The organism is Bacillus sp. FCW2, assembly GCF_021228595.1.
GTDB lineage: Bacteria > Bacillota > Bacilli > Bacillales > Bacillaceae > Bacillus > Bacillus velezensis.
In genome coordinates this window covers 3483332-3541002 of sequence record NZ_CP089436.1, presented here as the reverse complement: position 1 = coordinate 3541002, position 57671 = coordinate 3483332, and the positions used below count along the sequence as shown (strand labels likewise).

Here is a 57671-nt window from a genome sequence, read left to right as displayed (position 1 = left end):
GTGTTCTCTTTTCAAATTGGTTTTTTTTATGTTTTTGGAGTATAGTATATAGTATCAAACTCCGTGCAAGCAAAGGAATGATAAAGATGATGATTATAATTTCATCCGTTATTGCAGCGGCCATGGCAATTTCCGTGATGATCGTCAGGATTAAATCCTCCGACAAGCCCGCTTCACCTAAAAAAATAATTCTCCCGCCGATTTTCATGAGTACGGGAGCGCTTATGTTCCTTTTTCCGATTTTCAGAGTGACGGGCGAAGAATTTTTGGAGGCCATTACGCTGGGCGTAATCTTCTCTATTTTTCTGATTAAAACATCTAAATTTGAGATTAAAAATAATGAAATCTATTTAAAACGGTCAAAAGCGTTTGTGTTTATCCTGATTGGTTTGCTGGTTATCAGAATCGCTATGAAATCCATTTTGAGCACGACGATTGATTACGGAGCTTTAAGCGGGATGTTTTGGATTCTTGCTTTCGGAATGATTGTCCCGTGGCGCATCGCGATGTTTTTGTCTTACCGCAAACTTTCGAATGAACTGAAGACCGCTGATATTCAGATGAATTAAAACCTTTCCGTCCGCCGGAAAGGTTTTTTATTTGAGCAGGTCTTGATAAGGAGTAAGATCAATCTGTTTTTCACGGAGATGCTTTTTTAAAAATTGATGATCACGCTTAGGAGTGGCCAGTATGTAACCCCTGATGATTAAATCACGGTTTATTTGTTCAGCTTCCTCCGCTAAGGAAAGTTCACCGATTTTTCCGGCGATTTTCGCTTTTGCTACATCCCGAAAGAGCTCCGGCACGGGGGTGACCAATTCATCCAAAAACGCCTTGTCACCCTCATTCCATAAGTGCCTGCTTTTTTCAATATAATAGTCCTGCCAATCCAGTTCTGACCGGCCGTCTTCTTTCGGTAAGCGTTTTAAAAATTTTCGAAACATAAAAAACCCGCCGATAGACAGCAATCCGATCATCACGATGACCCAAAATAAAATAAACCACATAAACCAGCCTTCCAGCATTGTTCTATCTCCTCCTTACTTTAACCATATTGTAAACGAAGACAGAATAGAAGAACACATGAAAAAAAGAATAGAAAAAATGATAGATGTCCAGTCATTCCGGTTGCTAGAACATATTCTATCGTATAGTGATTCTGCTATTTGGCCATGGGAGATTCACTTTGAGGGTATATGACTGATATGACCGGACAAAAAAGCCGCTTCCATTGAGGGATGAAAGCGGCTTTTTTATGTTATAGAGGAAATTGAAAGGAAAAAGAGGCAGGAGTCTCATTTGGCTCCTTGTTCATGGAGACGGTCAGAATATGGTTGGTGAAATCAGTGAAAATATGTTTGTCATTCAGATAAAAAGGAAGCATCATTTGTTTGTTTAACGTCCGTTCAAGCGTTTTAACAGAGAGCATAAACTCATTTCCCGAAAGAGTGACGGTTATCGCTTGCACCTGCTTCAGCGCCGTCAGGTCGGCTTCAATGATATATTGACGGCTTGTTTCATATAGATCGATCGGCAGCGTCTCGTCATACCAAGCATACGGGTCCTCGTAAAACTGCCGCAGCCATTCTTCCGTATCATCAAATTCTTCAGCGTTTTTTGAGTGATTCATGGAAGCATCCCTCCATATTAAAAAGCCTTGCTATAACGTATGCAGAAGCTTTGAATGGGTGAATGGCACAAAAAAACAGACACCGGGGTCTGTTTTACATATCGTGGCTTGTATTATGTTTTTGTCTTGTATGGTTGCGGTTTTTCACTTTTTTGCTTCCGCTCAGCGGTTCCGGCTGGCCGGGGTTATGGCCCTTCGGAGCATTTTTATGCATATCTTTACTCGTATTTTTATTTGTCATGTTAAAGCCTCCTTTTTAAGGTGTTCCGGCTATTGGTTTGTTTTTCTTTTTTTATTGTTCTGCCGTTCTTCTTCCGTCAGGACGAGCTGGTCATTTTCTATATAACCCGCGCCTTTTCCTTGGCTTTTCGCATCATTCATGCCGTTAATCACATGATTGGCTTTCCGTTTTACCATGATCATCACCTCAACATTAATATGGCTCTTTACAGCCCGTTGTATGAGGCGGAAAATCGGACAAAATTTACCGAAAATCACGCTGATAAGACGATCTTATTGTATTTAATAAAAACATTGATATTTACTTATGTATGATTTTATACTAAGATGAAATTGTGAGAAAATTGTGATGGAATGTGAACATTCATCTAAAGAACGATCTTGATCATTGAAGGGGGATTTTGGAGAATGACAAATCAGCAAAAAGTCGCAACACAAGACGTTTTCCAAGCAAGAAAAACATTTTCTTCAAATGGGAAAACATACAACTACTATTCATTAAAAGCATTGGAAGACGCAGGGGTCGGCAATGTTTCAAAACTTCCTTATTCTATTAAGGTTCTTTTGGAATCTGTTTTGCGTCAGGTAGACGGACGTGTCATTACAAAAGAACATGTTGAAAATTTAGCAAGATGGGGTACAGCTGAATTAAAAGATATCGATGTGCCGTTTAAACCGTCACGGGTTATTCTACAGGACTTTACCGGCGTTCCGGCCGTAGTTGACCTGGCATCTTTAAGAAAAGCCATGGCCTCTGTCGGCGGAGACCCTGATAAAATCAATCCTGAAATTCCGGTTGACCTGGTCATTGACCACTCCGTACAAGTCGACAAAGCCGGTACGGAAGACGCGTTAGCCATTAATATGGACTTAGAATTCGAAAGAAATGCAGAACGTTATAAATTTTTAAGCTGGGCAAAGAAAGCGTTTAACAATTATCAGGCTGTTCCGCCTGCAACAGGTATCGTTCATCAGGTAAACCTTGAGTTTTTGGCAAGTGTCGTTCATACGAAAGAGGAAGACGGAGAACTTGTGACATATCCTGATACATTGGTGGGAACAGATTCCCATACAACAATGATTAACGGAATCGGCGTCCTCGGCTGGGGTGTCGGCGGTATTGAGGCGGAAGCGGGAATGCTCGGCCAGCCTTCATATTTCCCTGTTCCTGAGGTCATCGGCGCGAAACTTGTCGGAAAATTGCCTAACGGAACGACGGCGACTGACTTGGCGCTGAAAGTCACTCAAGTGCTGCGCGAAAAAGGCGTAGTCAATAAATTTGTTGAATTCTTCGGTCCTGGTGTTGCTGAGCTTCCGCTTGCGGATCGGGCGACTATTGCCAATATGGCGCCGGAATACGGAGCGACTTGCGGATTCTTCCCTGTTGACGAGGAAGCACTTTCTTACCTGCGTCTGACCGGCCGTGAAGAAGAGCAGATCGATATTGTGGAAGCATACTGCCGCAACAATGGTTTATTCTATACGCCTGACGCGGAAGAGCCGATTTTTACAGACGTTGTGGAAATTGATCTGTCAAAAATCGAAGCGAACCTTTCAGGACCGAAACGTCCGCAGGATTTAATCCCGCTTTCCGTTATGCAGGAAACGTTTAAAAAACATCTTGTCAGCCCGGCCGGCAACCAAGGATTCGGAGCGGATGCTGCTGAAGAGAACAAAGAAATTTCATTTAAACTTAACAGCGGCGAAGATGCGGTTATGAAAACAGGGGCGATTGCAATCGCTGCTATTACAAGCTGTACGAATACATCAAACCCTTATGTATTAATCGGTGCCGGATTGGTAGCCAAAAAAGCGGTAGAATTAGGCTTGAAAGTGCCGAATTATGTTAAAACGTCACTTGCACCGGGGTCTAAGGTTGTTACTGGATACTTAGTCAACTCAGGCCTGCTTCCTTACATGAAGGAGCTCGGCTTTAACCTCGTAGGGTATGGCTGTACGACATGTATCGGGAACTCCGGCCCGCTTTCTCCAGAGATTGAAGAAGCGGTTGCTAAAAATGATCTCTTGATCACTTCTGTCTTGTCGGGTAACAGAAACTTTGAAGGCCGGATCCATCCGCTTGTCAAAGGAAACTACCTTGCGTCACCTCCGCTTGTTGTCGCATACGCATTAGCAGGCACTGTGAATATCAACCTGAAAACGGATCCGATCGGTGTCGGAAATGACGGACAAAATGTTTATTTCGATGACATCTGGCCGTCCATGGATGAAATCAATTCTCTCGTCAAACAGACTGTTACGCCGGAATTATTCCGCAAAGAGTATGAAACGGTATTTGACGACAACCAGCGCTGGAACGAAATCGAAACGACGGATGAAGCGCTGTATAAGTGGGATCAGGATTCCACTTACATTCAAAACCCGCCGTTCTTTGAGGAAATGTCTGTAGAGCCGGGAAAAGTTGAGCCTTTAAGAGGACTTCGCGTTGTCGGCAAATTCGGCGATTCCGTGACGACTGACCACATTTCTCCGGCCGGAGCGATCGGAAAAGACACACCGGCGGGCAAATACCTGCAGGAAAAAGGCGTTTCTCCTCGTGACTTTAACTCTTACGGCTCACGCCGCGGAAACCATGAAGTCATGATGAGAGGAACATTCGCCAATATCCGCATTAAAAACCAAATCGCACCGGGTACAGAAGGCGGATACACAACACATTGGCCTACCGGGAAAGTGACATCTATTTATGATGCCTGCATGCGGTATAAAGAAGATAAAACGGGTCTTGTCGTCCTGGCCGGAAAAGATTACGGAATGGGCTCTTCACGTGACTGGGCTGCAAAAGGAACAAACCTGCTCGGCATCAGAACAGTCATTGCCGAAAGCTTTGAAAGAATTCACAGAAGCAACCTCGTCTTCATGGGTGTGCTGCCGCTTCAGTTCAAACAGGGTGAAAACGCGGATACACTCGGCTTAACCGGTAAGGAAGTCATCGAGGTGGATGTTGATGAATCTGTACGTCCGCGCGACTTGCTGACTGTCAGAGCAATCAGTGAAGACGGTACGGTAAAAACATTTGAAGTTGTTGTCCGTTTTGACAGTGAAGTGGAAATTGATTACTATCGCCACGGCGGCATTTTACAAATGGTGCTTCGCGATAAAATGAAACAGTAGCAGAATGAACAAAGGAGAGAAAGCAGTCTGCTTTCTCTCTTTTTATGCGGGAGGCCTTAAGATGCTTGCGAAATGGCTGGGCGGAATATTACTTATCGGGTTGTTAGTGTATGCGGGCTGGAACATTTATTCTGTACAAAAAAGTCCGAAAGAAGGGACAGAAGAAGGGATGAAAGCCCCTGATTTTACACTTGATACATTGTCAGGAAAAAGCATCTCCCTTTCTGATTATAAAGGAAAAAAAGTGCTCCTCAATTTCTGGGCGACGTGGTGCAAACCGTGCCGAATGGAAATGCCCGATATGCAGGAGCTGCAGAAAGAATATCCTGATATTGCGGTAGCAGCCGTTAATTTTACGTCCTCTGAAAAAAATATACAGGCTGTGAAATCATTTGCTGATCATTATCAGCTGACATTTCCTATTCTGATTGACAAAAGCGGAATTAACGGAGATTTCAACGTGCTTTCTTATCCGACAACATACATATTAGACGAAAAAGGAACCATTCAGCACATTCGCGTAGGCACGATGACAAAAAAAGAAATGAAAGAAAAACTGGATCTCAAATAGAGATTCAGTTTTTTTATTATGGAGGACTTAGGTTTTGAAAAATTGGAAAAAATGAATGAAAACACGGAGGTGAGAAGATTGAAAAAAATGCGAAAACGTTCTTTTCATGAATTGGTTATGGAAAATAAACGTGAGCTGATGACCAATACGGAATATTTGAATCAGCTTGAAGAAAAGCTGGAGCAGCGGTTCAAACAAAAATAACCTTTAATTTGCAGTCATGTTTGCACCTCCTTTTGCAAAATATACTCTTAAGGAGGGATGAACATGGGCATAAACAAGAAAGACGGCCAGCCGCAATACGCTCCGAGCCACTTAGGGACAAAACCCGTTAAATATAAACGCAACAAAGGGGAAAAGTTTCATGACAAGTCAAACGGACATCCGATTGTCATGCAGACGAAAGGCGAATAACATCATCAAAGGAGAGCAGACATTATGACAAACAATTATCAAAAACCGAATCCGGATGACCGTTCCGATAACGTTGAAAAGCTGCAGGATATGGTGCAGAATACAATTGAAAATATAGAAGAAGCCAAAGAATCAATGGAATTTGCGACAGATGAGGAAAAACAGCGCATTCAAGAGAAGAATGCCAGACGCAATGAAAGCATTGAATCGTTCCGCAGTGAAATCCAGGATGAATCGGCTGCAAGAGAAAACGGCTATCAATCATAATAAAAACCAGGGAAACCTGGTTTTTTTCTCTTTCCGGCTCGTTGTGATAAAATGGGGCTAATCTGATAATAAGGGAGCAGAGAACGTTGCATGTGTCAAAAAAAGAAATAGAAGTGCGTTATGCGGAAACAGATCAAATGGGCATCGTCTATCATGCCAATTACTTAGTCTGGATGGAGGTCGGCAGAACGGCGCTGATTAAGGAACTCGGATTCCTTTACAAGGATATGGAAGATAGAGGAGTGCTGTCCCCTGTATTGGATATCAGCATTTCTTATAAAAAGCCGCTCCGCTACGGAGAAACGGCTGTCGTACATACTTGGATTGAAGAATATAACGGATTTAAAACCGTTTACGGCTACCACATCTATAATCCGGATCAAGAACTTGCCATCAAAGCGACATCCTCTCATATATGCGTTGATAAAGAGAGCTTCAAACCGATTCAGTTTCGCAAGGCTTTTCCTGATTGGCATGCCGCTTACGAAAAGGCAAAAAAATAAGGAGCGGCTGCAGTTATGGCATTTGGAATTACGCGTAAGGAACTGGAAAGATGGAAGCGGGATGTATCGGAAGGGAAAATCGCTTTTTTAACGCATTACTGGCTGGACGACCGCTTTCCGGAGGCTAAGACCGTGACGAAGGCCGGTTCAAGCGATCTCAATAAACTGATCAGATGGGGAGCGGAGTACGGGCTGAAGCCGGAGTGGATTCACCATAAAAATGAATTTCCCCACTTTGACCTGCTCGGTGATACGCAAAGAAGCATATTAGAAAAAGAACGTCTGACTGATCATCTCAAAAGGTTCAGGCTGTAAAAAAAAAAGAACGCATCCGCTGCGTTCTTTTTTTTACACATAATCAAATACCGGCTCTTCTGCCTGATCTGAATATGTGACTGACAAATCGTGATTATCAAAGTACCATAAGTCGCTTTCTTCAATAAAAAAGGTAATGCCTTCAACTTCCGTGCTGGTGCCGATGTTCATCGGCCGGTCTTTTAAAATGCCGAGAGAAAAGCCTTTCTGAACGTTGCTGCATCCCCCGTAACGGACAAAGAAACGGACATGGTCGCCTGTTTCCAGATCGAGCTCTTCTTTGTACCAATCCAGCGCGCCTTTCGTTACTTTCATGTTCATCCGGAACACTCCCTTTTTGTTTCTCATATAAAGAAATTATCTCTATTATAAACGCATATGGCATTTTGATGTCAAAATTGAAGTTTCATCAAAACCATTTGATCTTCGGTTCTGTTTTGTTTATAATCCGTTTGATGTTTGCCCTGTGTCTGTAGATAACAAACGCGGTCAAGAGCGTCACTACGATTAATAAATAAGGGTCTTTTACAAACAGACAGTAAATAATCGTATAAATCCCTGTTAACATTGAAGACAGAGAAACAAATTTCGTAAGGAATAAAAATACGAAAAATACTGCAACCATCGTAACGAATAACAGCGGAGCATAAAACAGCAGGACGCCCCCTGATGTGGCTACGGCTTTGCCTCCCTTAAACTTTGCGAACACGGGGAATACATGGCCGATTACTGCTGCCACCCCTGCGAGAAGAGGATGAATGGGGACGTGCAGTAAATATGGGAGCGCCGCGGCCAAGGTGCCTTTTAAAATATCGGCTGCGATGACGACAGATCCCGCTTTAACGCCAAGCGTGCGAAAAGCATTTGTGGCGCCCAAATTGCCGCTTCCGTGTTCTCTAATATCGATCCCTTTCGCAAGTTTGCCTACGATTAAACCTGACGGGATGCTGCCTATTACATAGGCCAAAATAATCAATAAAGCAATCAACATCTACATTTCTCCTTTTCAATGTCCCTTCACTCTATTTTAACACGAGTTGTTACCGTCTGATGACAAGTTTTTTGAGAATTAAGCTGACAAAGCGCTTTTTTTGATTCCGGCGAAGCGGTCATGTACAATATATCAAAAGGAGATGGTAAAGATGCAAAATCCTTCAAAATCAGAGATTAAAGAAATTCTGGACCGGAGCAAACGGATCGCAGTCGTCGGGCTGTCAGACCGTCCCGACCGGACTTCTTACATGGTTTCCAAAGCGATGCAGGATGAAGGGTATGAAATTATTCCCGTCAATCCAACGATTGATGAGGCGCTTGGCGTTAAAGCCGTCGCTTCATTAAAAGACGTGGAGGGACCGATTGATATCGTGAATGTGTTCAGACGCTCTGAGCAGCTTCCCGGCGTCGCTGAAGAATTTTTACAGACGGACGCTCCCGTTTTTTGGGCGCAGCAGGGTCTTGCAAATGAAGAAGCGTATCGCATGATTACAGACAAAGGACGGACGGCTGTTATGGATTTATGTATAAAAGTCGCCCGCGCTGTTATAAAATAGGAACAAAAAAGGCAAAAATCCTTGGCAAATCAGGGGTTTTTGCTTTTTTATTGAAAGAATACTCTTTGCGTATGATGATGAAACAGATACAATAAAGCATGAACAGCTTTTTTAGAAACCCCTTTATACAGGGGTTTACAGTCTGTTTGCGATGGCCGGCATAAAGCTATATAATAGAAAGCGAACTCATGTTCTTATCCGCCGAAAAGGGCACCAAAAAGATGAAAAGCCGTTCGAATGTATGTCTTGCGGCCTAAAAAACGAGCCATTCGCTTAAATATGTTGCGAAATCAAGCATATTGGTTATAATTGTGAGTCCGAGGAGAATTGGACCGAAGCTTGCGCATACTGAAAAACAAAGACATGAAAACATTTAAAAAAGAGAATGATTAAGAGCAGGTTTTTTGAAAGGGGTTTGTACGTTTGGCTAGAAAACAGCAATTTGATTACAACGAAGATGCCATACAGGTGCTTGAAGGCCTGGAAGCCGTCAGAAAACGACCGGGAATGTATATCGGTTCGACGGACGCACGCGGCCTGCACCATCTGGTATATGAGATCGTCGACAATTCCGTCGATGAAGTTCTTGCCGGCTACGGAGATCATATTATCGTAACGATACATAAGGACAACAGCATCTCCGTACAGGACAGAGGACGCGGAATGCCGACCGGGATGCATAAGCTCGGAAAGCCGACGCCGGAAGTTATTTTCACCGTGCTGCATGCCGGGGGGAAATTCGGACAGGGCGGCTATAAAACAAGCGGCGGTCTGCATGGTGTCGGCGCTTCTGTCGTAAACGCATTATCGGAGTGGCTGACAGTTACTATTGAGCGTGACGGATATGTTTATAAACAGCGGTTTGAAAACGGCGGCAAGCCCGTGACTTCACTTGAAAAAATCGGAACGACCAAAAAAACGGGAACGCTTACCCATTTTAAACCTGATCCGTCAATGTTCAGCGCAACGGTTTATAATTTTGACACGCTGTCAGAACGTCTGCGCGAATCGGCTTTCTTGTTAAAAGGTTTGAAAATAGAATTAATTGATGAACGGAACGGCGTAAAAGAAGTATTTTATTATGAGAACGGAATTGAAGCATTTGTCGCTTATTTAAACGAGGAAAAGGACGCTTTATGCGAAGTGGTTTCCTTTGAAGGCGAGCATCATGACATTGAAGTCGATTTCGCGTTTCAGTTTAATGACGGGTATTCAGAAAATATGCTGTCATTCGTTAATAACGTCAGAACAAAGGACGGCGGCACCCACGAATCAGGAGCCAAAACGGCAATGACAAGAGCGTTTAACGAGTATGCGCGAAAGGTTGCCCTTTTAAAAGAGAAAGACAAGAACCTTGAAGGCGCCGATATCAGGGAAGGTTTGTCCGCAATCATTTCCGTGCGTATCCCGGAGGAACTGCTGCAATTTGAAGGCCAGACGAAAGGGAAGCTTGGCACAAGTGAGGCGAGATCAGCCGCGGATGCCGTCATTTCCGAGAATCTTGCTTATTTCTTGGAAGAAAACCGCGATACGGCGACCCTGCTTGTCAAAAAAGCGATTAAAGCAAGCCAGGCCCGTGAAGCGGCCCGTAAAGCGAGAGAAGAAGCGAGAAGCGGCAAAAAGCGAAAAAAATCAGAAGCGACGCTGAGCGGAAAACTCACACCCGCCGGTTCCAGAAATCCGGCGAAGAATGAATTGTATCTGGTGGAGGGAGACTCTGCGGGAGGTTCTGCAAAACAAGGAAGAGACCGGAAATTCCAAGCCGTGCTGCCCCTTCGCGGAAAGGTCATCAACACAGAGAAAGCAAAGCTTGCAGACATCTTCAAAAATGAAGAAATCAATACGATTATTCATGCGATCGGCGGCGGTGTCGGCGCAGATTTTGATATAGACGACATCAACTATGACAAGATCATCATCATGACGGACGCGGATACCGACGGCGCGCACATTCAAGTCTTGCTGTTAACGTTTTTCTACCGCTATATGAAACCTTTAATCGAGCACGGAAAAGTCTTCATCGCCCTTCCGCCTCTTTACAAAGTGAGCAAAGGGAGCGGTAAGAAAGAGATTATTGAATATGCCTGGTCCGACGAAGAAATGGACGGCGTTTTAAAGAAAGTCGGCAAAGGATATACCATCCAGCGCTATAAAGGTCTGGGAGAAATGAACGCAGACCAGCTCTGGGAAACGACGATGAATCCCGAATCGCGAACGCTCGTCAGAGTCAAGATCGACGATGCGGCACGGGTAGAGCGCCGTGTAACGACATTAATGGGAGACAAAGTAGAACCGAGAAGAAAATGGATTGAAAAGAATGTTGCCTTCGGATTAGATGAGGAAAGCAATATTTTAGAAAATGAAAACTTGTCGGTCGCTGAGGAGGTTTAATAGTGGCACAGCCAGAATTATTTCATGATTTACCGTTAGAAGAAGTAATCGGCGACCGTTTCGGACGCTACAGTAAATACATTATTCAAGACAGGGCGCTGCCCGACGCTCGTGACGGTTTAAAGCCGGTGCAGCGGAGAATTTTATACGCCATGCACGCAGACGGAAATACATTCGATAAAAATTTCCGTAAAGCGGCGAAAACGGTCGGAAACGTTATCGGTAATTATCATCCGCACGGTGACAGCTCCGTTTATGAAGCGATGGTGCGGATGAGCCAGGATTGGAAAGTGCGGAATGTGCTGATTGAGATGCACGGCAACAATGGAAGCATTGACGGTGATCCGCCGGCTGCCATGCGTTATACGGAAGCGAGATTATCTTCTATCGCGTCAGAGCTTTTGCGTGATATTGATAAAAATACGGTTGAATTCGTTCCGAACTTTGATGACACTAGTAAAGAACCGGTTGTTTTGCCCGCCATGTTCCCTAACTTGCTTGTCAACGGATCAACCGGGATTTCAGCGGGCTATGCGACTGATATTCCCCCTCATCATCTGGGTGAGGTCATTGATGCCGTCATTAAACGGATTGAATCTCCGGATTGCACCGTCGATGACTTGATGCAGGTGATTAAAGGGCCTGACTTTCCGACAGGAGGCATTATTCAAGGAGTCGACGGCATTCGGAAGGCTTATGAAACCGGGAAAGGCAAAATTATTATCCGCGGCAAGGCTGAAGTGGAATCCGTAAGAGGCGGACGGGAGCAGATCGTCATTACAGAAATTCCGTTTGAAGTAAACAAAGCCAATCTCGTAAAGAAAATGGACGAATACCGCATAGACAAAAAAGTCGAAGGCATTTCTGAAGTCCGGGATGAAACTGACCGCACGGGGCTTCGGGTGGTCGTTGAGTTAAAGAAAGAAGCCGATGCAAAAGGCATCCTGAATTTCTTATATAAAAACACTGATCTGCAGACAACATATAACTTTAATATGGTCGCCATACATAACCGCCGGCCGATGCTGATGAGTCTTACAGCCATCCTGGATGCGTATATTTCCCACCAGAAGGAAGTAGTGACAAACCGCTCCGTCTTTGAATTGCAAAAAGCAAAAGAGCGGCATCACATCGTTGAAGGACTGATGAAGGCACTGTCTGTGTTAGATGAGGTCATAGCGGTCATCCGGGCAAGCAGCGACAAGAAAGATGCGAAACAAAACTTAATGTCTAAATTCGCATTTACGGAGCCGCAGGCTGAAGCGATCGTATCCTTGCAGCTGTATCGTCTGACAAACACGGATATTACGGCGCTAAAAGAGGAAGCGGAAGAGCTCAGCAAGAAAATTCAGGAGCTCGAAGCCATTTTAAGTCATGATAAAAAGCTGTTAAAAGTCATTACAAGCAGCCTGAAAAAATTGAAAAAGACCTATGCTGACAGCAGACGGTCTGTCATTGAAGAAAAGATTGAGGAAATTAAAATCAATCTTGAAGTCATGGTAGCCTCTGAGGACGTATATGTGACAGTCACAAAAGACGGCTATGTAAAACGAACAAGCCAGCGGTCATTTGCCGCTTCTAACGGTCAGGATTTCGGTATGAAGGATACTGACAGGCTGATTCACCAATTTGAAATGAATACAACGGATGTTCTCCTGCTCTTTACCAATAAGGGAAGCTATGTTTATTGTCCGGTTCACCAGCTTCCTGATATCAGGTGGAAAGACATGGGGCAGCACGTAACGAACATCATCACGATTGACCGTGATGAAATCATCGTGAAAGCTATACCGGTAAAAGAATTTGATCCATCTTCATATTTATTGTTTATGACAAAAAATGGCATGGTGAAAAGAACTGAAATGACGCATTACAAAGCGCAGCGTTACTCGAAAGCGCTTGTTGCGCTTAACCTTAAAGGGGACGACGAGCTCATTGATGTTCATGTCACAGACGGCGGCAGCCAGCTGTTTATCGCCACCCGCCTCGGGTACGGTTTATGGTTCGGTGAAGATGAAGTAAATGTAGTCGGTGCCCGTGCGGCCGGCGTAAAGGGTATAAATTTAAAAGACGGTGATACCGTCGTATCAGGACAAATCCTGCATGAGACAGATTCGCTTATCCTTGTCACACAGCGGGGAGCAATCAAGCGGATGAACCTATCTGAATTCGAAAAAACATCCAGAGCGAAGCGCGGCGTCATCATGCTGCGTGAGCTTAAAAAGAACCCGCATCGCACAGTCGGCGTATTCGCATGCGCTTTGGCCGACATGATCGCTGCGGAAACAGAAAAAGGCGAGAGAATCGAAATCGCCGTGAAGTCCTTGCGGGCGAATGACCGATACAGCAACGGTTCCTTCTTTACCGATGAAGATGAGACAGGGCCGGTAACAGATGTATGGCGTATCCCCGCGTCTGATGTTTAAGAGTAAAATTAAAATAAAAAACCTCCGCTCATTGAGCGGAGGTTTTACTATTTAGCTTTCATGGCTGCCGAATAAGTCAGTGATAGCGTGAATGACTTCGATTCCCTGCCATACAAATAAATTCAATGCAGTGAATGAAAACAACCCTAAAATCACCATTCGTAAGATAAACAACATGTTTAACAACCTCCTCATTTTATGTTACATAGATAGGCGATGTTGAACATGAAGCTCATCGAAATACGAGGACTGATAAAATTTAGCGATTAAAAAGCTTTTCTTTCGCTGTCTTCTCCGGGAAGCGGGGCGTCTCCTGTCTGATATCACGATCAGTGAGACAGAAGCGGCAAAAAGCGCCGTCAAGATATATGAGTCCGTCAGCGATTTTTTCTCATCATCAGCATTTTGGCCGGCCTTCATTTCGTGCATTTCCTGCTGGTCGGCTACCGCTTTAAAATGATGAGCAGTATCAAACGCATGGGGAATGGAGAGCAAATGAAAGCTTGCAATCGCTAAAAATAAAATAGAAGCTTTTAAAAACAAGATTTTTTTCAAATGTTCTCCCCCCTTCATAAGTCTGAATATTTTTATTATAATACCCTAATTTAAATGTAAAGTAAACATATTTATTAAATTTAAAAAATTATTATCCTGGTTAAGTATATACCATTTCATCCATCTTTTCATCTCTTTTTTCTTAAAGACCCATTTGTTATGATATGCACTCATTCCTTATGACGTGACAACATTTTTCGGGCTGTAAGATAAAAAACGGGGCATGACAGCAAAAGACGTGATGAAGAAACCGAAACATTTTCTTAAAAAAACTTCTCAACCACTGTTGTTGTGATATAATAATACTCGTTGTGTTAAAAGATCTAACATATGCAGCAAAAATGACAGTAAAAGATATGTAAAAGGGAGGTTAAACATGGAGGCTTTCATCAGTGAAATCATAAATGTTCCAAATGATTTTATTTGGAAGTATCTTGTTTATATTTTAGTCGGGATCGGATTGTACTTTACGTTCCGTTTTCGCTTTATTCAATTCCAATACTTTATAGAAATGTTCAGAATCGTCGGGGAGAAGCCGCAAGGAAATAAAGGAGTGTCTTCAATGCAGGCATTCTTTATCTCAGCCGCTTCTCGTGTCGGAACCGGAAACTTGACCGGCGTCGCGCTGGCGATTGCAACAGGCGGTCCCGGCGCAGTATTTTGGATGTGGATCGTAGCGATTGTCGGTATGGCTTCCAGCTTTGTGGAAAGCACCTTGGCGCAGCTGTATAAAGTGCGTTCCGGTGACGAATTCCGCGGCGGTCCGGCATATTACATGGCAAAGGGACTGGGCGCCCGCTGGCTCGGTATTTTATTCGCCGTATTGATTACCGTTTCTTTCGGACTTATCTTTAACGCCGTGCAGTCAAATACGATTTCTGTCGCGTTTGACGAAGCATTCCATGTGAATAAAACAGTTATCGCAATCATTTTAGCGGTATTAACGGCTTTCATTATATTCGGCGGTCTGAAACGTGTTGTTTCCGTTTCGCAATTAATCGTTCCGGTCATGGCGGGTATGTATATTCTGATCGCGCTGTATGTCGTGATTGTAAATATTACAGCGGTACCTGAGCTGTTTGTTACGATTGTGAAAAATGCGTTCGGTCTTGAACAGATCGTCGGCGGAAGCTTAGGAAGCATCATTATTATCGGTGCGCAGCGCGGCCTGTTTTCAAACGAAGCGGGTATGGGAAGCGCGCCGAATGCCGCAGCGGCTGCACATGTGTCGCATCCGGCTAAGCAGGGATTAATTCAGACGCTCGGCGTGTTTTTTGATACATTTATCGTTTGTACATCGACTGCCTTTATCATTTTATTGTACAGCTTTACGCCTAAAGGAGACGGCATTCAAGTGACGCAAGCCGCACTGCAGCACCACCTCGGCGGATGGGCGCCGACATTTATTGCGATTGCGATGTTTTTATTCGCATTCAGTTCTGTCGTCGGCAACTATTACTATGGTGAAACGAATATTGAATTTATTAAAACAAGCAAAACATGGCTTAATATTTACCGCGTATTCGTCGTAGTGATGGTGGTATACGGATGTTTGGCTGACTTCCAGATCGTCTGGGACATGGCAAACTTGTTTATGGGACTCTTGGCTCTCATTAACTTAGTGGCAATCTTATTGCTGAGTAATGTAGCCTACAAGATCTATAAGGATTATGCCGCTCAGCGCAAAAAAGGTCTTGATCCCGTATTCAAAGCCGAGAATACTCCGGAGCTCAGGCATATTGAAACATGGGCGGAAGAAGAAGGTACAAGCCCCGAACGTAAGACTGCTAACTGAGGAAACATGCATACAATTTTCAAAAAACCCCTTACATTTTGTTGTGAGGGGTTCTTTCATGTGAAAAACCGGATTATTTTTGCCGAAAACAGATTTTTATGAATTTATTGTATTTTTATCTTGCGTGTGTAAGGGCTTTCATATAAAGTTTAACTAAACCGGTTTACCAAACCGATTTAGTCTTAAAAGAAAGGAGTATTAATGTGGCTTCTGATTATGGCATTTTTACGATCGGTGATGCGATGATCACCTTAAATCCCGCAAGCACAGGGCCTTTGCGTTTTGTTACCCATTTTGAACGAAAAGCAGGAGGAGCTGAACTGAATTTTGCGATTGCGTGCGCCAGATTGAATCTGCACTCAAAGTGGGTCAGCAGGCTGGGGAAGGATGAGTTCGGCAGAGTGATTTATCAGTTTGCCAAAGGAGAAGGAATTGATGTGACTGACGTCTCCTATGTTGAAGGCTTTCCTACATCTTTAAATGTCAAAGAGATCAGAAATGACGGTTCAGGCAAGACGTTTTATTACCGTTTCAATTCACCAATTCTGACTCTTGCACCGGAAGATATAACAGAGAATATGTTTGCCGGCATTCACATCGTTCATCTTACCGGTGTGTTCCTCGCGCTTGATAAGAAAAACCTTGAAATTGCTGAAAGGGTGCTTTCCATCGCCAAAGCAAGGGGGATTCCCGTATCTTTTGATCCGAATATCAGGCTGAAGCTGTGGACGATTGAGGAGGCGCGTGCGGCATTTCATCAAATCTTTCCGCATACTGATATTCTTCTGGCGGGCCGGGGCGAAATGAAACAGCTGACAGGTATAGGGGAAAATGAAGCATTAGCCCGGTTTGCAGAGACCTATTCAATCAGTCAGCTTGTCATAAAAGACGGTGAAGCAGGTTCTGCGCTGTATCATGATCATAAGTGGGTTCACAAAGAGGCTTTCCCGGTTGCGCCTGTTGACACGGTAGGAGCGGGTGACGGCTTTAATGCCGGCTACCTGTACGGTTATCTGCATGGTTTTGAACCGGAAAAACGTCTGGAGTTTGCCAATGCGGTCGGTGCGCTCGTCACCACAGTTTCCGGTGACAATGAAGGGCTTCCCTATCTAGAAGAGGTTCTGTCATTTGTAAACAAAGAGACTGTGATTGAACGTTAGCAAGCACAACTTAAAAAGCGGGTGAGAAAATGAAAGCGGTTCTAGTACGGAAAGCTTTTGATCTGGTGGTGACGGAATGTGAGAAACCGTCTGTTGTCCACGCGGATGATGTTCTTGTCAAGGTGAAGCGGGTCGGAATTTGCGGATCAGATTTGCATATTTATCATGGGACAAATCCGTTAGCGTCCCTGCCGAGAGTAATCGGTCATGAAGTCACAGGGGAAGTCGCAAAGACCGGTTCTCTTGTCCGGCGTTTCAAGCCGGGTGACCGGGTAGTGATTGAACCGATATCTTATTGCGGAACATGCTATGCCTGCCGGAAAGGACGTCCGAACGTCTGCAAAGCGCTTTCGGTGTTCGGCGTTCATGAAGATGGCGGGATGCGGGAATATATCGTGCTTCCGGAAAAGCAGCTGCATGCCGTTTCGCCCGATCTGCCCTGGGAGGAAGCGGTCATGGCAGAACCATATACGATCGGCGCCCAGGCCGTTTGGAGAGGCAGAGTCGAGAAGGAAGATACCGTTTTGATTCAGGGGGCGGGGCCGATCGGAATCTGCATATTAAAAATGGCAAAGCTCAAAGGCGCTTCCGTCATGATAACCGACTTGAATGATGAACGCTTGGCATTCGCTGAAAAAAACGGTGCGGACGTTACCGTCAACGCGCAAAAAGAAGATCCCGTTTTGCGGGTGAACGAATGGACCAAAAATGAAGGCGCCAATGCCGTCATTGATGCCGTCTGTCTCCCCTCAACGTTTGAAACGTCCATTGACGCGGTTTCTCCGGCCGGTCATGTGGTTGTGCTTGGTTTTGATGAGAGGACTGCCGGCATTTCTCAGCTTCCGATCACAAAAAAGGAAGTCACGATAACCGGTTCAAGATTGCAGACGAATCAGTTTCCGTACATTACAGACTTACTGAATAAAGGCCTGTTAACGCACGGTGGTCTTATTACACATACATTTTCAGCAGATGACGTCCATCAAGCATTTCAGTTGATCGAACAGCACCCGGGCAAGGTGGGAAAAGCAATCATTACGTTTGATTAAAGGAGGAGCGAGAATGCTGCCTAAGTACGCTATTTACGAAAAACTTCTGCATGCACAAGTGGTGGCTGTCATAAGGGGACAAAACAGCCAAGAGGCGCTTGAAGTTTCAAGAGCGGCCATTTCAGGAGGTATCAGCGCCATTGAGCTTACATACACAACTCCTGAAGTGGAAGATGTCTTTAAGGAACTCCGGCATCAAGATATTCTTCTTGGAGCCGGCTCTGTAATGGATACAGAAACGGCGAGACACGCCATTTTATCAGGCGCCTCATTTATCGTCAGCTCTCATTTTGTAAAAGAGATAGCATCTCTATGCAACCAGTACAGCGTACCGTATCTTCCGGGATGCATGAGCGTGTCTGATATGGCTTTGGCGCTCGAAGCCGGATGTGATGTGGTAAAGCTGTTCCCCGCTAATTCGTTTGACCCTTCATTTATCAAGTCGGTCAACGGTCCTCTGCCGAATGTCCGCATTATGCCGACCGGGGGTATCTCATTAAACAGCATGAATGACTGGCTCTCTGCCGGAGCGGTCGCGGTGGGTGTGGGAAGCGACTTGACAAAAGCATATCAAAAGGGCGGCTATGAAGCTGCCGTATCCCTCAGCAAAGAATACGTCTGCCGAAAAAACGAATATACGGGGGTGTAACATGAATATCACGTTTCGCTGGTATGGCCAAGGTAATGATACGGTGACTCTTGAACATGTCAGACAAATTCCCGGGGTCAAAGGCATCGTCTGGGCTCTTCACCAGAAGCCCGCGGGCGAAGTATGGGAAAAGGAGGACATTGAAGCGGAAGTCAGAGTCATTCAATCCTATGGGTTTCATGCAGAGGTCGTGGAAAGCGTGAATGTTCATGAAGCCATTAAACTCGGTCATGAAGAACGCGGACAATATATTGAGCACTATAAACAGACCATTCGCAATCTGTCCGAATTCGGTGTGAAAGTCATCTGTTACAATTTCATGCCGATATTTGACTGGACGCGTACCGATATGTTCCGCGCGCTGGAGGATGGGTCAACCGCACTGTTTTTTGAAAAAGCGAAAGTGGAAAGTCTATCTCCGGAGGAACTGATCCGCACGGTTGAAGAATCTTCTGATTTGACGCTTCCCGGGTGGGAGCCGGAGAAAATGGCCCGGATCAAGGAACTGTTTGAGGCCTATCAAACGGTTGATGAAAAACAGCTTTGGGCCAATCTTGAGTTCTTTTTACATGAAATTCTTCCTGTAGCGGAGGAACACGGCATTCAAATGGCCATTCATCCGGATGATCCGCCCTGGTCAATTTTTGGCCTGCCCCGTATTATCACCGGTGAGAAAAGTTATGAAAAGCTGCGAGAGATTTCACATTCACCCGCCAACTGTATTACGTTATGCACGGGTTCGATGGGAGCGGATCCCGCCAATGATATGGTGAAGATCGCCAAACACTATGCGGGAGCTGCGCCGTTTGCCCATATACGAAATGTGAAAATCTGCGATAACGGTGATTTTACGGAAACTTCGCATCTTACCAGTGATGGGTCCATTGATATTACCGGTGTGGTAAAAGAATTGCACGGCCAAGACTATAAAGGATATGTACGGCCTGATCACGGCCGTCATATCTGGGGCGAACAATGCCGGCCGGGTTATGGTTTATATGATCGCGCCTTAGGAATTATGTACTTGAACGGACTGTGGGATGCGTTCTCGTCTCATGAGAAAGGGGTGAAGAGATGAGACCGATTCATGAATGTTTATCAGGAAGAACCGCTGTCATAACAGGCGGGAGCGGTGTTCTCTGTTCAGCAATGGCAAAGGAGCTTTCACGGCAGGGGATGAAAATTGCGATCGTCAGCCGGAATGCTGATAAAGCAGAGCGTGCGGCGGGCGAGATTGCTGACGCTGGAGGAACCGCGGTTTCTGTACCGGCTGATGTTTCAGCCCGTGATTCGCTCGAAAAGGCAAAAGACGAGATTATCAGCCGGTTCGGTTCTGTCAATCTTTTAATTAACGGAGCCGGGGGAAATCATCCTGATGCGATCACTGCAAGTGAGACGTATGAAGAGGATGAACAGGGCACATCATTTTTTGATATGGACGAAACGGGGTTTTCCAGCGTATTTTCAACCAACTTTACCGGTGCATTTCTGGCATCGCAAGTGTTTGGAAAAGACCTTTTGAAGGCGGAATGTCCCGCGATTATTAATATTTCTTCTATGAGTGCGTATACACCGATGACAAAGGTGCCCGCCTACAGCGCGGCCAAGGCGGCGATTCAGAATTTTACGATGTGGATGGCTGTTCATTTCGCAAAAAAAGGGCTGCGGGTGAATGCCATCGCTCCGGGTTTCTTTTTGACAGCGCAAAACCGTGAGTTGTTATTACAGGAAGATGGAAGTCTGACAGACCGATCCAATAAGATTATGGCACATACACCGATGAAACGTTTCGGGAAACCGGAAGACCTTCTGGGAACGCTCCTGTGGCTTTCGGATGATTCATGCTCGGGCTTTGTCACCGGGGTCACCGTTCCCGTCGACGGAGGTTTTATGGCTTATTCCGGAGTGTGACAGAATCCATGTCCCTGTCAGATTGTAAACCATTTACTTCTGACTTATACTAGTGAAAAATGAAGACAGACGGGGATGAGTCTATGAAAACCATTACAATTTCTGATGTGGCGAAATATGCAAACGTATCTAAAAGCACCGTATCTCAATTTTTAAATCAGCGCTATGACTATATGAGCGAGAAAACGAAACAAAAAATAGAAGCGGCCATTCAAGAGCTGAACTATCAGCCGAATTTCGTCGCCCGCAGCTTAAAACAGAAATCAACATTTACAGTAGGTGTGGTGGTTGCTAATATTCTTCACACCTTTTCCACTCAGGTCATCAGGGCGGTGGAAGACTATTTTCATGAACAAGGATTTCATATTATTGTCTGCAATGCGGATGATAAACCGGAAAAAGAAAAGAAATATATTGAAATGCTGCGGGCCAAGCAGGTGGACGGAATTATTATTTTTCCGACGGGCGAAAATCTCTCTTTATATGAAAAGATGAAACGCGATACGTTTCCGGTCGTGTTTATGGACAGAACCATTGAAGAACTCGGGATTCCGACAGTGATGCTTGATAATCATCATGCAGCCGGTCTTGCCGTTGACCGGTTTATCGAAAGCGGCATAAAGAGAATCGCGATTATTACGACGTCCATTATTCGGGAAATCAGTCCGAGGGTAGAAAGGATTGAAGGGTATAAGAAGGCGCTTGACCGCCACGGAATGATAGTGCGGAACGAATATATCAAAACAGCCGATGCGGCTGATATTTCCAATGTTTTGTCAGAGCTGTTCTCACTTGAAGAGCCTCCGAAAGCGATATTGGCGGCAAACGATATCGTTCTTGTTGAGGTGCTGAAGTATATGAAGGAGCATGATATGACAATTCCGGATAAGGCAGCCGTCATCGGAATTGATGAAGTTCCTTTTGCGGGTTTTTTTACTCCTCCGATTACGACGATCGTTCAGCCTGCGGCAGAAATGGCGCGAAAAGCGGGAAGCCTTCTTCTTCGCCAGATACAAGAAAAAGATGGCGGTGAAAAACGGATTCACCGCTATAAACCGGCGCTGCTCGCAAGGCAATCCGGATAACCGGTTTCATTGCATAAACCGGTTTACTCCGGCAATTTTAATATCTGAATATTATGAAATAAGAGGGAGGGATTTTATGTTCTCAAAGGATAGATTCCCTATTATTCTTCTTTTATTTTCAGCCGGGGTGATTAACTATTTAGACCGCTCAGCGCTGTCTATTGCAGCGCCGTTCATACAACAGGATCTCACATTGTCGGCAACCCAAATGGGGCTGATTTTCAGCAGTTTCTCTGTCGGATACGCTGTGTTTAACTTTCTCGGCGGTGTTGCATCTGACCGGTACGGGGCTAAATTGACATTATGTACGGCGATGATCGTTTGGTCTCTTTTCAGCGGAGCGGTTGCGCTTGCTTTCGGATTTGTAAGTCTTTTGATTATCCGTGTTTTATTCGGTATGGGGGAGGGGCCGCTGTCGGCTGCCATAAGCAAAATGGTCAACAATTGGTTTCCTCCGTCTCAGCGCGCCACGGTCATCGGCCTGACAAACAGCGGAACGCCGCTCGGCGGAGCGATTTCCGGCCCGATTGTCGGGATGATTGCTGTGGCGTTCAGCTGGAAAGTTTCCTTTGTCCTGATCATGATCATCGGTTTAGTCTGGGCGCTCATCTGGTTTAAATTTGTCAAAGAACGGCCGGCGCCGACGGAAGACGTCCCGGCAATCAAAGCAGCGATTCAATCGCATGAGCAGCATATCCCGATGACCTTTTATTTGAAACAAAAAACGGTTCTCTTCACGGCTTTTGCCTTTTTCGCCTACAACTACATTTTATTTTTCTTCTTAACATGGTTTCCGAGCTATCTGGTGAAAGAACGCGGTTTAAGTGTTGAATTTATGAGCGTGGTGACTGTTATTCCCTGGATTCTTGGATTTATCGGTTTGGCGGCAGGCGGAATGATTTCTGATTATGTATTCAAAAAAACCGCCGGAAAAGGCGTTTTGTTCTCACGGAAAGTCATTCTTGTCACTTGTCTGTTCGCTTCCGCTGTACTGATCGGATTTGCCGGACTTGTTACCACTACCGTAAGTGCCGTTATTCTCGTTGCTTTATCAGTCTTCTTTTTATATATAACGGGCTCTATCTATTGGGCGGTCATTCATGATGTGGTTGATCAAAGGAATGTCGGGTCAGTCGGCGGCTTTATGCATTTTCTTGCAAACACGGCCGGTATTATCGGGCCTGCTTTAACCGGCTTTATCGCGGACAAAAGCGGATCATTCTCGGGGGCGTTTTTGCTTGCAGGCGGATTAGCCGTTTTGGCCTCGGCTGCGGTAATCCGTTTCGTGCGCCCGATTATCATTCAAACCGCTTCTGAAGATAAAAAAGACACGATACCTTATTCGTAAGTCATCAAAGCCACTGAGGCTGTCCTGCCGATAACGGGATGGCCTTTTCGTTCTGCCGCTTGATCTGTTCCTATGATAATATAGGAATTGTTTACAAAAGAAGGGAAGAGGAGGGAGCATGAAACAGAAGCCGATATATGTCGAAATCAATATTGCATCAGATATAGAAACACTTTGGGAATATACGCAAACCCCGCATCTTCATAAGGAATGGGATCTGCGTTTTTCTGACATTACATATCTTCATAGGCTGCCAGATGAACCGCAGAGATTTCTATATGAAACACGAATCGGTTTTGGGCTGAAGGTATCCGGCACGGGTGAATCAATAGGTGACATAAGGCCTCGCTCGTCAGAAAGAGTGTCTTCGCTCGCTTTTGCCTCTGATCATCCGCTGTCACTTATAAAAGAAGGCAGGGGCTACTGGAAGTATATAGAGCGGGATAACGGACAAACCGCATTTTTGACTCAATATCAATATGAAACGGCCCGCGGTCTGCCGGGAAGTTGGATAGACCGGTTTTTATTTCGTCCTCTGCTAAGCTGGGCTACCGCATGGAGCTTTGATGCGTTGCGGCTTTGGATAGAACAAAACAGACATCCGAAGATATCAGTCCGTTTCGGGTTTGTCTATGTCTGTATGTGTCTCGTATTCAGTCTGTATTGGTTTTTTCAAGGCTTTCATGATGGCTGTGCCGATGCAGAGATCGTGAGGGGAGCGCTGGAGACAGGGTTAGGGGTATTATGGCTGCTTCCCATGCGGAGAAAGTGGCTGATTCACACCGGGCAGTCAGTCTTCTTTTGTGTAACGGCACTGCTATATTCCGGCGGCGGATTCGTGATCTCATTAGGAGTGCTTACGATAGCCGGCATGATTCTTAAGCTCAAGCTGCCGAGCGCCTGGCATACAAAACGAAAGAGAGAAGTGAAATGACGGATTCAATGTATGAAAAAGCAATTACTCATTATCAATCACTGCACCCGATGCTGCAGAAACGGTACAGATTTGACGGATCACGCACGTTTTGCGGAGAAGGCGTTATGTCAGAAATAAAGGGAGGTTCTTTTCTTGTCAGAATGCTTTTAAAGACAGGTGTTTTTTTCAGATGTTTTTTCTCAGAGAGGGGAAACGATATCCCTTTCACTATCGAAAACAAAAACAGGCAAAATGGCGTGGAATGGAATCGTACCTTTTTCTTTAAAGGCAAAACGCGTTTTTTTGATGCTGTCATGGAATATGATGAGCGGGAAAACAGAATTCTTGATTACTTCGGCAAACCTCACATCCTACTGTCTGAACTGCATTTAGAAGCGTCTTCAGAAGGAGGGCTTGTTATTACATCCGGAAGGCAGTGGCTCCTGATAGGCGGAAAGAAAATCCCGCTTCCGGCATGGCTGTGCGGAAGTTCAACCGTTTATGAGGCTTATGATGAGGAAATGAATTGCTTCAGCATAAAGGTTCATGTGAAAAATCGGATACTCGGCACGCTTTTCTCTTACCGGGGGACTTTCCGGGAAACAGAGGGAGAAACATGCTGAAGCGTCATCTCATGGTAAGCGTGATTTGCTTTTTGGGATTTGCGGCGGCTGAAGCTCCGCATATATCAGCTACTGAGACGTTTGTTTTATTTTCTGTACTTTTTTTCGTTCCTGCTGTATTCGATTTTGCTTTTCGGCCGTCAAAGACCTTAGAGAATGTGTTGTTACGGAGTTATCCTGTTGCCGCTATATGTGCGGTGCTTGCGCTTGTCACAGACTTCAGTTTTTTTGCCTTTGTGTGGCTCATTTATACGCTTGGGCTGGCACTGTATGCTGTCCGGCGGCTGATGAAAACAAATATTCACAGAACAGAAGAGATATCTGTTAGGGCGGGTTTCATTTATTTGGCCGGGGGCGGATTCTGGTTCTTCGCATATGTCCTTGAGATTCCCGTCATGAATTTCGGCCCGCTTATCGTTCTGCTGACGGCGGTGCACTTTCACTATTCCGCTTTCCTCATTCCGATCTTTAACGGATTGCTCGGCAGGATCATACGGGAGAAACGCGAACTTTACCAGTGGAGTACGGTCATTATTTTGATTTCGCCGATCCTTATTGCCTTGGGGATTACATTTTCAAAGACACTTGATGTGATTGCTGTCGCTCTGTATCTGGCGGGTCTGTATGTAAATGCATATCTCGTCTTTAAGGCGCCGTTTGTTACGAAAACAGGCAGGGTCTTGATCAGGAGTTCATCGGCTGTGTTAATGATCACAATTGCTTTTTCTTTGATATATTCGTACGGTGTCTACCGCGAGGAGGCAACGCTCACGATCAGCCAGATGATTTGGATTCACGGGGCCGTCAATGCATTCGGCGTTATCCTGCCGGCTTTGGCGGGGTGGAAGTTGGAAAATCCGAGACCGTTTGATGAGGACAGTGAAAGAACATTCAGCCGTATTTACGGGAAGAGAACGATAGGCAAAGAATTTTTGACAGATATTCATGCAGCAAATGACATCCATTATAACGGCCTTCTGGATCAGCTGAGAGAACTGCATTCTGAAGACTTTTCAACTGAAAAACTGGCGCCGGCCGTTATTTCCTTTTATGAAGAGACAATTGATTATGACATCATGGCAAAAGTGACGTGGAGCAGATGGTTTCGTCCGTTCGCGCGCGTGTACGAGCCGTTCAGCAGAAGAGCGGGGCAGATTCACCTATCCATGAATCCGGATTGGTATATTATGCACAGTGATATTATAGGAGTTGACTCTGACAAAGACGGCAGAAAAAATGTCCGTGCGTGGATCAGAACAAATGAAAAGCAGGAAACCGTTTTTACTGCGCTGTATTCAGCGTACAGGTCAAAAGGGGAAGGATACATGAATATCTCTCTTCCGCTGCCGTACGGCCAAATGACGGGCATTTTAAAACCTTATGCGCGTAAGCAGAATCTTGTTTTGACAAGCAGACGGCGAAAAAGCGGAGCGGGTGATGAAGGGATTTATCTGCAGACGAAATGGGGGGCGTGTCATCTTCCGCTGGCAGAGACATTTCTTATTTCAGCCCAGAGCGAAACAAGCCTGAAGGCCGTTCATCATATGTGGCTGTTCGGACTGAAATTTTTAACTGTGCATTATCGGATCACTCATGCTTCCTCAGGTAACCGAAGCAAATAACAAGCTGCAGAGCCGTCTGTTCATCAGGCGGCTTTTTCTCATCTACATGGGTTATATTCACCATTTTATTTGCGAGCTATTTTGCGGCGGATGACACGAAAGGAGTCATCCGCTGGATCTCATTTATTCTCGTGTTAGCTCAGCTGTCAGGGATGGGCATGAGCGGTTATGTTGTCAGTGAATGAGGATGGGACGCAGCCTCGGTCTTGCCAGTCTTTGCCTGTCTTTCATGATTCGCGAAATGAAAACGACCGCAAAGATACCTGTTACATTGAGCGGTATGGTGAAGGCAGCCGGGCATATGTCCTTGCTGAAAATCTCGTTTTTATCCATTTTAGCCCATGACATGATTTTTACGAAAATGTTTGGCTTCACAACGGCATATGCGCTGCGTATAGGTGTCAGTGAGAAAGAAATCAGCTTGTTGTATGTGGGGATCGGATAAAATTCATGACAATATATGTATTTTTAGTGAAAATAAGTATCCTATCTACAAAATATGACAAATTCCCTTTGTACAAGATGGTAAAATCAGATTACCTGCTAAGTGAGAAAGCAGCAGGCAATAAATCATAAGGGGGCAATATTAATGTTAAAAAGTAAAATTAAAAAAATAGCCGGTGCGGCTGTAATTGCTGGAGCATTATTAGTTTCTGTGTCGCCAGCAAAAGCAGAAACTCTTCCGGGATTGATCTGGGTCATGGACAAATATACTGACGCTTTTAAATTCGACATGTTTATTAAAAACGGAAATGAAAAATGGGTTTATGTTTACACAAGATTATCCGATGGCAAAGTTGATGTGGAAGAAGTAAAGTGTGAAACAATTTATAAAGATCGATGCTATGTAAAGCAGTAAGAAATAAATACAAATCGTAATACATCCTATTTTTTTAATTCTGTCTCACCAACTAAGTATACTTAAGATAACGAGACAGAATTTTCATTAAAGATTTAACTTCCTAGAATATATATTATGTAAACTAGATGAAATGAAATTCATATCCAATAATCTATCTTCATCATTTTAATACCAAAACCTCTACCTCCTCAATAAATTAAATTGGTCATAGAGGTTTTTGAATTAATGAGCTACCATGAGGACGAAACTGAAAATCTATTCTTTCTCTTTAAATTATATTCACCCATAATAGATTAACATGGATAAAAATAAACCGAACCTGCAGAAATCTTTGAATTAATCATAAAATCTTTGTTCTCTAAAGCTTTTTTAATTTGGTCTTTTTTATAAGGAATATGAATAGTTGGTACCTTTAGCATAGAGTCTTTAAAAACAGGGACTCGACTCCATAAATTCACCACTTCTGATCTGAAAACCTTTGTAGTGCAGTCGATGATGTCACTCTTTTCGGAAAGTTCAGGGTATACAACGATAACTGGTAGCCCCTTCACATTAATACCGTAATCAATTTCTTCTCGCAAAGCTTTGCTGTTTTCAGTATGCTTACTTAAAAAAAAGATTATATTTTTTGATTGATCTAATCTTTTTCTTAATCTTGGCTTTAATGTTTTCTCCCAATCACTACCGTCCCGTACATTGTATGTTTTATCGTGGGAGTCATTAAATGGGTAGTTATTATCTTTTCCTTTCCATGCTCTTAACATGTTATACGACACAAAATCCTTGGTTGCATTAGCCCCTAAACTACTTTCACTAAACGGTTCACTGACATAGAAAGCAGCATAATTTCCATTCCTATAACCCATTCTTCTCAAACTCCTTTAACTTATAAAAATTGATCTTCTTGTGATCATTTTTGTACAAAGACTCCAACATCAGAATCCACATGTCTTGTTATTCCAGAACCTAATAAGGGGATAAACACTTCTTTGCTTGCATGTAATGTATTGATTTCATTCCATACATTAAGCATGCAGCTTGCATATTCATTTAGTTTTAATTGGGCACGATTTTCCCTATCAAACTTCGAAAAAGCAACTAGAAAAAAATCCATATCTTTAAAGACTGATCCCAAGCTGTAACGTGTTGTTTTTCCTCCAAAAGGTCTTTCAACATTTTTTTCTTCAATTTTAAGTTTTACGTCATCTTTAATTTTCTGATCCAACTCAGTGATATCTTGATGTGAATAATAACGCTTTATATATTGACCATTTAATGTTTCGCGGGCGATTATTACGTCATCTACTTGAGTGTCAAAATACTCATTAAATGCAATGACTTTATAATTATTTCTTGGCACTTCAAAAATATCACCTTTTTTAATTTCAACTTCGGAACCATTGAGATTAAGAGTGATATTATTCATAAAAAGTAGTCTAATGAATTGAACAATTATTATGACTAGCGACAACCCTACTAATATAAGTAAAATAATTAATCTACAACGAGCATCCAAGTCTAGAAATGAAATGAATGTACTCACACTAGTTGGAATAGTCAGAATTATACTCAGAGCCCACCTTCTAAATGTTTTATCTCTTATTAATTCTTTAAACTTCCACATAAAACCTCCAATGTTAGTATTGCGATCACTACCTATTATATTCATATTTTCAATTTATTACAATGAAAATATGAATATAGAACCATGACATAAATCTTGTGTAATGATTATGTCTTATCTAATAATGAAGAGCGCCTTTGACTAGGCCCTCTTCATTATTAGATTTAAATTGAACATTTGTTCAGTGAATCATATCTACTCCTGGGCTTTCTTGAGATTGCTAACAACATTTGTACAGGCCCATATACTGTTTCAGAGTTTCATCCGCCACGTAAACCTCCTTGTATTGCTGTTAAGATGATAAAAGCGGACATCGTTGCTGATGTCCGCCTAAAGCTTAACTAATTGGGTTCTGTTCCCCAAATCAGTTTTCCTTGATGATATAATGTGATTTTTTTCGTTGTTTTAAACGTATTTGATTGGAAAAAGGAATAATCGCCGCTTTGTGCATAATTGCTCCAGTCATCGTTGTGAAGACGAAGCTGAATATTCCCTGTGCTTGCTCCCGGTGACAGTGTTCCTGTTTTAAACCCCAGTTCCAGATAGGTATCTGCACCTTGCTTAGGTTTATGCAGCGTCACAAATTTGTGGGTCAGATTGCCGCATCCAATCTGCGCGTAGTCACAGTCAAAGTTTTGGCCTTTGTTTTTCGCGTTATACCAGTAACGGGCAGTGACACCTTTTAAATCCACCGTCGCATTGCCGTTATTTTTTATGTGAAGCTGCGGGCGGATTTGATTGCTGTTCACACGCCCATCCCCTGCTTTGTATTGTACAGAAATGCCTTTTTCCTGTGTGGGGTTATCTTGTGCTGGCGTTTCAGGGCGTTCTTTCGTTGAATCTTTGTAGCTGCAAATGTTTTCTCTTACGAATGTTCCTGAAGCAGTTAAATCTGTAAGCGGCCAGCCGCCTGTTTTAGATGCTCCCGGCTTTAAAGCCGAGGATGATTCCTGCTTATCAGAAAGATTCCAGTTCACCCAGCTGATGTTCTTGCTGTCGAGATAATTCAGCCATTCCCGCGACTGGCCAAGGAATACACCGCCATTTCCAGACGCATCGCTTGTTCCCCATTCCGTCACGAAAATAGGCGCTCCTTTGCTGAGTGCGTAGTTTGCTTTATCCCGTAAAGATTGGCCGTGTGTGCCGGCATAAAAATGAAGCGCGTACATGACGTTTGCATCTTTTAGCTGATCATCTGCAGCATCATTCACATCCTGGCTCCACGTACCGGTTCCGACAATGATGATGTTGTCTGGATCATTTTTGCGGATAACGGAAATCACTTCTTCCGCATACGGTTTAATATCACGCTTCCAGTTCACGTCACCGTTTGGTTCGTTTGCAATTTCATAAATGACGTTTGGTGTGTTTCCGTAAAGACTTGACATCTCCTTGAAAAATTCTTTTGCCTTCTCTTTATTTTGGTTTGGGTTGCCGTCATTTAAGATATGCCAGTCAATGATGACATATATCCCAAGTTCTTTTGCCGCTTCAACCGCTTCTTTTACTTTATTTTTCACGGACGGGTTGTCAATATAACCGCCATCTGCCGTATACATCGCCGCGCGGAAAACGGTGATGCCCCAATCGTCTCTCAGCCATTTTAAGCTGTCTTTATTGACGAAATCGCCATACCATTGCAATCCATGTGAACTGATCCCTTTCAGTTGTACCGTTTTGCCGTCGCGGTTTACGAGTTGTGTACCTTTTATGCTAAGCTGACCATTCTTGGCTACTGGCGTTTTTGTCCCTGCTGCAGATGCCGGCGAAGGCAGCAAGCCGCCCATTGTCAATACCGCAATCAATAAACACGTAATAAAAATAGAAATTGACCGTTTCATATCTGATCTTTTCCTCCTTCGCATCATTTTGGCTCTTCACTTCTTATGAGCTCGAACTCATTGTAAAAATCTTTCTCATGATTGTCTATCAACCTAATTTCTTGTTTTTGAGAGGTGTAAAAGCCTGTCAATTTGCTCTATCTCTATTGAATAAGACATACCTGACACATATAGAACAAAGAAAACCGGACTGAAACGGGACTTTACACGTCATTTTTCAATCGAATCCAACGTAGACACGCTGAATGTGATGAGTCTCAATATGGCATTGAATCTTATGATTGCTGTAAGAAGACGAGCCCTTGCCCGTCCTTGTTAATGTAAGGTTGATGTAAGGTTTGGATTAATACGGGTTAAGGTTGGAGTTGTACAATAAGATTGTACTTCAGTGAGGGATTCAGCCAGAAGAATTCCCCTTCAATAAATCATAGAGGTGAAAAGGTTTGAGAGAAAATAAAATTTTGTCTTCATTATGTTACTTCAGTATATTTTTTGCGCCGTTTCTGTTTCCGATTATCGTCTATTTCTTAGGACAGGACGATGTGAAATATCATGCGAAAAAATCTTTGTGGACGCATCTGATTCCTTATTTGATTTTTGGAATTGGCATCATCGCTTCAGGTTTACTTGGTATGAATGACATCAGGCACGCCGGGCCTTTCCTGCTTGCGACGTATGCTGTTACATTCCTTGTGGCGATCTATTTTTTCATTTGGAACATTGTCAAAGGAATCAAAGTATTTTCGGAGCAATAGGAAAAAACGGTTCTGTTATTAATCAGCAGAACCGTTTTTTTGTATAGTCATTATGATAATTGTATATCTATCGTTGTCCCTTCTCCCGCGGTGCTGTGAATGGTGATGTCCCCTCCGTGCTTTTGGATAATATCCTTTGCTATGGCCATTCCAAGACCAGAGCCTGCATGCGTCGTTCCTGTATTTGTCCCCCTGTAATAGCGATCAAACACTTTTTCCAGCTCCTCTTCTTCTATCCCTTTGCCATTGTCCTTAATTGTCACATGAGTCCGTTCTTTTTGTTCAAGCCGTACAACGATCTTCACATCAGGATCATTGTGAACGAGGGCATTTAAAATGAGATTCGTGACCGCTCTCCGAATCAATATCGCATCAAGATTCAGCATCAGCTTTTCCAGGTTCGTTTGAAGCTCAATGGACTTATCCGCATATCTAGAATCGTTTAACATATCAATTAACGTTTCCCGCAGCAGCGATACAAGGTTTACCCGCTCTGTATGTAACATCACATCGTTGTTTTTCAGCCTTGTCGTTAAATTTAAATCTTCCATCACATCTTTCATATAGAGGGATTTACTCTCAATGATCTGGGCGTACTCTCTGATCTGTTCGACTGTTAGATGATAATTTGGATCTTGGATGATTTCTGCATAGCCTTGAATAGATGCTAATGGTGTTTTAATGTCATGAGAAATATGACTGATCCACTCTTCACGCATTTGCTCTAATTTATCTTTTTCTTTTTTGCTTGAAGATAGTTGTTCCGATAAATGATTGACATTATAGAAGACATCTTTATAAATGCCTTTGGATTTCATTTTGATCGTATAATCTCCATTAGCTAACCGCTGGATTCCTTGAATGACACGGCCGAGCGGTTTTGTGAGCTGCCGGCTGAATAGATAGCCGATGAGTAACGCGATCAATGCATCTATTGATAATAATATGATGGTCCCTGCATTGAACTTCGTCACAAATTCCTTGGTATCATATGAGAGGACATATTTTCCGAGAGAGGGATTTTTAAACCCTATAAAGTAACTGTACTCCTTGCCGTTTACTTTTTTTCCGCCGGCGTAAATGGTTGATAATAATTGTTCATCCTTATATTTATGTAAATTTACAATTTCAATAGGCGTATATTTTTCCTTCAGTCCTTTAGGTTCTCTATCATGATAAACATCCTGTCCGTTTTCATCTAATATTTGAATCCATGCATTCTGCTCTTTTAAAGCTTTTTGGCCCTCTTTGTTTACTGTGATACCATTGTTCGATAACGTGACATATTGTCGGAATGATCTTGTGAAAGTTTCCGGTGTACTTTCTTCGTTATGTTGGCTGTTCGCCTGGAAAACGAGCCAAAACATAAAAATAAATAAATTAATGAAGACTGTAATGATGGTCACGATAATGACAGAGACCATATATCTGCCTGTTAATCGCCAATTCATCCTTACGCATCCTTTACAACAAATTTGTAGCCTAACCCTTTCACAGTGACGAGAAAGTCTGGTTTTGATGGGGTGTTTTCTATTTTCTCACGGAGCCTGCGTATATGAACCATCACCGTGTTGTCAGAACCGAAGAAATCTTCTCCCCATACAGCTTGATAGAGTGTTTCTTTACTGATCACCCGATTGGGATGCTGCAGAAAATAGGTCATAAGCATAAGTTCTTTAGGTGTTAACTCAATAGCCGCTTCATTTTTGGTGAGCTCAGCTTGTTGTTGGTTTAATTCAAATGGTCCTTTTTTTATTACGGTTCCGGTTTGAGAAGGCTGTAAGTAAGAGACCCGTCTCAGCTGCGCTTTGACCCGATATGCAACTTCCTTAGGGCTGACGGGTTTTGTAATGTAGTCGTCTCCGCCGATGGCAAGTCCTACAATTTTATCCGTTTCCTCCCCCTTTGCAGACAAAAAGATAATAGGAACGTGTGAAATGTCTCTTATTTGCTTGCAGATATCATAGCCTTCACCGTCTGGCAGCATGATATCCAATATCACAAGATCGGGATTTTCTTGATGAAATTGAGCCAATCCGTCACGGGCAGTCGAAGCGGTCACTACGCGATCAATGCCTTCTCTTATTAATACGGTTTTGATCAGTTCCAAAATTTCTTTTTCATCGTCTATGATTAATACTTTGCTGTGAAGCCGTGACATATATTGATCACTCCTTGAAGTCATTGTCATTATTATACCCAATGTCCGTGTATCGTTAAAAAAATCAACACTTCTCTCCCACAGAAAATAAGCCAATTTTCTTTTTCGAGTAAGAAAATTGGCTTATTGCAATGCTGATGCCTTTAACGCTTTACAACAAATGTTGTCACGCTTTGAGCCGGAAGATGGGCCCAAAAATGATTGTCCGTTACTTTGAGATCCGTTCCAGGTTGAAGATTGCTGCTGCTGCTCGTGATCCATCTGGATACTTGCGAAGCAGTTCCATTCTGCAGTACAAAGTTTTGGTTGACCCCTGTGTTATTTTTATTAATGGCAACAATCACGACTTTATTGTCTCCTTTATAGGCTGACACGTAAACATTCGGTTCAGGATTTTTCGTTGCATCAATCCTTACATAGCCAGGGCGCACAAATTTTGAGAAATGAGCCATATTGTATCCGCGTTTGCTGATCATCCCATCTTCTTTCATAGGGCCGTATGATCTGCGGATGTACCACCACACATAAGCTTGAAAATCTCCCTCTACCATTGAATGATGAATATGCTCTGAAACACCTAAAGCTTCAGGCCAGCGATCCGCTGAATTGTTGTCACTATTCGGATAGTATACCTCCGTCATCCATAGCTCTTTCCCTCCTCCTTTTTGTTTGAAAAGAGGATAAGGGAATTGGCTGACCTGAGTGCCGTACAGGTGGGTTCCGAGGATATCCATATTCCTAAGCGCCTGCGGATCGTTCAAAATGGGGTCCGATATATTTTTCAGGTATTGAAATGATTCTGGCGCAATCACACGGGCATTAATCGAACCGGCATTCTCTCTCATGAAACGCAGGATTTCTTGGGGCGTCCACCATGTCCATTCGTGAGCGTAATCAGGTTCGTTTTGCATAGAAATCGCATACAGATTCACACCATTACTCTTCATGAAATTAACGAAATCGTTAAGATGCTGCGCGTATGCGGCGTACTTATCGTATCTCAGCCGCTTAGCTGATGTGTCACCATTATGATTGAAAGTCTCAACCATATCGTTTGGCGGATTCCAAGGGGAAGCAAAAACGATTGCTCCATGTTTGATCGCACTCTTTGCAGTCTCCACTTCCTTGTACCAATTGTTTCTATTTTCATCTACATGAATTCTTAAGATCGAAAAACCTAACTGATTCTGTCCATTGCCAAAAGCGGTCTCCCGTTGGGCTGCAGTCAAGTCTCCAATCCAAGCCGGGTGGTTCATTCCTCCAAAACCGCGAATCACTTGTCTTTCTGCAGATATATTAACTGTTGCATCACTTGCTGCTGAAACTTCAGTAACTCCCGGTCCTAAGAGCATGACGGACAGCATTGTGAAACATACCAATAATACACAAATTGTTTTTTTTACGCTCGACATCATTTTTCCCTCTCCTTCATATGTCGTTTATGGACATAGAAAACGTACCTTTGTCTCCCTTTGCTTATCTTTGTGTAAACTGCCAGTAATCAACATTAAACAAGTTTCCTGTACCAGTTCCGGTAAATACAAAGAATACGTTGTGAACACCGGATGCGCCGCTTACCGCAGTTTCTATTTCTCTCCAGGATTGCGTTCCGCCTGTCGAAGGGACATTCAAGGTTCCGACAAGCTTACCGTTTGCACTGTCTAGCCGCACTTCTATTTTTCCGCCAAGAGCGGACGCTACATTTGCTTTGAACGTCTTGGCACCGCCTGACCCGAAGTCTGCATTTCCAACAGCAATCCAGTCTCCGTTATGAATGTTTGTGACATGTTGATTATTGACCGGCCCGCCGGGTGCTGAGGATGCCTCTGTCAAAATCCGTCCGTTCCAGGTAAACGTTTCCGCTTCTACCCGGTGATACGGATTCAAGTTGGATAGCTGTTTGACACCTGCAAAATTTGCCGCTACCTCTTGCAGGGAGCCATCTGGATTATGCACAAGCTTATTAATATGGGGAGAACGGTATCCTTTGCCGGCCCCGTAAAGAGCGGAGCTGACAGTTTGAGTATGATACACCACATACCACTCGTTTTTAAAATTGAAAACAGCATGGTGATTGTTCCCGCCGCCTCCGAAAAATGCTCCCGGATTTTTCAGAAAGTGCCCTCTATACGAAAAAGAATCCATAGGACTTGAGCTGGTCATATAGCCGATCTCACCTGGAGGTTTATCGGCCGGGTGAGCGCCCCCGAAATTGATACAATAGGAATAGTAATATTTTCCGTTATACTTATGCATTCCCGAATCTTCAAACATAAAAGGCGCATCAATGGTCGATGCACTTCCGGCAACACTCGTCATATCAGGCCCTAATTTCATGACTCTTGCTGTTTTAGGATTGGCCCATTGCCCCTGTGCGGGATTTGAACCGCCCGGAACGCCTCCGCCGGCATATAGGTAACCGGTACCGTCATCATCTACGAATACTGCCGGATCAAAAAGCCATACAACACCGGACATTCCTGGCGTATTTGGCGTTACCAGCGCTTTTCCGATCGGATCTGTCCATGGGCCGGTCGGGCTGTCTGCGGTGAGAACCCCGATACCTCCGCCGCCGTTTGCGAAATAAAGGAAAAATTTATCCTTACCATTGATCTTTTTCACCGCGGCTGACGGGGCCCATGATGCTCCTGCCCATTTGGCAATCCCCCGGCCGCCATTCGCCCCATTGGCACCCGCTGCGGGAATCGCTCCGTGATCTGTCCAGTTCACCATATCCGCTGAAGATATGACGGATATTTTATTCAAATTGGCAAATGAATTATCCTTAATCGTGCCGTCGCTATTATATTCATAGTCATCGCTTGACATATAGATATAGACTCTTCCGTTATAGGTCAGCGCAAACGGATCTGCGCCCAGATGATGGTCGATAAGCGGATTTGAATTCCCGGCATGTTTTGCAATTGGAGTGCTTACCGCATTCGCATATTCCCCAGGTAAACAGCTCAATAATAAAGCAAGAATCAATAAACATACGCTGCACTTTTTCATCAGCTTAACATCCTCCTGTTTCCGCATATTAGGTTTTTAAAAAATATGATAACAACAGGTCATGAAGAATGCGTAAAATGAATGATTTTTAGAGTGAAAACGCTGCAAATATCTGACCCTCTTTTATGAAAAATGCCGCCGATTGCAGTCAGCGGCATTTTTCCCTGGATCATTTACATTTTGTCAAACTTCGTGTCGCCGGCAAACGATCCTATTGACAGTTGTTCTTCAAGAACAAGTCCGTGATGATGCCGTTCTTCAATTCTTTTGATAATAGATCGAATTGCATCGGTATTTTCTTCGATATTGTGAGGGTCAAAGATCGTCACATGGTCTCCTTTTAATTTGTACTCAAGGTAATGCTGTGCGGTTGATTGCGTCCATCCTCTATCGGTCAACTCGCCGCATTGAAAATGATGAATGTTGGCGTTCACCGCGCCGGAATTGATCAGTTTATTGTGATATGTGAGATAGCTTCTGATTTTATCCTTAATGGAAGGAATGGTTAATAATTCTCTATAATAATCCGGAATGATATCCAGATTCCGATGAATGATCTCTTCGGTTTCCTCTTCCGAAAAATAATTCACCGAAACGGCTCTTTTAGAATCAAGCATCATAATGTCCGATACGATGCGTCCGCGCTTCTCCAAGGCTTTGGCAACCTCAAAAGCCAAATTCGATCCCGAGGAGTAACCGAGTAAAACAAAGGGCCCTTGTTCCTGAATGCCTATCATGCTTTCTGCATACCGGTCAACGATCTCTTGCTCGTAAGACGGCTCTTCTAAGAAATCAGCGGCATAGACGGTGCAGCGGCCGTCAAGTCTTTTCGCCATTTCATTATAGACCAGCCCGTACCCGATTAAAGGCGGGAAACAGAACACAGGGATTGAACCGTTCTGATTCATCTTGACGAATACGTTATCCGTCTTGGACTCGAAAACTGCCGCTTGAATGGCGCGTGCCATTGTTTCGATGGTAGGAAAATCGTATACGGCTTGATAATGCATTTTGATTCCCATACGGTCGTTGATTTGATGAATAACTTGCAATACTTTGAGCGAATGGCCGCCAACGTCAAAGAAGTTATCTTTAATTCCCGGGTCGCTGAGTGCTAAAATGTTCTTCCATATCTCGGCCAGCTGCTTTTCAATTAACGTTCCGGGCGCTTCGTATTCGGTTCCGGTGAGCCTATTTCCCTCAGGAGCCGGCAAAGCTTTTCGATCGATTTTTCCATTTGCGGTTATCGGCATCTTCTCCATTTGTACAAAGTAAGCCGGTATCATATAAGCGGGCAGTTTGTTCAGTAAATGACGCTTCAGCTGCGCCGTATTTAATGAATCGTCTCCTGACAAGTAGGCGCACAGCTGCTTTGAGCCCTCTTCTTCAATCGCGATGACGACCGATTCTTTGACAGATTCCAGTTGCAATAAAGCCGCTTCGACCTCGCCAATTTCAATCCGGTAGCCCCGGATTTTCACCTGATGATCAATTCTTCCCAAATACTCGATATTGCCGTCAGGCAGCCACCGGGCGACATCTCCCGTTTTGTACATTTTTTCGCCTGCGGCAAACGGGTGTTCAACAAATTTCTCAGCCGTTAATTCCGGGCGGTTCAAATATCCTCTGGCCAGTCCCTCTCCTGCCACATAGAGCTCGCCCGGTATGCCCATTACCTGAATGCGCTGATATTCGTCCAAAATATACGCTTGCAGAGTAGGAATAGGTTGTCCGATGTTGCTTCTGCCCTCGTCGATTTCCCGTTCCGTGATTTCTTTATATGTGACATGAACGGTGGTTTCGGTGATGCCGTACATATTGATTAATTGGGTTAAAGGATATTTAAGCTTCCAGTCTTTCAAGAAGGATGGATTTAACGCCTCTCCGCCAAATATGATTTTTCGGATGTTTAAATTGGATTCGGGATCTTCTCTCTCCTCCTGCATCAGTTGATAGAAATAACTCGGCGTTTGATTTAAAATGGTCACAGCTTCCGATTTTAACAATTGCAAATACCTTTCCGGGTTTTTTGCTATTTGTTTCGGAACAATCACTAATTTGCCCCCATACAGCAGCGCTCCGTACATTTCCCATACTGAAAAATCAAAGCAGAAGGAATGAAACAAAGTCCAAGTGTCCGATGCGTTAAAATCAAAAACATTTTTGTTGTTAAATAACAGACGAACCACGTTTTTATGTTCAATGAGCGTGCCTTTCGGATTCCCTGTTGTTCCTGATGTATAAATAACGTAGGCTAATTGATTTGGCATCACGTTCAGATTGAGATTAGATGATTCGGCGCCGTATGATGACGGATCGTCAAGGAAGACAGTATGACTTTGATAATCGGTATCTTCCAGAAGATGATGCTGCAATAATAAGATAGAGACGTTAGAATCCTCAAGCATATAATGGATGCGTTCTTTCGGATAATCCGGATCGATCGGTACATAAACGCCCCCGGCTTTCAAAATAGCAAGGATGCCTATCACCATCTCCGGTGAACGTTCCGCCATAATGCCGACAAGCTCCTCGGCCTGAAGTCCTTTGGCAACCAAGGTTCGGGCCAGCTGATTGGCGCGTTCATTTACTACCCGATACGTCAGCTTCTTATCTTCAAAAACAATCGCCACGTGCTCCGGCGTTCGCTCCGCTTGTTCTTCAAACAATTGATGAATCGTCTTTTCCTTTGGATACTCGGCCGCCGTATCGTTGAACTTATCTATCAGGAGCGATCGCTCATCCGCTGTTACGATATCAAGGTCTTGAACGCGAATGTCCTGATCGTCCGCCATTTGCTTCATGATTTGCATGAAATGCGTCTGCATCCGTTCGACACTTGCTTGATCAAAAACATCGCGATTGTATACAAAACGAATGTCAATTTCTCCATCTGGCATCACTATAAAAGTAAAATCGTAATGAGTATGTTCTTCCATATGAAAATCGAGAATGTCTAATGCGTTGTCATCCTGCTTCATATGTTCTATTTGTTTCTCAACCGGGTAATTCTCAAATACCATAATATGATTGATCAACTGCTGCTTTTGCTCAGTTTGAGCCTGAATGTCATACAGCGGAAATGTATCATATTTTTGAGAAGCCAGTGCCCGCTCCTGATTCATTTTCAATACTTGTGCAGCTGTCATTTCAGGCTGCGTATGAATACGTACGGGAATGGTATTGATAAATAAACCGACCATGGTTTCAATTCCCGGAATTTCTGCCGGTCTGCCGGATACGACCGTGCCGAAGACGACATCCTGACTCCCGTTGTATCTTTGCAGCAATAAGCCCCATGCGGTTTGTATCCATGTATTGACGGTGACTTGCTGGCGGCTTGCGGCCCGTTTTATTTCGTCTGTGAGCCGCTTTCCTAAACGAAACTCATGCTCACCTTTTTCGTATCCTTTCGCCCGGCCGGAAGATTGTTCTTGTAACAAAACAGTTTGCCCTTCATAACCTTCTAAATAGTTACGCCAATAGGCTGACGCCTGCTTGTGGTCTTGTTGATCCAGCCATTCGATATATCGGCTGTATGGAGTGACGGCTCCCCGCTTCGGCTGCCTTTGCTCGAGTATCGCATAATAGGTTTCAAACACTTCTTTCGTAACAAGAGGCAAACACCAGCCGTCCATTAAAATATGATGAAAGCTCCATATCAATCGCGCTTGGTCTTCCTCTGTCCGCAGGATCGATACGCGCATTAAAGCATCCTGGGTGAGATTGAATCCCCGCGCCTTATCTCTTCTTGCAAAATCGGCAATAAACTCGCTGCGCTGGTGACTGTTCATGCTGCGAATATCTTCAACGTCCGTTTCAATCGGCTTTTGCCGGAATACAATCTGCAAAGGCTGATCTTTCCATTCTGTATAAAAAAGAGTCCGAAGAATGTCATATTTTTCGGCCAGATGCGCCAAACTCATCCTGAATGCATCGATATCCAAGAATCCTTTCAGATCAAAAGCGGCTTGTTCAAAGTAAGCTTCGGAAGCCGAATCGATCAAGCTGTGGAACAACATTCCTTTCTGCATCGGGGTTAATGGGTATATATTTTCAATGTCACCGAGATGACTCGTCTGCTGCACAAATTGATCCAATTCACCGATCGTTATACCTTTTAACGAAATGTCGCTTGGCGTCAGGTGAATTTGATCTTGAGCATCACAATGTGCGATGACTTGCTGCAGGCTGTTTTTTAAGAGATCGGCACAGGCTTCCATTGTTTCTCTCTGATATTGTTTGCCGCAATAGCTGATGGCCAGCGACAATCGGCCGTCTGAAATCATGCCGTTGATATCAAGTGTATAGGTCAAGGGACGATTGTCACTGGCTGTTTTCCCGCTTGAGTAAGGGGATACTTCCATCTTGCCGTTCCGGACATCTTGATCAAATTGACCCAAATAATTGAAACGTATTTCCGGATGTCTGGTCCATTCATGTGCCTTCGGGTGATCGGACAAATATTTGATCAGGCCGTAACCTATTCCTTTTTGGGGGATCTGACGCAAATTTTCTTTCACTGTTTTAATCCGCTGCGGGATATCCTGATCAGCTTTGATTTGAAGCGAAACCGGATATAGGCTTGTGAACCATCCCACCGTACGCGAAATATCGAGATCCGGAATGATAGACTCTCTGCCGTGTCCTTCAAGATCAATGAGAATGTCTTCATATCCGGTCCAACGATGAATAGCAATTCCCAGACCGGTCAGTAATAAATCGTTCATATCGGTCGAATAAGCCCGGTGAGCGTTTTTTAATAAACGTTCGGTTTCCTCAACGGTCCATTGAACGATGACCGTTTCCCGGTCTTTGGCCAGACCGATCTCCTGTTCATTGTCCTTTGGCAATGTATGCTGCGGATTATGTTTCTGTCTGAACCAGTATTGATTTTCCGCTTCGAATTCCTGACTTTCTGCATAACGATTCAACTGTTCAGCCCATAACAGGTAAGAGTCCGTTTTCTTCGGAAGCCGGATCGCTTCGCCGTTTTGGAGCTGCTCATAAGCTGCCGCTATATCCTCAAGTAAAATCCTCCACGATACGCCGTCGATGACCAGATGATGAACCGCAATCAGCAAATGATCTCCCTCTTGACACCGGAACAATCCTAGTTTCATGAGCGGTCCTTCGGCTAATTGAATGGATTGCTGAATCTCATTGGAAATGGTTTCTATCGTCTGGGACACATTTTTTTCTTCGCGTAATGAGATCACTTCAAGGCTGAACAGATCACCTTCTTCGATCCCCCGATTTCGGGCTTCATATCCATCTTCTGTCGGAACATAGACCATGCGCAAAGCATCGTGATGCTCTGTGATCTTCTTCATGACGTCCCGAAGCTTTGATTCATTCAGTCCCTCTTTCCAATAAAGCATAACCGCTTGATTATAATGGTGTAATTCCGGGTATTTCTGGTCAAAAAACCAATGCTGAATCGGTGTCAGCAGCGCCCGGCCTTTAATTTCTCCTTGTTCTGCGATTCGGGTTACCGGCTCTACGTATGGAACAAGCTCGGAGATCGTTGGGTATTTAAACAAGTGTTTGATTTCAAACTTATACCCGGCTTGGTATAATCTTGAGGACACTTGAATCGACTTAATGGAATCGCCCCCCAATTCGAAGAAATGATCTGAGATTCCGACCCGTTCTAAGCCTAAGACCGACTCCCACACCGCGGCCAGTATGTTTTCCAGTTCTGTTCGAGGAGCTTCATAGTTCATGCCTGTAAGATTCTCTCTTGGAGAAGGAAGGGATTTACGGTCTATTTTTCCGTTGAAAGTAAGCGGCATCTCTTCCAGCTGAACGAAATAAGCAGGTATCATATAGGATGGAAGCTGCCGGGACAGCTCTTCACGGAGCTCGCCTGCAGTTAAAGCATGTTGTGCGGTATAATAGGCGCACAAGGATGTTTCCCCATCGATTTCCCGGGCGATAACGATGGCTTCTTTGATCGCCGGCAGCTGAAAAAAAGCGCCTTCGACTTCGCCGATTTCAATGCGGTAACCGCGGATTTTCACCTGGTGATCAATCCGGCCCAAATACTCGATATTGCCGTCCGGCAGCCATCTTGCCAAGTCTCCCGTCCGGTATATCCGTTCTCCTGCTGCAATCGGATGGTTTACAAACTTCTCGGCCGTCAGTTCGGGACGATTCAAGTAGCCCCTTGCAAGCCCATCGCCCGCTATGCACAGTTCTCCCGCTACACCGGTCGGCTGCATATGTTCCAAATCAGCATGTAATATATACAATTGAATGTTGGAAATCGGTTTGCCTATCGGAATCGATGCATACGTTTCTTCCGTCTGGCAATCAAAGTATGATACATCAATTGTTGCCTCAGTCGGTCCGTACAAGTTGATGATTTGAGCCTGGCTCACCGACGTGATGATGCGTTTGAAGCCTGCGACATGTACAGGCTTCAAAGCCTCCCCGCTTGCAAACACATGTCTTAATGACGCTAATTTTTGTTTCAACATCCCGCTTGGCTTCTGATCCATGGATTCCAGGAAGGCATGCAGCATCGCCGGTACAAAATGCATTGTGCTGACACCTTTTTGTGCAATTGTATCTAAAATCAGCTCGGGATTCTTTTCTCCTCCGCTTGGCAGCAGCACCAGTTTAGAACCTGCCATCGTCCACCAGAACAGTTCCCACACTGATACATCAAAGGTGATCGCAGTTTTTTGCAGAATTGCATCCCGCTCATCGAGAGGGTATTTTTCCTGCATCCACACCAGCCGATTGATGACCGACCGGTGCTCAACCATAACCCCTTTCGGCTTGCCCGTTGAACCCGATGTATAAATAACATAGGCCAGATGATCCGGACCAGCAGCCGGCTCTACATTCGACCCGTCTTCACAAAAGTTTTGCGGATCTTTCATATCCAGCACTTTTCCCGTAAAAGGTACTCTCTCTTGCGACTGATTCTGCACGAGTAACAACTTCGTATCCGAATCCTCCAATATGTATCGAACCCGTTCCTCGGGATAGCCCGGGTCAATCGGTACATACGCCCCGCCGGCTTTCAAGATCCCGAAGATCCCTACAATCATATCCAGGGAGCGTTCGGCCATAATCCCGACCGGCTGATCCGGCTGCACGCCTTCAGATTGCAGTGTCCGAGCGAGTTGATTCGACCTTTCATTCAATTCACGGTACGTCAGACGGCTATCCTCGTAGACAACAGCCGTTTGATCAGGGGTACGTCCCGCTTGTTCCTCCAAAAATTGATGAATCGTTTTTTCTCTTGGATACTCTGCAGCCGTTTGATTATAGGCGATGAGTTGATTTGTCTCTGAGTCTGACAGAATATTAAGCTGGCGGATCATAAGGTCGGGTTGGAATAACAAAATCGAAAAAATTCGGTTTACATGTTCGATCACTTGCATCATATACTGGCGATCATAAGCTTGTTCATTATAAGTTAACTTTAAATGAATCGAATCATTTTCTATGGAAAACTGAAATAACGTATCAGCAGCAGCCGTTTCTATAAAACGAATGGGGTGAAGCTGATCTAGTGATACGATCGTGTGGATCATTGGCAAATGATTTGAATCGTAGTTCAGATTTAATGGACCGGCCATTTTATCGAAAGGAACGTGCTGATGTAAGATGGCTCCGTTCAGCGTATGCTTGAATTCATTAAATATGGATTTAAACGTGCCATCCGCATTTATGTTTTGTTTGATTAACATGACTTGATCTAAACGAAGGTCTTCATCGGTTTCGTCTTCAAAGGTCGGAACACCTACAATAACGCCCTCTTCCCCCGTATATTTGTACAAAAGACACTCGATTCCGACCAGGAGAACCATATAAACGGCCATTGGCGATTTATTCGTCATCTTCATGATGCGCAGGGATACATCGGAGCTCAATGAACTGTGAATACGGTTGGGTGCACTCGGCGCATCGTGCTCTATTGTTGAGTCCGACATTTGAAACGAAGGGATTGCACTGGGACGATCTTCCGCATCGAACATGCTGCTCCAGAACAACTCCTGTTGCTTAAATTCTGACATTAATATCCCTCCAGTAAGTTTTAGCCGGCTGATGGCTGTCCCCGTAAAAACACCATGCCGGGGACAGCCGGTACCGGCCGTTTTTAGAAATTCAATTCGATTTCGCTTGCAAAGTGTTCACTTTTGTTTACTTTCTCACTTAATTGAATTTCTTTTAAAGGAATCGATGGGTCTTTTATGATCGCCGACAGAATCATGGCGTAATCCTTGCTCAGCGTAGCGATGGTTTTCTGTTTGAACAGCTTCGTGCAGTACTCAAAGCTTCCTTGTATCTCGTGCGGATTCATCACGAAGGTCAGCTGTAAATCAAATTTGGCCGCCGTATTTGTTTGTTCATATGGTCTGACCGCGAGAGAGTCCAATTCGATATCCGTTTGTTCCGTATTTTGCAGAACAAACATCGTATCGAATAACGGACTACGGCTTAAGTCCCGTTTCACTCCCAGTTTCTCAACTAATTCTTCAAAAGGATATTCTTGATTTTCATAAGCTTTCAGCATCGTTTCTTTTGTTTCCGTTACATAGTCCATAAAGGTCTTTTCTCCAGCCGGGGCCGTACGGATGGCCAGCGTATTCACAAACATCCCGATAATATGCTGTAAATCTTCATGCATTCTTCCCGCAATAGGCGTACCGACGACGATATCTTCCTGACCGCTGTATTTGGCCAGCAGTATGTTATAGGCTGACAGCAAGATCATGTAAGCGGTCGATCCGGTCAATTCTTCCATCTGTTTTATCCCCTGGACCACGGTCTCATCGAGAGCGAAATTGTATCGCTTGCCTTCAAATCTTCGAATTCGCGGTCTGGCAAAATCTTTCGGCAGCTCAAATGGCGGGAGTTCCTCATGAAATACGTTCAGCCAATAGTTCTCCTGCCTCTTGATGCGTTCCCTCTGCTCCGCCTGCTGCTGCCATACAGTGTAATCTTTGTATTGAATCCGGAGCGGGGTTAATTCTTTGCCGTCATACAATTGAATCAGTTCTTCAACAAAAATATTCATAGAAGCGCCGTCTGAAACGATATGATGCATGTCAAACATGAAAACATGTCTGTCCTGTTCTAATTCGATGAGTCCGGCCCGAAGCAATGGAGCCTGACTGAGATCGAAAGGCCGCACGAAATTGCGGAACAGCTCCTCGACCTGCTCATCAGCTGCTTTGTACCTTTCTATAGAGAAATCCGCCTGCGGCTTGATCACCTGCACCAGCTCTCCGCGGACCATTTCAAATCCGGTTTGTAGCGATTCATGGCGCTGGATCAGACTTTGGAACGCAGATTGTAAACGATTCATGTCGATCCTGCCTTCCAATGTCAAAATCCCCGGCATGTTGTAACTTAGTTCTCCGCCTTCAATTTGTGTAGACAGGTAAACCATCTTTTGTACAGAAGATACAGGATAAACATCTTTGGCTTCTGCAACAGGGATTTCATCCGGTCCGCTGGTTTCCGCGCCTGCAATGACCCTCGCCATTTCTTCAATCGTCGGGTATTGAAACACTTCTCTCAATGAAATGCTTTTGTCGAATTGCTTATGGATCTTGGTAACGAGCGTCATCCCCCGTAACGAATGCCCGCCGAGATCGAAAAAGTTATCTTTGACGCCGACTTGTTCTACCTTCAATACTTCTTTCCAGATGTGAACCAGCTGCTCTTCCGGTTTTGTCCTTGGAGCAACATAGTCAATCCCGGTCTGCAAGCCTGCTTCAGGCAGCGGTAACGCGCTGCGATTCACTTTTCCATTGGAGGTTAACGGCATTTGCTCCAGCTGCATCAAGTATGAAGGAACCATGTAGCCTGGTATTTGATCGGAGAGTTTTTCTTTAAGCTGATTGATCGGCAGTGACTTCTCCCCTGTATAATAGGCATACAAATCGCTTTGCCCCTCTGCATTTTCTCTGGCCAGGATCACCGCTTCTTGTACATGCTCGATGTTGAGAAGAGCGGCTTCCACCTCGCCAAGTTCGATCCGGTAACCGCGAATTTTGACCTGATGATCCTTTCTTCCGGCATATTCAATGTTTCCATCCGGCAGGTAACGGGCAAGATCGCCTGTTTTATACATCCGCTCTCCGATTACAAACGGATCGGCCACAAACTTTTCGCCCGTTAATTCAGGCAAGTTCAGATACCCTCGTCCTACTCCGTCTCCGGCGATGCACAGCTCACCCTTTACACCTATAGGCAGCATCCGATCATGGGAATCAACAATATACACACGGTTGTTGCCCAGCGGCTTGCCGATCGGCACGTAACCGCCGTCGTCAGCGGATGCCAATGTCTCCGGTACGATATGAAAGACCGATGCATCCACACAGGTTTCCGTCGGACCGTATACATTGGTTATGAGCGGCATTGATGACCCGTTCGAAGCGAACAATTCAAGCAATTGCGCCGCCGTCGCCTGCGGGAGCGCCTCTCCTCCAATAAGCATGTGCCGGATCGTTATCCCATGAAGGCTGTCTGCAGCGATAAGCAATTGCAAATGTGACGGTGTTCCGTCTGTTACGTCAATGCGGTGGGTGCGATAATAGTTTGACAAGGCATAACCGTCTGATACTGATGCTTTAGGGACGATATACAGTGCATGTCCCCCTAACAGTGCCGCGAAAATTTGCTTGACCGATGCGTCGAAATAGTACGGTGCCAACAGAGACACACGCAATCCCGAATCATAAGCACCGTACACTTGTCCGCGGAGCCCCTCCATCAAATGAAGGACCTGGCGATGCTCAATCAGCGTGCCTTTTGGCTTGCCGGTTGTGCCTGATGTGTAGATCACATACGCCAAGTGATCCGGTCCGGCTGCCGTCACCAGATTCGAGCCGTCCCCGCTGTTCATTCGTTCGTTATTCAGCAGTAAAATCTCTCCGGCAAAGGATACACGATCTTGTAAATGGGGCTGTGCCAGCAGAACCTTTGCTCCTGAATCCTCCAGAATATAGCGGATGCGTTCCTGCGGACTGTCCGGATCCATCGGCATATACGCGCCCCCGGCTTTCAGGATCGCCATAATCCCCACGATCATTTCCAGAGAACGTTCTGCCAGAATACCCACAGGCTGGTCAGGCTGTACGCCTTCGCTTCTTAAAATCCGCGCCAGGCGGTTGGCCCGCTCATTCAGCTCACGGTATGTGAATCGGCTTTTCTCGTAAACTGCGGCCGTATGTTCCGGCGTGCGCTCCGCCTGCTCCTCGAACAATTGGTGAATTGTTTTGTCCCGTGGGCAGTCTATCGCCGGTTGACCCCATCTCTCCACAATCTGCTCTTTCTCCTTCGCGGTGATCATCTCCAGCGATGAAAGCGGCGCCTGCGGATCATTCGCAATCGCCTCGATCAATTGGATAAAGTGCTTTGCCATGCGTTCCGCAGTTTCCTGCTTGTACAGCGCCGCCGCGTAACTGATCATACCTGTAATTCCGTCTTCATTTTCTGCCGCTTGGAACGTCAGGTCGAACTTCGCCATCGCATGGTTGTCCGGATAAGGGGTAAAACGCACATCATCGAGGCTCAATTCTCCCCGTTCTGTGTTTTGCCATATGAACATCGTGTCAAACAGCGGATGGCGGCTGAAATCCCGGGACACATTCAGCTTGTCCACCAGTTCGTCGAATGGATACTCCTGGTTTTCGTACGCTTTTAATGTATGCTCTTTGACTTCCTGCACGTACTCCCGGAATGTTTTTTCCCCGACCGGATTCGTTCGTATCGCCAGTGTGCCCACGAACATGCCGATTAAGCTTTCCAAATCCGAATGGGTTCTTCCGGCAATCGGGCTGCCTACTACGATGTCTTCTTGCCCGCTGTATTTGGCCAGCATGGTCGTATAAGCAGCCAGCAGCACCATGTACAGCGTGCTTTCGCTCTTCACCGCCAAGCCTTTCAGCTGTTCCGTCAACTCCGGTCCGATGACAAACTCGATTTGTCCTCCTTCAAAGCTCCGCGCAGCCGGTCTTCCGTAGTCGGTTGGCATATCCAGCACCGGAACCTCTCCGCTGAACATATCCAGCCAGTACGCTTCCTGTTTCTTCATCCGTTCGCTTTGCATATCCGACAGCTGCCACGCCGCATAATCTTTATACTGAATCCGCAATGGCGGCAATTCTTTTCCTTCATATAATGAAACGAACTCTTCAATCAAATTCTTGATAGATACGCCGTCTGAAATGATATGATGCATGTCAAACAGCAGCAAATGGCGGTCTTTTGCAAGCTCGATCAGTCCTACCCGCAGCAGCGGCGCTTTCTCCAAGTCAAATGCCCGCACAAACCCATGAACGAGGGCTTCCGCCTGTTCTTCTTTCGCTTGAGTGAATTCCACTGCAAATGGGACGTCGTCATAGATCCGCTGCACCGGTTCTCCATCTATCAGTTCAAAGCCGGTACGCAGCGTTTCATGGCGCTGAATCAGCTTGCGGATCGCCTTCTCGACAAGTTCCCGATCCAGAGCTCCATCGGCTCTCATGACACTCGGCATGTTGTAGCTCAGCTCTCCGCCTTTCAGCTGATTCAAAATGTACAGCCGTTTCTGCGCCGAGGAGACGGCATAGTATTCTTTTGCTTCAACGGTCGGGATAGATGTATATGCTGTGTGTTTCATTCCGGTAATCGTTTCTGCCATTTCTTCAATTGTTGGCGATCGGAACACTTCCCGCAGCGGCAGGCTGACCCCCATCTCTTTGTGCAGCTTCGCCGTCAGCGTCGTTGCCCGCAGCGAGTGACCGCCGATGTCGAAGAAATTGTCTTTCACGCCGATACGCGGAAGTCCAAGCACCTCTTTCCAGATATGCGCCAGCTGCGCTTCCGCCGCTGTACGGGGAGCAACGTATTCGCCCCCCGTTTGCACGCCTCCTTCTGGTGCCGGCAATGCTTTGCGGTCGACTTTTCCGTTTGCCGTGAGCGGAATCGATTCAACAAAAGCCCATTTCACGGGAATCATATAGTCAGGAAGGTTTTTGGCCAGATCTTTCCGTAATGCTGAAGGATCAGTCGCTTTTGAGACGCTGCAGTACGCGCACAATTCATTTTCACCCAAAGCGTTTTTTTGAATAAGGACGGCTGCTTCTCTCACCGCCGGGTGATTGGCCAATATGACTTCAACTTCTTTCGGTTCGATCCGGTAGCCCCTTATTTTCGCCTGATCATCAATGCGGCCGAGGTATTCGATTTGCCCGTCCTCACGCAGCCTTGCCAAATCTCCGGTGCGGTACATAACGGCTCCCTCTCTGAACGGATCAGGTAAAAATTTCTCTCCCGTTAAAGTCGGGTTATTCACATAGCCTCTCCCGGTATTTGCTCCGGAAATATACAGTTCTCCCGCAATGCCGAAGGGCTGAAGCTGTTTGTTCTTGCTGATGACATACATATTGTTATGGCATATCGGTTTGCCGATCGGCGGATATTCAGGAATATCATCTCCCGGTTGAATGGTATACGTCGACACTACATGAGTTTCTGACGGACCGTAATGATTGTGCAAATGCAAGCCGTGTGTGCGGAGCACTTTCTGAAATAAACGGGATACTGTCAATTGTTCTCCTGCTGTAATCAAGTGCTTCACACAGCGCGGAAATGAATATGCATAGCTCTCTTCGTTAAAAAGCATTTTGGCAAAAGCAGTCGGGAAAAAGACGATGTCCGTCTGATGTTTATTAATAAACGAAAACAGCTGAGCCGCGTCCCGCTTTATTGATTCAGGCACGATGTGGAGTGTGCCGCCGCTGAGCAGGGCTGAAAACAGCTCTTGATAGCAGACGTCAAATGCCGGAGATGCGTATTGAAGCACATTGGTTTTGAAATCGATGCCTGAGTTTGTAAATTGGTCATACAGCAAATTGGCCATATTTCTATGTTCAAGCAGCACACCCTTCGGTTTCCCCGTCGTTCCTGATGTATAAATAACGTAAAGCAGATCCTCCGCCGTGTTTATCGTCTGCACATTGCTCCCGTCCGGTTCTGTCTCCGCTTCTTCTATGAATGTGACAATCTGCGTTGCTGCCTCGGGGACTGACCGGTCTTTCTCTGTCACAACATGAGTGCAGCTGCTGTTTTCAATGATATAGCGGATTCGTTCGGCAGGATGGCTCGGATCAATCGGAACAATGGCACCGCCCGCTTTTAAAATGCCTAAAACAGCAATCGCTAATGATGGTGAACGCCCGGCGATCACAGCCACCGGCTCCTGATGCTTCACACCTCGCTTACGGAGAATCCGCGCCAGTTTATTGGCCGTTTCGTTCAGCTCTTTGTAAGAAATCTCCGCCCCTTCGTATTGAATTGCGATTTCTTGCGGCGTTTGTGCCGCCTGGCGTTCAAACATAGTATGAATCGTTTCGTATTCAGGCTTCTCTGTTCCCCCGGAAAGCGGAGTGAGCAGCTGTTCTTTTTCTTGCTGCGTCAGTAGTTCCATTTCTTCTATTTTGACAGACGGCTGCTGCAAAATTTGGTGAATGAGCTGTTCAAAATGTCCGCGAATCCGCTCTGCCTCTGATTGTCCATATTCATTTTGGTTGAAATCAAAATGAATGGTGAGTTGTTCGCCAGGAATGACAACTACATTAAAATCGTAATGAGTATGTTCTTCTATATGGAAATTCACGATATTTAAATCCGCAGCATCATGACCCTCTTCGACTTGCTGCCCTATCGGATAATTTTCAAAGATCATGATATGATCAATTAAGTTTTGCTTTTGTTCCGTTTGGGCCTGAATTTCGTATAAAGGATAGGTATCGTACGATTGGGAAGCCAGCGCGTTTTGTTGAACCATTTGCATCGTATCAGCAAAAGTGCTGTCTTCATCGCAGCGGATGCGAACCGGAATGGTATTGATGAACAGGCCGATCATCTGTTCCACATCAGGAATTTCCGCCGGCCTTCCCGACACAACACTGCCGAAGACAACGTCTGCGGACCCGCTGTATTTCTGTAATAAAACTCCCCATAACGTTTGGATCAACGTATTTAATGTAACCTGATGCTGATTTGCGATCTGCTGTAATTGTTTTGTCTGTTCGTGATTAAATCGGCAGATCACATTGGCATAGGCGTATTCTTTTTGTTCATGCTGCTCTATTTTATGAAGAAGCGTGGTTTCACCTTTATATCCTTCAAGATACCCGCTCCAGTACCGCTTTGCCGCTCCCTGATCTTGGCGGTCAAGCCACTCGATATAGTCGCTGTAAGGAGCTGCCGATGACGGTTCTGGTTCCCTGCCTTCCTGTAAGGCGCTATAATGATCAAACACTTCCTTCGTGATAAGAGACAGGCACCAGCCATCCATCACAATATGATGGAAGCTCCAAATCAAATGATATTTGCGGTCTTCCATACGGAAAATCGCTATGCGCATCAGCCGATCCCGAGCCAAGTCAAATCCTTTTGCCTTATCTTCTCTTTGATAGGCTGCGATTGCATCCTCTCTCAGGTGCTCCTCTCTATCACGCAAATCTGCATAATGAATTTGCGGTGTTTGCGTTTTATAGACAATTTGTAAAGGAGTATCGTTCCAGCCGCTGTAAAAACGGGTTCTGAGCACGGCGTATGTTTCAAATAATCGTTCAAGGCTTGCTTTAAACCAATCAATCTTTAACTCTCCCTGCAAATCGAACGATGCTTGTTCAAAATAAGAACTTGAGGCCTCGTCCAGCAGGCTGTGGAAGAGCATTCCTTTCTGCATCGGAGTGAGCGGATACACGTTTTCAACCTCACCTGCATGCGGCAGTTGAATGAGGAGCTGATCCAATTCGTCAATGGACATGCCTTTTAACAAAATATCGCTTGGCGTCAGTTCCGATTGTTCTTTATGAACGCAATGCGTAATGATGGTCCGCAGGCGGCTTTGAATCGTTTCCGATAACCGCATGATCGTTTCTTTTGCGTACTGTTTGCTGCTGTAGCTGATCGTAAGCCTCAACCGGCCCTCGGTGATCATTCCGTTTATATTCAATACATACGGTCTTTCTTGATTTCCGCTTGAGTCTGAACCGCAAGAATAAGAAGATAATTGAACCCCATGCTGCTGTAAATCTTGGTCAAACTGTCCCAGATAGTTAAAGCTGATCTCAGGATCAAGTTTCGATGGCATTCCGCCGCTTAAGTACCTTGCTATTCCATATCCGATCCCTTTATGCGGAATTTGGCGCAATCCTTCTTTGGTCGTCTTGATATAATCAGAGATTTCTTTGCCCGGCTGCGCGTGCAGCACAACCGGATACAGACTTGTAAACCACCCGACCGTGCGGGAGATATCTATATCCTGTATAATCTGTTCTCGGCCGTGTCCCTCTAAATGAATCGGAATTTGTTCCAGTCCTGACCAATGCGATATGGAAAGACCCAGAGAAGTTAAGAGCAAATCGTTTATTTCCGTGTTATAAGCGCGATTCGCTTGTTTTAATAAGAGCTCCGTTTCCTCTTTCGTCCATTCCACAGTTGCTGTTTCACTGTCTTTTGCAGTTGTATGAGCTTTATGAAAATCTTTAGGCAGCGGTTTGACTTCGGTTTGTTCGATCTTTGTCCAATATTCCTGTTCTTGTTTTATGGTTTCACTTTGCGCATATTCTGACAGTCTCTTAGCCCATAATTGGAAAGAGTCTGTTTTTTGCGGCAGTTGAATTACTCGCCCGTTCTCGGCTTGCTTGTAGCCGCTAACGATATCTTCCAGTAAAATGCGCCATGAAATCCCGTCTATAATCAAATGATGGATGGCAATGAGCAAATGATCTCCATTTGCGCATTGAAACAACCCGGCTTTCATTAACGGCCCATCACTTAAACGCATACTGCTTTGTATCTCATCAGCTTTGGCTTCAATTGTCCGTCCCGGATCGGAATCTTCTTTCAGATTCAGGACGTCTAAGCGGTACAGTCCGCTTTGGGCGATTTCTTCATTCTGTGCCTCACAGCCATTTTCTGTAGTCCGGAACGTCATGCGGAGCGCATCGTGATGTTCAGCAAGCTTTTGCAGGGTTTGACGAAGCTGCGTTTCCTGAAAACCTTCCGGCGCATGCAGCATGACGGCTTGATTGTAATAATGCTGATCTGTCGTTATGTGATCAAAGAACCAATGCTGAATAGGAGTCAGGCTGACTTTTCCTTTGACCTCACCTTGATCGGCTATACGCAGATTCTGCTTGATATGCGGACTCAAATCTGCAATTGTTGCATATTGAAACAAGTCTTTGATTTCCATTTTGTATCCTTGCTGATTTAATCTGGAGGATACTTGAATGGATTTAATGGAATCTCCGCCAAGATCAAAGAAATTATCAAGAATACTGACGTTTTCAGCGCCTAATACCGATTCCCAGGCAGAAACTAATATTTCTTCCGCTTTTGTTCGGGGAGCTTTATACTCTGCTCTGTCCTGCAGCTCGAAATCCGGAGCAGGCAGCCCTTTTTTGTTTATTTTTCCGTTAGAAGTTAAAGGCATTTCATCAAGCTCGATAAAATAAGCCGGAACCATATAACTTGCAAGGGTTTGAGACAATTGTTTCCGGAGCCGGGCTGCCGTTGTTTGCCCGCCGCTCACGTAATATGCACACAATTGTTTAAATCCGTGGACGTCCTCTCTGGCTGTAACGACAGCTTCCTTGATCGCTTCTTCTTGAAGCAGTGCCGCCTCGATCTCGCCTAATTCGATACGATAGCCTCTGATTTTCACTTGTTCATCTATTCTGCCCGCATATTCAATGTTTCCGTCCGCCAGCCACTTCGCCAAATCTCCGGTCTTATACATCTTCGCTCCGGGCTCAAACGGGTCATCGACAAATTTCTCTGCCGTTAATTCGGGACGGTTCAAATATCCTCTTGCCACACCGGCGCCGCTGATATAGATTTCTCCCGGGACACCGATCGGTGCGGGTTTCATATTTTCATCAAGAACGTAAATGCTCGTGTTTGCCGCAGCGGTTCCGATCGGTACCGCTTCCCGTCTGTCCTTTGCGGCATCATAACGGTAAATCATGCAGCCGACAACGGTTTCCGTCGGTCCGTACTCATTGCATATTTCAATCCGGCCTTCGAACTGTTCATGAATGCTGCGGGCTAACCGGGTGCTTAAGTTTTCCCCGCCCACAATCATTCTTCGGACAGCCGTTTGATCGGCAATGTTCATTTCTTTCAAAACCTGCAAATGGGCCGGGGTCAATTTAATGATATCCACCCTCGGGTCCCGCACAATCGATTCAAGCAGAGCTGTTTTATCCTCTCCGTCATAGACGATGATTGCATTGCCTGTGACAAGCGGCGTGAAAATAGAAGTCACCGTCAGATCAAAAGAAATTGACGAATACAATGGGAAGTTGGCTTTCTCGCCTTTTACATAAACCTCTTTCGCCCACCAAATATAATTGGTCAAGCCTCGGTGCTCGATTAGTACGCCTTTTGGCCGGCCTGTGGAACCTGACGTATAAATGACATATGCCAAATGGCTCGCATTATTTATCGGAGCAAGGTCAGAGTCATCTTGGTGATAAGAACTTTCATCATCAAGTAAAACCGTGGCGCCTTCATAGGCAAGCTGTTTCCTGACATCCCGCTGCATTAAAACGATTCCGGCTTGGGAGTCATCCAGCATATACCGGATGCGGTCTTGCGGATATTCCGGATCTATAGGGACATAGGCTCCGCCTGATTTTAAAACGGCAAGGATTCCGACCACCGATTCGATGCTGTTTCTTGTGATGATGGCTACAGGCTGATCCGTCTGCACTCCTTTCGCTCTTAACGTTCGCGCCAGGCGGTTGGCCCGCTTATTGAGCTCTCCGTACGTGAGCTGCCTATCCTTATCAATGACGGCTGCTTGATCGGGCGTACGCTGCGATTGCTCTTCAAATAATTGATGAACCGGCGTCTGCGGAAACGGCGCGGCCGTGTCGTTAAGCGTCTGCAGAAGGGTTTTTCTTTCGCCTTCCGTTAACAATTCCACTTGATCCACCCGGATATCCGCATCTGTCACGACTTGATGCAGGATTTGCATGAAATGTTCCCGAACCCGCTCTATGCTTGCCCGCTCATACACATTTGCATTGTATTCAAAAGAGATGTTCATCTCGTCGCCCGGTATAACGGTCAAATTAAAATCGTAGTTGGTCTGTTCTTCCATCTGTACGTTGGAAATTTTGATGGATGTTCCGTTCTGGCGGCCTATACTTTCCATATACTGATCAACCGGATAATTTTCGAATATCATTAAATGTGTAATTAAATCTTGCTTTTGCGTTGTACGCGCTTGAATATCGTACAGCGGGTGCGTCTCAAATTGTTGAGACGCTACAGCCCTTTCCTGCGCCTCTTTCATAAGCCCGGCAAACGTTGTCCCTGCTTCACACCGGAACCGGACGGGAATGGTGTTAATGAATAAGCCGATCATGGTTTCCACGTTTGGAATTCCAGCAGGTCTTCCGGATACAACACTTCCAAACACAACGTCCCGGCTTCGGTTATATTTCTGCAGCAAAACCGCCCATGCTGTCTGCAGCAGCGTGTTCAGCGTGACATGATGCTTGCCTGCCGTCCGCTTCATTTTCGAAGTGAGATCGGAGCTTATGTCACACGCCACTTTTTCAGGAACGTATCGTCCGTCTTCCGCTGCATGGTGATCCTTAGGAAGGCCAGTTTGCTCCTCATATCCCTCCAAGTACTTATCCCAATAAGCCGTGGCCTCTTTCGCATCTTGCCGGCCGAGCCATTCAATATATTGACTGTACGGAGTAATTGATGATTGTTCAGGCTGCTTTTGCTGAAGCAAGGCAAAGTAATTCTCGAATATTTCTTTTGTAATCAGCGGCAGGCACCAGCCGTCCATCAAAATATGGTGGAAACTCCAGATAAAACGGTATGTTTTTTCATCCGTACGAAGGATGAATAACCGCATTAACGCGCCTTTTTCTAAGTCGAACCCCCGCATCTTATCTTCTCTGGCATACTGCTGAATCATCGCTTCTTTTTGTGATTCCTTCATCTCTCGTAAGTCATTGAATTGAAAACCGATTTTTTTCGTTTTGAATATGATTTGGAGCGGCTGATCCTTCCAGCCTCTGTAAAAATTCGTGCGGAAAATGTCATATTTTTGCGATAAGCCGTCCAAGCTTTTTGAAAATGAATCAATCTCCAGATCTCCATGCAGATCAAACATCGTTTGCTGAAAATAAGCACCTGAATTCGGATCAAATAAGCTGTGAAACAGCATGCCCTTCTGCATCGGCGTTAATGGATAAATATTTTCCGCTTCGCCTAATTCACGCGTCTGCTCCAAAAGCTGTTCCAGTTCGTCGATTGAGATATCTTTTAACAGGATGTCACTTGGTGTGAGAGAAGTCTGCTGCTGGCTTACGCAATGCGCAATGACTTCTTGCAGACTTTCTTTCAACCCCCGGGCAAATTGCGCCATAGTAGATCTTTCGTATTGTTTGCTGCTGTAGCTCAGTGTCAGTGATAATGTCCCTTCGGCAATCATGCCGTTCAAATCAAGCACGGCCGTTCTCTCTTGGTTTTCGTTCATTGATAACCCTGTGGAAAAAGGCGAGATGCGCAAAGCCTGATGCTTCAGGTCTTGGTCAAATTGTCCCAAATAGTTAAACGATATCTCCGGATTCAGCCGCAGGCTGTCGGCTTCCGGATGCCCGGATATATATTTGATGATGCTGTAATTCATTCCTTTGTCAGGGATACGGCGCAGCCCTTCTTTTACGATCTTGATCCGCTGCGACAGGTTTTTTCCGGCTTCCATCCTCAGGACGACAGGGTACTGGCTTGTGAACCATCCTATCGTGCGGGAAATGTCAGCATCCGGAATAATCGGTTCTCTCCCGTGGCCTTCCAAATTCACGACAATGTCTTCCGTGCCTGTCCACTTGTGAACAGCCAGCCCTAACGAAGTCAGCAGCAGATCGTTGATATCCGTGTTGTAGGCGCGGTTCGCATGTTTTAATAATTGCTCCGTTTCCTCTTTTGTCCATTGAATCGTCACTTCTTCGCTGTCTCTTAATAACGATCTTTCGCTGATAGTGTCCTTAGGCAATGGCTGAGGCTTTATACTTGAAAGCTCAGTCCAATACGCAATCTCCTCTTCCATATCGGTTTCCGCCGCATATTTGGACAATTGATCGGCCCAGAATGGAAACGAATCTGTTTTTTGCGGGAGCTGGATCGTTTGTCCGCGTTCTGCCTGTTCATAACCGCTTGCAAAATCTTCGAGTAAAATACGCCAGGATACTCCGTCAA

The 57671-nt window shown here is 45.0% G+C and carries 41 protein-coding genes and 1 pseudogene (1 of these 42 cut by a window edge); 25 read left to right on the top strand and 17 right to left on the bottom strand.

Annotated elements, in window-relative coordinates:
* The first annotated feature begins 77 nt into the window (after positions 1-77).
* Positions 78-569, top strand: a complete 492-nt coding sequence (locus K3G25_RS17405; RefSeq protein ID WP_007611735.1) for a CcdC family protein — start codon at positions 78-80, stop codon at positions 567-569.
* A gap of 27 nt (positions 570-596) precedes the next feature.
* Here K3G25_RS17405 and K3G25_RS17400 read toward each other — a convergent pair whose 3' ends face one another.
* From K3G25_RS17400 to sspO, 4 genes are all read right to left on the bottom strand, one after another.
* Positions 597-1025 carry a DUF2621 domain-containing protein gene (locus K3G25_RS17400; protein ID WP_022553285.1) on the bottom strand — a complete coding sequence of 143 codons (429 nt, stop codon included), beginning with the start codon at positions 1023-1025 and terminating at the stop codon, positions 597-599.
* Between the two features lie 233 nt (positions 1026-1258).
* On the bottom strand, positions 1259-1630 hold the full coding sequence (locus K3G25_RS17395; protein WP_007410324.1) for an Hsp20/alpha crystallin family protein: 372 nt from the start codon (positions 1628-1630) through the stop codon (positions 1259-1261).
* Positions 1631-1724: 94 nt separating this feature from the next.
* Positions 1725-1871, bottom strand: a complete 147-nt coding sequence (locus tag K3G25_RS17390; protein ID WP_003153984.1) for a small acid-soluble spore protein P — start codon at positions 1869-1871, stop codon at positions 1725-1727.
* Between the two features lie 29 nt (positions 1872-1900).
* Entirely contained in the window at positions 1901-2047 is a 147-nt protein-coding gene (gene sspO, locus K3G25_RS17385; protein ID WP_003153982.1) for a small acid-soluble spore protein SspO, read from the bottom strand.
* A 231-nt stretch (positions 2048-2278) separates the two neighbouring features.
* On the opposite strand from sspO, the gene acnA reads away from it, so the two are divergent.
* The 7 genes from acnA to K3G25_RS17350 all read left to right on the top strand — a co-directional run bounded on the left by acnA (position 2279) and on the right by K3G25_RS17350 (position 7075).
* Positions 2279-5005 (top strand): aconitate hydratase AcnA, encoded by a 2727-nt coding sequence (acnA, locus tag K3G25_RS17380; protein WP_017417878.1) that lies wholly within the window; start codon positions 2279-2281, stop codon positions 5003-5005.
* A 61-nt stretch (positions 5006-5066) separates the two neighbouring features.
* The gene (locus tag K3G25_RS17375; protein WP_014418022.1) at positions 5067-5576 is read left to right on the top strand and encodes a TlpA family protein disulfide reductase; all 510 of its coding nucleotides are present in this window, start codon (positions 5067-5069) and stop codon (positions 5574-5576) included.
* Positions 5577-5654: 78 nt separating this feature from the next.
* Entirely contained in the window at positions 5655-5780 is a 126-nt protein-coding gene (locus K3G25_RS17370; protein WP_012117651.1) for an FbpB family small basic protein, read from the top strand.
* Between the two features lie 63 nt (positions 5781-5843).
* On the top strand, positions 5844-5990 hold the full coding sequence (locus K3G25_RS17365; RefSeq protein WP_003153977.1) for an acid-soluble spore protein N: 147 nt from the start codon (positions 5844-5846) through the stop codon (positions 5988-5990).
* 24 nt (positions 5991-6014) lie between these two features.
* Entirely contained in the window at positions 6015-6257 is a 243-nt protein-coding gene (tlp, locus tag K3G25_RS17360) for a small acid-soluble spore protein Tlp (RefSeq protein WP_007410320.1), read from the top strand.
* 86 nt (positions 6258-6343) lie between these two features.
* Complete coding sequence (locus K3G25_RS17355) at positions 6344-6760, top strand: YbgC/FadM family acyl-CoA thioesterase (RefSeq protein WP_003153973.1); 417 nt, start codon at positions 6344-6346, stop codon at positions 6758-6760.
* 15 nt (positions 6761-6775) lie between these two features.
* Positions 6776-7075, top strand: a complete 300-nt coding sequence (locus tag K3G25_RS17350; protein ID WP_007611759.1) for a hypothetical protein — start codon at positions 6776-6778, stop codon at positions 7073-7075.
* 33 nt (positions 7076-7108) lie between these two features.
* On the opposite strand, the gene K3G25_RS17345 is transcribed toward K3G25_RS17350, so the two are convergent.
* Complete coding sequence (locus K3G25_RS17345; RefSeq protein WP_007410318.1) at positions 7109-7396, bottom strand: HesB/YadR/YfhF family protein; 288 nt, start codon at positions 7394-7396, stop codon at positions 7109-7111.
* 88 nt (positions 7397-7484) lie between these two features.
* Complete coding sequence (plsY, locus tag K3G25_RS17340; RefSeq protein ID WP_014418024.1) at positions 7485-8066, bottom strand: glycerol-3-phosphate 1-O-acyltransferase PlsY; 582 nt, start codon at positions 8064-8066, stop codon at positions 7485-7487.
* Positions 8067-8217: 151 nt separating this feature from the next.
* On the opposite strand from plsY, the gene K3G25_RS17335 reads away from it, so the two are divergent.
* The 3 genes from K3G25_RS17335 (at position 8218) to parC (ending at position 13442) form a co-directional block, all read left to right on the top strand.
* Entirely contained in the window at positions 8218-8625 is a 408-nt protein-coding gene (locus K3G25_RS17335; protein ID WP_007410316.1) for a CoA-binding protein, read from the top strand.
* A gap of 423 nt (positions 8626-9048) precedes the next feature.
* On the top strand, positions 9049-11016 hold the full coding sequence (gene parE, locus K3G25_RS17330; RefSeq protein WP_014305073.1) for a DNA topoisomerase IV subunit B: 1968 nt from the start codon (positions 9049-9051) through the stop codon (positions 11014-11016).
* 2 nt (positions 11017-11018) lie between these two features.
* A complete protein-coding gene (gene parC, locus K3G25_RS17325; RefSeq protein ID WP_029973853.1) occupies positions 11019-13442 on the top strand; it encodes a DNA topoisomerase IV subunit A in 2424 nt (807 codons plus the stop codon).
* A 51-nt stretch (positions 13443-13493) separates the two neighbouring features.
* Here parC and K3G25_RS20775 read toward each other — a convergent pair whose 3' ends face one another.
* Positions 13494-13619 carry a hypothetical protein gene (locus K3G25_RS20775; RefSeq protein ID WP_003153957.1) on the bottom strand — a complete coding sequence of 42 codons (126 nt, stop codon included), beginning with the start codon at positions 13617-13619 and terminating at the stop codon, positions 13494-13496.
* 24 nt (positions 13620-13643) lie between these two features.
* Complete coding sequence (locus K3G25_RS17320) at positions 13644-13997, bottom strand: hypothetical protein (RefSeq protein ID WP_029973852.1); 354 nt, start codon at positions 13995-13997, stop codon at positions 13644-13646.
* Positions 13998-14373: 376 nt separating this feature from the next.
* Between K3G25_RS17320 and K3G25_RS17315 the strand changes: the two genes are divergently transcribed.
* The 13 genes from K3G25_RS17315 (at position 14374) to K3G25_RS17255 (ending at position 27014) form a co-directional block, all read left to right on the top strand.
* Positions 14374-15792: an alanine/glycine:cation symporter family protein gene (locus K3G25_RS17315; protein ID WP_100261812.1), complete on the top strand. Its 1419-nt coding sequence runs from the start codon at positions 14374-14376 to the stop codon at positions 15790-15792.
* A 203-nt stretch (positions 15793-15995) separates the two neighbouring features.
* Complete coding sequence (locus K3G25_RS17310) at positions 15996-16952, top strand: sugar kinase (RefSeq protein ID WP_100261813.1); 957 nt, start codon at positions 15996-15998, stop codon at positions 16950-16952.
* Between the two features lie 29 nt (positions 16953-16981).
* Entirely contained in the window at positions 16982-18001 is a 1020-nt protein-coding gene (locus K3G25_RS17305) for a zinc-binding alcohol dehydrogenase family protein (protein ID WP_014418027.1), read from the top strand.
* A 13-nt stretch (positions 18002-18014) separates the two neighbouring features.
* A complete protein-coding gene (locus K3G25_RS17300; RefSeq protein WP_014418028.1) occupies positions 18015-18650 on the top strand; it encodes a bifunctional 2-keto-4-hydroxyglutarate aldolase/2-keto-3-deoxy-6-phosphogluconate aldolase in 636 nt (211 codons plus the stop codon).
* Position 18651: 1 nt separating this feature from the next.
* Positions 18652-19728, top strand: coding sequence for a mannonate dehydratase (uxuA, locus tag K3G25_RS17295; protein ID WP_014418029.1), 1077 nt, complete (start codon positions 18652-18654; stop codon positions 19726-19728).
* Positions 19725-20561 (top strand): SDR family oxidoreductase, encoded by an 837-nt coding sequence (locus K3G25_RS17290; protein ID WP_103526849.1) that lies wholly within the window; start codon positions 19725-19727, stop codon positions 20559-20561. Before uxuA ends, K3G25_RS17290 begins: the two co-directional genes overlap by 4 nt.
* Before the next feature lie 83 nt (positions 20562-20644).
* A complete protein-coding gene (locus K3G25_RS17285) occupies positions 20645-21646 on the top strand; it encodes a substrate-binding domain-containing protein (protein WP_061890633.1) in 1002 nt (333 codons plus the stop codon).
* Positions 21647-21722: 76 nt separating this feature from the next.
* Positions 21723-22994 (top strand): MFS transporter, encoded by a 1272-nt coding sequence (locus tag K3G25_RS17280; RefSeq protein ID WP_173613553.1) that lies wholly within the window; start codon positions 21723-21725, stop codon positions 22992-22994.
* A 118-nt stretch (positions 22995-23112) separates the two neighbouring features.
* Positions 23113-23928, top strand: a complete 816-nt coding sequence (locus tag K3G25_RS17275) for a hypothetical protein (RefSeq protein ID WP_232489438.1) — start codon at positions 23113-23115, stop codon at positions 23926-23928.
* Positions 23925-24533 (top strand): DUF4166 domain-containing protein, encoded by a 609-nt coding sequence (locus K3G25_RS17270; RefSeq protein ID WP_017417889.1) that lies wholly within the window; start codon positions 23925-23927, stop codon positions 24531-24533. Before K3G25_RS17275 ends, K3G25_RS17270 begins: the two co-directional genes overlap by 4 nt.
* Positions 24527-26155, top strand: coding sequence for a YndJ family protein (locus K3G25_RS17265; protein ID WP_232489437.1), 1629 nt, complete (start codon positions 24527-24529; stop codon positions 26153-26155). The genes K3G25_RS17270 and K3G25_RS17265 overlap by 7 nt, the downstream gene beginning before the upstream one ends.
* A gap of 181 nt (positions 26156-26336) precedes the next feature.
* Positions 26337-26600, top strand: a complete 264-nt coding sequence (locus K3G25_RS17260; protein ID WP_014418036.1) for an MFS transporter — start codon at positions 26337-26339, stop codon at positions 26598-26600.
* A 144-nt stretch (positions 26601-26744) separates the two neighbouring features.
* Positions 26745-27014 carry a hypothetical protein gene (locus tag K3G25_RS17255; protein ID WP_014418037.1) on the top strand — a complete coding sequence of 90 codons (270 nt, stop codon included), beginning with the start codon at positions 26745-26747 and terminating at the stop codon, positions 27012-27014.
* Positions 27015-27310: 296 nt separating this feature from the next.
* Here K3G25_RS17255 and thsB read toward each other — a convergent pair whose 3' ends face one another.
* The 3 genes and pseudogenes from thsB to K3G25_RS17240 form a co-directional block, all read right to left on the bottom strand.
* Positions 27311-27883 carry a Thoeris anti-phage system ThsA activator ThsB gene (gene thsB / locus K3G25_RS17250; RefSeq protein ID WP_014418038.1) on the bottom strand — a complete coding sequence of 191 codons (573 nt, stop codon included), beginning with the start codon at positions 27881-27883 and terminating at the stop codon, positions 27311-27313.
* A pseudogene (thsA, locus tag K3G25_RS17245) lies at positions 27873-28686 on the bottom strand (Thoeris anti-phage system NAD(+) hydrolase ThsA). The gene thsB and the pseudogene thsA overlap by 11 nt, the downstream one beginning before the upstream one ends.
* A 296-nt stretch (positions 28687-28982) precedes the next feature.
* Positions 28983-30482: a cellulase family glycosylhydrolase gene (locus K3G25_RS17240; protein WP_154817699.1), complete on the bottom strand. Its 1500-nt coding sequence runs from the start codon at positions 30480-30482 to the stop codon at positions 28983-28985.
* 443 nt (positions 30483-30925) lie between these two features.
* Between K3G25_RS17240 and K3G25_RS17235 the strand changes: the two genes are divergently transcribed.
* Complete coding sequence (locus tag K3G25_RS17235) at positions 30926-31237, top strand: magnetosome magnetite crystal formation protein family (protein WP_017417895.1); 312 nt, start codon at positions 30926-30928, stop codon at positions 31235-31237.
* 50 nt (positions 31238-31287) lie between these two features.
* Here the strand turns inward: K3G25_RS17235 and K3G25_RS17230 are convergent, their stop codons facing one another.
* The 6 genes from K3G25_RS17230 to bamB all read right to left on the bottom strand — a co-directional run.
* Positions 31288-32688, bottom strand: a complete 1401-nt coding sequence (locus K3G25_RS17230) for a sensor histidine kinase (protein ID WP_154817700.1) — start codon at positions 32686-32688, stop codon at positions 31288-31290.
* 2 nt (positions 32689-32690) lie between these two features.
* Positions 32691-33398, bottom strand: a complete 708-nt coding sequence (locus tag K3G25_RS17225) for a response regulator transcription factor (protein ID WP_154817702.1) — start codon at positions 33396-33398, stop codon at positions 32691-32693.
* Between the two features lie 143 nt (positions 33399-33541).
* Positions 33542-34813, bottom strand: coding sequence for a glucuronoarabinoxylan endo-1,4-beta-xylanase XynC (locus K3G25_RS17220; RefSeq protein WP_022553272.1), 1272 nt, complete (start codon positions 34811-34813; stop codon positions 33542-33544).
* Positions 34814-34874: 61 nt separating this feature from the next.
* The gene (locus K3G25_RS17215; protein WP_232489756.1) at positions 34875-36413 is read right to left on the bottom strand and encodes a glycoside hydrolase family 43 protein; all 1539 of its coding nucleotides are present in this window, start codon (positions 36411-36413) and stop codon (positions 34875-34877) included.
* A 170-nt stretch (positions 36414-36583) separates the two neighbouring features.
* Complete coding sequence (gene bamC, locus K3G25_RS17210) at positions 36584-44443, bottom strand: bacillomycin D non-ribosomal peptide synthetase BamC (protein WP_232489435.1); 7860 nt, start codon at positions 44441-44443, stop codon at positions 36584-36586.
* A gap of 83 nt (positions 44444-44526) precedes the next feature.
* A protein-coding gene (bamB, locus tag K3G25_RS17205) for a bacillomycin D non-ribosomal peptide synthetase BamB (protein ID WP_232489434.1) crosses the window boundary here: on the bottom strand, positions 44527-57671 show its 3' portion. 2947 nt of this gene lie beyond the right edge of the window; 13145 of the gene's 16092 nt are visible here — the last part of the coding sequence; its start codon lies beyond the right edge, outside the window; the stop codon is at positions 44527-44529.

Coding starts and splice junctions, on each gene's coding strand:
- tlp (WP_007410320.1), top strand. CDS start 6,015: ATGACAAACAATTATCAAAAACCGAATCCGGATGACCGTTCCGATAAC.
- K3G25_RS17345 (WP_007410318.1), bottom strand. CDS start 7,396: ATGAACATGAAAGTAACGAAAGGCGCGCTGGATTGGTACAAAGAAGAG.
- K3G25_RS17300 (WP_014418028.1), top strand. CDS start 18,015: ATGCTGCCTAAGTACGCTATTTACGAAAAACTTCTGCATGCACAAGTG.
- K3G25_RS17220 (WP_022553272.1), bottom strand. CDS start 34,813: ATGATGTCGAGCGTAAAAAAAACAATTTGTGTATTATTGGTATGTTTC.
- K3G25_RS17230 (WP_154817700.1), bottom strand. CDS start 32,688: ATGAATTGGCGATTAACAGGCAGATATATGGTCTCTGTCATTATCGTG.
- uxuA (WP_014418029.1), top strand. CDS start 18,652: ATGAATATCACGTTTCGCTGGTATGGCCAAGGTAATGATACGGTGACT.
- acnA (WP_017417878.1), top strand. CDS start 2,279: ATGACAAATCAGCAAAAAGTCGCAACACAAGACGTTTTCCAAGCAAGA.
- K3G25_RS17350 (WP_007611759.1), top strand. CDS start 6,776: ATGGCATTTGGAATTACGCGTAAGGAACTGGAAAGATGGAAGCGGGAT.
- K3G25_RS17395 (WP_007410324.1), bottom strand. CDS start 1,630: ATGAATCACTCAAAAAACGCTGAAGAATTTGATGATACGGAAGAATGG.
- bamC (WP_232489435.1), bottom strand. CDS start 44,443: ATGTCAGAATTTAAGCAACAGGAGTTGTTCTGGAGCAGCATGTTCGAT.
- K3G25_RS17400 (WP_022553285.1), bottom strand. CDS start 1,025: ATGCTGGAAGGCTGGTTTATGTGGTTTATTTTATTTTGGGTCATCGTG.
- K3G25_RS17285 (WP_061890633.1), top strand. CDS start 20,645: ATGAAAACCATTACAATTTCTGATGTGGCGAAATATGCAAACGTATCT.
- K3G25_RS17365 (WP_003153977.1), top strand. CDS start 5,844: ATGGGCATAAACAAGAAAGACGGCCAGCCGCAATACGCTCCGAGCCAC.
- plsY (WP_014418024.1), bottom strand. CDS start 8,066: ATGTTGATTGCTTTATTGATTATTTTGGCCTATGTAATAGGCAGCATC.
- K3G25_RS17290 (WP_103526849.1), top strand. CDS start 19,725: ATGAGACCGATTCATGAATGTTTATCAGGAAGAACCGCTGTCATAACA.
- K3G25_RS17375 (WP_014418022.1), top strand. CDS start 5,067: ATGCTTGCGAAATGGCTGGGCGGAATATTACTTATCGGGTTGTTAGTG.
- K3G25_RS17255 (WP_014418037.1), top strand. CDS start 26,745: ATGTTAAAAAGTAAAATTAAAAAAATAGCCGGTGCGGCTGTAATTGCT.
- K3G25_RS17275 (WP_232489438.1), top strand. CDS start 23,113: ATGAAACAGAAGCCGATATATGTCGAAATCAATATTGCATCAGATATA.
- K3G25_RS17265 (WP_232489437.1), top strand. CDS start 24,527: ATGCTGAAGCGTCATCTCATGGTAAGCGTGATTTGCTTTTTGGGATTT.
- K3G25_RS17270 (WP_017417889.1), top strand. CDS start 23,925: ATGACGGATTCAATGTATGAAAAAGCAATTACTCATTATCAATCACTG.
- K3G25_RS17225 (WP_154817702.1), bottom strand. CDS start 33,398: ATGTCACGGCTTCACAGCAAAGTATTAATCATAGACGATGAAAAAGAA.
- thsB (WP_014418038.1), bottom strand. CDS start 27,883: ATGGGTTATAGGAATGGAAATTATGCTGCTTTCTATGTCAGTGAACCG.
- K3G25_RS17390 (WP_003153984.1), bottom strand. CDS start 1,871: ATGACAAATAAAAATACGAGTAAAGATATGCATAAAAATGCTCCGAAG.
- K3G25_RS20775 (WP_003153957.1), bottom strand. CDS start 13,619: ATGTTGTTTATCTTACGAATGGTGATTTTAGGGTTGTTTTCATTCACT.
- K3G25_RS17280 (WP_173613553.1), top strand. CDS start 21,723: ATGTTCTCAAAGGATAGATTCCCTATTATTCTTCTTTTATTTTCAGCC.
- K3G25_RS17405 (WP_007611735.1), top strand. CDS start 78: ATGATAAAGATGATGATTATAATTTCATCCGTTATTGCAGCGGCCATG.
- K3G25_RS17335 (WP_007410316.1), top strand. CDS start 8,218: ATGCAAAATCCTTCAAAATCAGAGATTAAAGAAATTCTGGACCGGAGC.
- K3G25_RS17240 (WP_154817699.1), bottom strand. CDS start 30,482: ATGAAACGGTCAATTTCTATTTTTATTACGTGTTTATTGATTGCGGTA.
- sspO (WP_003153982.1), bottom strand. CDS start 2,047: ATGGTAAAACGGAAAGCCAATCATGTGATTAACGGCATGAATGATGCG.
- K3G25_RS17315 (WP_100261812.1), top strand. CDS start 14,374: ATGGAGGCTTTCATCAGTGAAATCATAAATGTTCCAAATGATTTTATT.
- K3G25_RS17260 (WP_014418036.1), top strand. CDS start 26,337: ATGAGGATGGGACGCAGCCTCGGTCTTGCCAGTCTTTGCCTGTCTTTC.
- K3G25_RS17305 (WP_014418027.1), top strand. CDS start 16,982: ATGAAAGCGGTTCTAGTACGGAAAGCTTTTGATCTGGTGGTGACGGAA.